At 36.5% G+C, this 57,671-nt stretch carries 50 protein-coding genes, 1 tRNA gene and 1 pseudogene (1 of these 52 running past the window's edge); 30 read left to right on the forward strand and 22 right to left on the reverse strand.

The window, feature by feature from the left end:
* Positions 1-2,848 (reverse strand): annotated as a pseudogene (locus GUB10_RS02145) (PKD domain-containing protein); the annotation flags it as partial.
* A gap of 632 nt (positions 2,849-3,480) precedes the next feature.
* Here GUB10_RS02145 and GUB10_RS02150 point away from each other — a divergent pair.
* Together GUB10_RS02150 and GUB10_RS02155 are read left to right on the forward strand one after the other, a co-directional pair.
* On the forward strand, positions 3,481-4,140 hold the full coding sequence (locus GUB10_RS02150; protein WP_193709795.1) for a haloacid dehalogenase type II: 660 nt from the start codon (positions 3,481-3,483) through the stop codon (positions 4,138-4,140).
* A gap of 169 nt (positions 4,141-4,309) precedes the next feature.
* Positions 4,310-5,269 carry an aldo/keto reductase gene (locus GUB10_RS02155; RefSeq protein ID WP_193709796.1) on the forward strand — a complete coding sequence of 320 codons (960 nt, stop codon included), beginning with the start codon at positions 4,310-4,312 and terminating at the stop codon, positions 5,267-5,269.
* A gap of 216 nt (positions 5,270-5,485) precedes the next feature.
* Here GUB10_RS02155 and hisS read toward each other — a convergent pair whose 3' ends face one another.
* Positions 5,486-6,856, reverse strand: coding sequence for a histidine--tRNA ligase (gene hisS / locus GUB10_RS02160; protein WP_193709797.1), 1,371 nt, complete (start codon positions 6,854-6,856; stop codon positions 5,486-5,488).
* Positions 6,857-7,024: 168 nt separating this feature from the next.
* On the opposite strand from hisS, the gene GUB10_RS02165 reads away from it, so the two are divergent.
* Positions 7,025-8,272 (forward strand): ABC transporter permease, encoded by a 1,248-nt coding sequence (locus tag GUB10_RS02165; protein WP_193709798.1) that lies wholly within the window; start codon positions 7,025-7,027, stop codon positions 8,270-8,272.
* A 580-nt stretch (positions 8,273-8,852) separates the two neighbouring features.
* On the opposite strand, the gene GUB10_RS02170 is transcribed toward GUB10_RS02165, so the two are convergent.
* The 6 genes from GUB10_RS02170 to gyrA form a co-directional block, all read right to left on the reverse strand.
* On the reverse strand, positions 8,853-10,421 hold the full coding sequence (locus tag GUB10_RS02170) for an AbgT family transporter (RefSeq protein WP_193709799.1): 1,569 nt from the start codon (positions 10,419-10,421) through the stop codon (positions 8,853-8,855).
* 404 nt (positions 10,422-10,825) lie between these two features.
* A complete protein-coding gene (locus tag GUB10_RS02175) occupies positions 10,826-11,032 on the reverse strand; it encodes a hypothetical protein (protein WP_193709800.1) in 207 nt (68 codons plus the stop codon).
* Positions 11,033-11,363: 331 nt separating this feature from the next.
* Positions 11,364-11,783, reverse strand: coding sequence for a response regulator (locus GUB10_RS02180; protein WP_193709801.1), 420 nt, complete (start codon positions 11,781-11,783; stop codon positions 11,364-11,366).
* Positions 11,770-13,803 (reverse strand): PAS domain S-box protein, encoded by a 2,034-nt coding sequence (locus tag GUB10_RS02185; RefSeq protein WP_193709802.1) that lies wholly within the window; start codon positions 13,801-13,803, stop codon positions 11,770-11,772. The genes GUB10_RS02180 and GUB10_RS02185 overlap by 14 nt, the downstream gene beginning before the upstream one ends.
* Positions 13,804-14,183: 380 nt before the next feature.
* Complete coding sequence (locus tag GUB10_RS02190; protein WP_193709803.1) at positions 14,184-15,422, reverse strand: tetratricopeptide repeat protein; 1,239 nt, start codon at positions 15,420-15,422, stop codon at positions 14,184-14,186.
* Positions 15,423-15,444: 22 nt separating this feature from the next.
* Positions 15,445-17,976: a DNA gyrase subunit A gene (gene gyrA, locus GUB10_RS02195; RefSeq protein ID WP_193709804.1), complete on the reverse strand. Its 2,532-nt coding sequence runs from the start codon at positions 17,974-17,976 to the stop codon at positions 15,445-15,447.
* 250 nt (positions 17,977-18,226) lie between these two features.
* Here gyrA and GUB10_RS02200 point away from each other — a divergent pair, with 250 nt between their 5' ends.
* Together GUB10_RS02200 and GUB10_RS02205 are read left to right on the forward strand one after the other, a co-directional pair.
* Positions 18,227-20,788 (forward strand): ATP-dependent Clp protease ATP-binding subunit, encoded by a 2,562-nt coding sequence (locus tag GUB10_RS02200; RefSeq protein WP_193709805.1) that lies wholly within the window; start codon positions 18,227-18,229, stop codon positions 20,786-20,788.
* Positions 20,789-20,906: 118 nt separating this feature from the next.
* Positions 20,907-21,281 (forward strand): hypothetical protein, encoded by a 375-nt coding sequence (locus GUB10_RS02205; RefSeq protein WP_193709806.1) that lies wholly within the window; start codon positions 20,907-20,909, stop codon positions 21,279-21,281.
* Here GUB10_RS02205 and hutH read toward each other — a convergent pair.
* Positions 21,278-22,786: a histidine ammonia-lyase gene (gene hutH / locus GUB10_RS02210; protein ID WP_193709807.1), complete on the reverse strand. Its 1,509-nt coding sequence runs from the start codon at positions 22,784-22,786 to the stop codon at positions 21,278-21,280. The two genes, GUB10_RS02205 and hutH, sit on opposite strands and share 4 nt — an antisense overlap.
* Positions 22,787-23,032: 246 nt before the next feature.
* On the reverse strand, positions 23,033-24,556 hold the full coding sequence (locus GUB10_RS02215; RefSeq protein WP_193709808.1) for an NAD(P)H-hydrate dehydratase: 1,524 nt from the start codon (positions 24,554-24,556) through the stop codon (positions 23,033-23,035).
* Between the two features lie 399 nt (positions 24,557-24,955).
* On the opposite strand from GUB10_RS02215, the gene gcvT reads away from it, so the two are divergent.
* From gcvT to GUB10_RS02235, 4 genes are all read left to right on the forward strand, one after another.
* Positions 24,956-26,038 (forward strand): glycine cleavage system aminomethyltransferase GcvT, encoded by a 1,083-nt coding sequence (gene gcvT, locus GUB10_RS02220; protein WP_193709809.1) that lies wholly within the window; start codon positions 24,956-24,958, stop codon positions 26,036-26,038.
* Positions 26,039-26,043: 5 nt separating this feature from the next.
* Positions 26,044-26,859 carry a sugar nucleotide-binding protein gene (locus GUB10_RS02225; RefSeq protein ID WP_193709810.1) on the forward strand — a complete coding sequence of 272 codons (816 nt, stop codon included), beginning with the start codon at positions 26,044-26,046 and terminating at the stop codon, positions 26,857-26,859.
* An 89-nt stretch (positions 26,860-26,948) separates the two neighbouring features.
* Positions 26,949-27,239, forward strand: coding sequence for a 4a-hydroxytetrahydrobiopterin dehydratase (locus GUB10_RS02230; protein WP_193709811.1), 291 nt, complete (start codon positions 26,949-26,951; stop codon positions 27,237-27,239).
* Between the two features lie 95 nt (positions 27,240-27,334).
* Positions 27,335-28,054: a YebC/PmpR family DNA-binding transcriptional regulator gene (locus tag GUB10_RS02235; protein WP_193709812.1), complete on the forward strand. Its 720-nt coding sequence runs from the start codon at positions 27,335-27,337 to the stop codon at positions 28,052-28,054.
* 263 nt (positions 28,055-28,317) lie between these two features.
* Here the strand turns inward: GUB10_RS02235 and GUB10_RS02240 are convergent, their stop codons facing one another.
* Positions 28,318-29,520, reverse strand: coding sequence for a proline dehydrogenase family protein (locus tag GUB10_RS02240; RefSeq protein WP_193709813.1), 1,203 nt, complete (start codon positions 29,518-29,520; stop codon positions 28,318-28,320).
* A gap of 107 nt (positions 29,521-29,627) precedes the next feature.
* On the opposite strand from GUB10_RS02240, the gene aroB reads away from it, so the two are divergent.
* Together aroB and GUB10_RS02250 are read left to right on the forward strand one after the other, a co-directional pair.
* Entirely contained in the window at positions 29,628-30,698 is a 1,071-nt protein-coding gene (gene aroB, locus GUB10_RS02245; protein ID WP_193709814.1) for a 3-dehydroquinate synthase, read from the forward strand.
* A gap of 59 nt (positions 30,699-30,757) precedes the next feature.
* Positions 30,758-31,051, forward strand: coding sequence for a hypothetical protein (locus GUB10_RS02250; RefSeq protein WP_193709815.1), 294 nt, complete (start codon positions 30,758-30,760; stop codon positions 31,049-31,051).
* 589 nt (positions 31,052-31,640) lie between these two features.
* Here GUB10_RS02250 and GUB10_RS02255 read toward each other — a convergent pair.
* Positions 31,641-32,717: a glycoside hydrolase family protein gene (locus GUB10_RS02255; RefSeq protein WP_193709816.1), complete on the reverse strand. Its 1,077-nt coding sequence runs from the start codon at positions 32,715-32,717 to the stop codon at positions 31,641-31,643.
* A 318-nt stretch (positions 32,718-33,035) separates the two neighbouring features.
* Here GUB10_RS02255 and GUB10_RS15930 point away from each other — a divergent pair, with 318 nt between their 5' ends.
* Complete coding sequence (locus GUB10_RS15930) at positions 33,036-33,191, forward strand: transposase (RefSeq protein WP_370591069.1); 156 nt, start codon at positions 33,036-33,038, stop codon at positions 33,189-33,191.
* 362 nt (positions 33,192-33,553) lie between these two features.
* Here the strand turns inward: GUB10_RS15930 and GUB10_RS02265 are convergent, their stop codons facing one another.
* Positions 33,554-34,111 (reverse strand): outer membrane beta-barrel protein, encoded by a 558-nt coding sequence (locus tag GUB10_RS02265; RefSeq protein ID WP_193709817.1) that lies wholly within the window; start codon positions 34,109-34,111, stop codon positions 33,554-33,556.
* Positions 34,112-34,375: 264 nt separating this feature from the next.
* Positions 34,376-34,450, reverse strand: a tRNA-Pro gene (locus GUB10_RS02270).
* Positions 34,451-34,684: 234 nt separating this feature from the next.
* On the opposite strand from GUB10_RS02270, the gene GUB10_RS02275 reads away from it, so the two are divergent.
* From GUB10_RS02275 to GUB10_RS02330, 12 genes are all read left to right on the forward strand, one after another.
* Positions 34,685-35,881, forward strand: coding sequence for a PQQ-dependent sugar dehydrogenase (locus tag GUB10_RS02275; protein WP_193710013.1), 1,197 nt, complete (start codon positions 34,685-34,687; stop codon positions 35,879-35,881).
* A gap of 139 nt (positions 35,882-36,020) precedes the next feature.
* Positions 36,021-36,629: a uridine kinase gene (gene udk, locus GUB10_RS02280; protein WP_193709818.1), complete on the forward strand. Its 609-nt coding sequence runs from the start codon at positions 36,021-36,023 to the stop codon at positions 36,627-36,629.
* A gap of 87 nt (positions 36,630-36,716) precedes the next feature.
* A complete protein-coding gene (locus GUB10_RS02285; RefSeq protein WP_193709819.1) occupies positions 36,717-37,034 on the forward strand; it encodes a septum formation initiator family protein in 318 nt (105 codons plus the stop codon).
* Between the two features lie 126 nt (positions 37,035-37,160).
* Positions 37,161-38,543 carry a methylmalonyl-CoA mutase subunit beta gene (locus GUB10_RS02290; protein ID WP_193709820.1) on the forward strand — a complete coding sequence of 461 codons (1,383 nt, stop codon included), beginning with the start codon at positions 37,161-37,163 and terminating at the stop codon, positions 38,541-38,543.
* Positions 38,544-38,557: 14 nt separating this feature from the next.
* Positions 38,558-40,690 (forward strand): methylmalonyl-CoA mutase, encoded by a 2,133-nt coding sequence (scpA, locus tag GUB10_RS02295; RefSeq protein ID WP_193709821.1) that lies wholly within the window; start codon positions 38,558-38,560, stop codon positions 40,688-40,690.
* Positions 40,691-40,740: 50 nt separating this feature from the next.
* On the forward strand, positions 40,741-41,622 hold the full coding sequence (locus GUB10_RS02300) for an SDR family oxidoreductase (protein ID WP_193709822.1): 882 nt from the start codon (positions 40,741-40,743) through the stop codon (positions 41,620-41,622).
* A 164-nt stretch (positions 41,623-41,786) separates the two neighbouring features.
* Positions 41,787-42,551: a ParA family protein gene (locus GUB10_RS02305; protein WP_193709823.1), complete on the forward strand. Its 765-nt coding sequence runs from the start codon at positions 41,787-41,789 to the stop codon at positions 42,549-42,551.
* A 3-nt stretch (positions 42,552-42,554) separates the two neighbouring features.
* The gene (locus GUB10_RS02310; RefSeq protein ID WP_193709824.1) at positions 42,555-43,460 is read left to right on the forward strand and encodes a ParB/RepB/Spo0J family partition protein; all 906 of its coding nucleotides are present in this window, start codon (positions 42,555-42,557) and stop codon (positions 43,458-43,460) included.
* Entirely contained in the window at positions 43,450-44,028 is a 579-nt protein-coding gene (locus tag GUB10_RS02315; protein WP_193709825.1) for a DUF5683 domain-containing protein, read from the forward strand. Before GUB10_RS02310 ends, GUB10_RS02315 begins: the two co-directional genes overlap by 11 nt.
* 23 nt (positions 44,029-44,051) lie before the next feature.
* Positions 44,052-44,768 carry a 4-hydroxy-tetrahydrodipicolinate reductase gene (gene dapB, locus GUB10_RS02320; RefSeq protein ID WP_193709826.1) on the forward strand — a complete coding sequence of 239 codons (717 nt, stop codon included), beginning with the start codon at positions 44,052-44,054 and terminating at the stop codon, positions 44,766-44,768.
* Between the two features lie 118 nt (positions 44,769-44,886).
* Positions 44,887-46,461, forward strand: coding sequence for a signal peptidase I (lepB, locus tag GUB10_RS02325; protein ID WP_193709827.1), 1,575 nt, complete (start codon positions 44,887-44,889; stop codon positions 46,459-46,461).
* A gap of 78 nt (positions 46,462-46,539) precedes the next feature.
* The gene (locus tag GUB10_RS02330; protein WP_193709828.1) at positions 46,540-47,190 is read left to right on the forward strand and encodes a WbqC family protein; all 651 of its coding nucleotides are present in this window, start codon (positions 46,540-46,542) and stop codon (positions 47,188-47,190) included.
* Here GUB10_RS02330 and GUB10_RS02335 read toward each other — a convergent pair.
* From GUB10_RS02335 to GUB10_RS02365, 7 genes are all read right to left on the reverse strand, one after another.
* The gene (locus GUB10_RS02335) at positions 47,180-48,205 is read right to left on the reverse strand and encodes an endonuclease/exonuclease/phosphatase family protein (RefSeq protein WP_193709829.1); all 1,026 of its coding nucleotides are present in this window, start codon (positions 48,203-48,205) and stop codon (positions 47,180-47,182) included. The two genes, GUB10_RS02330 and GUB10_RS02335, sit on opposite strands and share 11 nt — an antisense overlap.
* Positions 48,206-49,120 carry a rhomboid family intramembrane serine protease gene (locus GUB10_RS02340; RefSeq protein ID WP_193709830.1) on the reverse strand — a complete coding sequence of 305 codons (915 nt, stop codon included), beginning with the start codon at positions 49,118-49,120 and terminating at the stop codon, positions 48,206-48,208.
* Entirely contained in the window at positions 49,121-49,864 is a 744-nt protein-coding gene (locus tag GUB10_RS02345) for a rhomboid family intramembrane serine protease (protein ID WP_193709831.1), read from the reverse strand.
* Positions 49,865-51,733, reverse strand: coding sequence for a DNA mismatch repair endonuclease MutL (mutL, locus tag GUB10_RS02350; protein WP_193709832.1), 1,869 nt, complete (start codon positions 51,731-51,733; stop codon positions 49,865-49,867).
* Positions 51,734-52,027 carry a hypothetical protein gene (locus GUB10_RS02355; RefSeq protein WP_193709833.1) on the reverse strand — a complete coding sequence of 98 codons (294 nt, stop codon included), beginning with the start codon at positions 52,025-52,027 and terminating at the stop codon, positions 51,734-51,736.
* Positions 52,028-52,136: 109 nt separating this feature from the next.
* Positions 52,137-52,634 carry a 6,7-dimethyl-8-ribityllumazine synthase gene (gene ribH, locus GUB10_RS02360; protein WP_193709834.1) on the reverse strand — a complete coding sequence of 166 codons (498 nt, stop codon included), beginning with the start codon at positions 52,632-52,634 and terminating at the stop codon, positions 52,137-52,139.
* 3 nt (positions 52,635-52,637) lie between these two features.
* Positions 52,638-53,411, reverse strand: coding sequence for a tol-pal system YbgF family protein (locus GUB10_RS02365; RefSeq protein WP_193709835.1), 774 nt, complete (start codon positions 53,409-53,411; stop codon positions 52,638-52,640).
* A 146-nt stretch (positions 53,412-53,557) separates the two neighbouring features.
* On the opposite strand from GUB10_RS02365, the gene GUB10_RS02370 reads away from it, so the two are divergent.
* From GUB10_RS02370 to GUB10_RS02395, 6 genes are all read left to right on the forward strand, one after another.
* Positions 53,558-54,637, forward strand: coding sequence for a DNA replication/repair protein RecF (locus GUB10_RS02370; RefSeq protein WP_193709836.1), 1,080 nt, complete (start codon positions 53,558-53,560; stop codon positions 54,635-54,637).
* Positions 54,634-55,071 carry a lipocalin family protein gene (locus GUB10_RS02375; RefSeq protein WP_193709837.1) on the forward strand — a complete coding sequence of 146 codons (438 nt, stop codon included), beginning with the start codon at positions 54,634-54,636 and terminating at the stop codon, positions 55,069-55,071. The genes GUB10_RS02370 and GUB10_RS02375 overlap by 4 nt, the downstream gene beginning before the upstream one ends.
* Positions 55,055-55,351 carry a DUF721 domain-containing protein gene (locus tag GUB10_RS02380; protein WP_193709838.1) on the forward strand — a complete coding sequence of 99 codons (297 nt, stop codon included), beginning with the start codon at positions 55,055-55,057 and terminating at the stop codon, positions 55,349-55,351. The genes GUB10_RS02375 and GUB10_RS02380 overlap by 17 nt, the downstream gene beginning before the upstream one ends.
* The gene (locus GUB10_RS02385; RefSeq protein ID WP_193709839.1) at positions 55,351-55,926 is read left to right on the forward strand and encodes a pseudouridine synthase; all 576 of its coding nucleotides are present in this window, start codon (positions 55,351-55,353) and stop codon (positions 55,924-55,926) included. Before GUB10_RS02380 ends, GUB10_RS02385 begins: the two co-directional genes overlap by 1 nt.
* Before the next feature lie 76 nt (positions 55,927-56,002).
* Positions 56,003-56,794, forward strand: a complete 792-nt coding sequence (locus tag GUB10_RS02390) for a HipA family kinase (protein WP_193709840.1) — start codon at positions 56,003-56,005, stop codon at positions 56,792-56,794.
* Positions 56,772-57,155 carry a DUF3037 domain-containing protein gene (locus tag GUB10_RS02395; RefSeq protein WP_193709841.1) on the forward strand — a complete coding sequence of 128 codons (384 nt, stop codon included), beginning with the start codon at positions 56,772-56,774 and terminating at the stop codon, positions 57,153-57,155. Before GUB10_RS02390 ends, GUB10_RS02395 begins: the two co-directional genes overlap by 23 nt.
* Before the next feature lie 87 nt (positions 57,156-57,242).
* Here the strand turns inward: GUB10_RS02395 and GUB10_RS02400 are convergent, their stop codons facing one another.
* Positions 57,243-57,671, reverse strand: the 3' portion of a protein-coding gene (locus GUB10_RS02400; protein WP_193709842.1) for a biliverdin-producing heme oxygenase. It continues 144 nt past the right edge of the window; only the last 429 of its 573 coding nucleotides appear in the window; the start codon falls outside the window, past its right edge — the gene reads right to left on this strand; its stop codon occupies positions 57,243-57,245.

The following is a 57,671-nucleotide window of genomic DNA, read 5'->3' on the forward strand; positions in this document are numbered from 1 at the left end:
CCGATATGACAGCACCGACAGCTGAATTGGTATTTCCCGAAACACTGTAAGTCAGGTTCCCTACACCGGCATCATCGTCAAAATATGGTAACAGACTAATAGTTTCTGTAACCGCTCCTACATTACGTTCAATATCAGGGAGCTCTGAGGCGATGGTAGGTCCTTCAGAAGTTACATTTAGAAAATCCCAGGTGCCTTCTAACTCTACACCGGGAGTATTGGAAGTACCTATCATGCCCACGGCCAAATCAATTTCAGTATTTTGCATAGCCTGTAAAATTGATCCTTCGGCAATAATACTACCTATGCTAACCTGGGCACCTGCATCTAAAGAATATTTTAAATTTACCTCTCCATTTACAGGATTTACAACAAAATAGAATGACACACTACTGCTTGGTCTTTCAATCTCAGGAATATTGATATTTAATGGGGATTGGGGAATATCGTTAATTTCCTGAAGCGCTATAAACCCTGTAGGGCTAATAACAAATTTTATATAATTGCTTTGGGTACCATCTCCTATAAAAAATCCGAGTTCTCCATTTGTGGGAGAATTAGTTCCATAAAGCTGCACAGGTCCATTAAAATTGGCAATACCGCCTTCTACCGTAAAATTACCAGCCTTAGTATGAACCTGAATGCCATATTGAAATGCTTTTTCCTGATTATTACTTGAACCCAATGCTGTACCGGAAGTCATGTGCATAGTCATTGCTCCAATTGCACCTCCAAGAATATCATTCTCATTAGGGTCGTTGGGGTCATCACGTCTATCCAACCAATTTAACCAATTAGGGTTAGGGTCTCCATTATTCATCAAACCGGTTAAACCAAGTCCCTTATACCCTCCCAATTGGGTGTTACTGGTAAAAAGTTCATTAAATACCGGGAGCAAAAAAGCATCGCTTCCCGATTGCTTGGGGTTTCCTAATTGAAATACATCGCTTTCATCGGGTATACCGTCTGCGTCATCATCCAAATCATTTAAATCTGATACATTATCTCCGGTATCAGACTTATCAAAATCGTTTGGCTGTGAGCCACCATTACAGGGGTCGGTACCATTATCTTCTTCGTCCTGATTCGTATAACCGTCAAAATCATAGTCGGCATTCGCATCATAACCGGGATCTCCGGGTAATTTACACTCTCCAAAATCCTGAGGTTCCAAAACTATAAGTTTACCGTTCAAGGTAACTACCCATATGGTGCCCGGAAATATTTCATTATCGCTATTACAGGTAACACCCAAAGGGTCCCCACCTAATCCTGATACAAAAGATGGAGTAAGTTTGTTAAGACTGCCATCGGGATTAAGTTCTACTCTTCTTAATTCGCCAGTATTTACACCAGCTATAAGATTCCCCTTCATCGTACCGTTAAAATTGCTGGCGGTGTATTCATCTATGCCGTTTGTATTGGTTCCCCAAATAGTTACTAGATCATCTACAGGCCCGTCAGGGTTTGCCAGGCCGGGTCCTCTCCAATCACCTTCAATAGGATTGGCAACCGTAACCGGGGGCCAGTCGGCCGGAAGCGCAACATTAGGATTATTTGTAAAGTCGCCGGAATTCTTCAATGGATGGTATTTTTTAGTTCTAAAAACAGCACCGGTAGTGCCATTTTTAGAAGGATTTGTATATAATCCTGCTCCTAGCGGGTTAGCCCTAATTGGCGTGGGATGCCCTCCATAAAAGCTTCCGAAGTTATAATTTTGAATATCTGTGGTTACTAAGTGCAAATGATCTTCATTATTTATCTTTTCCCCTCCAGAGGAAACCGTGCTTCCAGGCTCATTCGGATCATAATCATTGGTTACTGCTCCTCCTCCTTCATTTACCGGAAAACCTCCCCAACCTCCGTTCGAGCCATTTTCTGTAACATATAAAGCTCCGGTTTCAGTTAAGACAAGGTCATAAGAATTTCTATAGCCGGGAGAAAAAATTTGTACCGGTCCGCCGGGCACTATTTTAGCCTGATTTAATCCATCATTTCCTCCAAACGGATCATTAACATCTATCCCATCATAACCGGCTGCATCGGGATTAGAGATACCATTTATATTTGGCCTTGTTGGGTCATCTACAGTAGGAAGATCGTATATATATTTTCTACCATTATCAGTTTTTACCGGCATACTATTTATCATATCTAAATTAACCGCCAGGATAGCCGCAGATAGGGCATATTCTGTAGTGTATGCGAAATTGACTGAAGGTGCACCCGCATTTGTATGGCCACCCTGCGCTACAATAAGATAATTTACACCATTTATATTTGCCATTTCCATCCCATTGGTAGCATGATTTTCTTCTGAACGCGGAAGACCACGAACAAGATCAACTACGTCCCAGGAATTTCCGTTCCAACTAAACCGGGTAATAATACCTGAATTGGTATCTAGATTTGTATCTCCACTTCCGCCTCCACCGCCTCCACCAATTCTAAAATCGCTAGAGGCTACATAAATTACAGGATTTGCTGCGGTACCTCCTACTGTAAGCCCGGTTGTTTCCCTAAAACTTGAGCTATAAAGACTAGCATCGTCATTATGATCCTGAATAGTTGATATCCCCAAAAGGGTCTCCATATCAAGTACTTTATAATCTGTTACCGATATGCGCTCAATAGTTAAAATTTTGATAGCACCTGTATATTCAGCCACATATAGTCGCCCATCTGGTCCAAACATCAATGAAGTTCCATTAGATATAGAGCCATTTCCATTAAAGTCTAGGTTGCTTTGGGAAAAGCTTTGCGCATATAGACTAAGGTTAAAAAAACCTGCCCAGGATATTGCGAATAAAATAAAGGTACATCCCCTTAGAAAGTTATTATTTTTCATCCCTTTATATATTTAGTCAAAAAATTGATTCCAATAAATCACGATAGGTGCTAAATGGTCATTACTAAGGGGCAGATGTATGTGGGTTACTTAATATTAAGTCTTACTAATTACAAGAAGCTTTATAACTGTAAATTTTAAGACAAAAAATTATTTGGGGATTGCAAACAAAACATTGTACCACTCAATAAAAAGCATACAAAATTTAAGAACTGTAATATTATATGTTGGGGATAATCTGGGGAGAAAATTCTATACTAAATTTAGTGAAAAATTATTATTTAAAAAAATTATTGAGCTTCTCCCAAAAGGGTCAAGTAAAATTTTGTTGTAACACCTAGTCTGGTTTTTAGAATTGGCCAAGTCAATTTATTCAAAAATCTGAATATAACTATTGCGAAATCACCTTAAAACCGGTAACAATTTCTACTTTTAGTAAACCATCTTATGGCAAGCCTTCGGCAACACACCCTTATTTTTGAGTAAATATATCCGGTTAATTGCTCGGTATACAATTATAGTTTAAAAGTAGTTTTAAAACTCTACAGCATAGAAATTCTATTATTTCATATGGATTCTTTAGTAAGCATATTTAAATAAAACCTATCTTTCTTTGTTTAAACCTGTTTTATATGAAGCCTAGAATCATAATTTTTGACGTAAATCATAGCCTTTTAAATATGTTTACTTTAAAAGAAGAGGTAAATGCTGCCCTGGAAAATGAAATGGGCTTTGAGATTTGGTTTCCTAAGTTATTGCATTATTCTTTGGTAGAAACCACAACCAAAAATTACAGGAATTTTACCGAAATAGCTCTGGAGACCTTTAGAATGATTTCAGATAAATTTGATAAATCCTTTACCAATTCAGAAGCAGCGAATATAATTTCAGAAATCACTAAACTCCCTCCCTTCCCAGATGTAAAACCGGGACTTGAGGAATTAAAAAACTCTGGTTACAGGCTTATTGCTTTCAGTAATGGTAAACACGATGTTTTACAATCTCAACTGAAATTTGCTGAACTAAATTCTATTTTTGATGGAATTCATAGTGTTGAAGAAGTAAAAAAATATAAGCCACACCCTCGCAGCTATCAATATATTTTAAATAAGTATCGCGTTACAGCCCAAAAAGCATTAATGGTCGCTGCTCATCCCTGGGATATTCTCGGAGCAAAACGGGCTGGCCTTAAAACTTGTTTTATAGAAAGACCGGGAGAAATTTTTTATCAATTAGCGGATAAACCGGATCTAAGACTTAACGGGATTGATAAAATTTCACAAAACTTATAGAGGTTAAAACTCTAGAGAGATTAGGAGATCCTGAACTATAGTTTTCCCGTCTTTATCTAGCAAAACTCAAGTACGTATCAAATACTTCCTGTAACGTTAAATCCATTTAAAAATAATAGGATAATTCTTCTTTCTTCTTTGGGATGTTTATTTTTAGGAAAAAAGAAAGATGGAGAAAGTTAATTTAGGAAATTCAGGAATAAAATCTGCACCAATTATTTTTGGTGGAAATGTGTTTGGTTGGACATTAGATGAAAAAGAGTCATTTAAAATGCTCGATGAACTTTTTGAACTGGGTTTTACCACCATTGATACTGCCGATGTTTATTCTCGTTGGGCAGATGGCATACCTCACGGGACTTCAGAGAGAATTATTGGTAAATGGATAAAAACCCGTAAAATAAGGGATAAAGTCACGCTTATTACCAAAGGTGGCTCTTGTTTGCAGCCCGGCGGACCAAAAAATAATTCCAGAGATTATCTTACCGGTGCGGCAAAAGATTCCCTTTTAAGACTTCAAACCGATTATATTGATCTTTATTTTACTCATTATGATGATAAAGAAACCCCTGTGGAAGAGGCATTGGAAGCTTACCAGAGTTTTATATCAAGTGGCGAAATAAAGCATATTGGGGCTTCAAATTTTTCTGCGGAAAGATTACAAAAATCCCTTAGCATCGCTACAGAAAAAGACCTGCCCCCTTATGAGGTTTTTCAACCGGAATATAATTTAATGGTACGCGACAAATTTGAAGGAGAAATAGAAGAAATTTGTTCTAAAAACCAATTAGGAGTCGTTCCTTATTTTTCTCTCGCCAGCGGATTTCTTACTGGAAAATATCGTAAAAAAGAAGATTTTGAAGGAAAAGACAGGAAAATATTTACAGAAAAGTTTTTAAACCCACGCGGAGAAAAAATCCTAAAAAGCCTGGACCAAATTTCTGAAAAACATCAGGTTACTCAAGCCGGTATTGCGCTTGCCTGGTTAATGAAAAGACCCGGGGTGAGCGCACCAATTGCCAGTGCTACCAAATCTTCTCACCTTAAGTCCTTTATTGAGGCTATTGAAGTAAACCTATCTCAAGAAGATATGCAGGTTTTAAATAAAGCGAGTGAAACCCAGGATTAATATCCACCTATAAATTGATATAAAAAAATAGTCCCGAAGAAATAGTTCCCCCGGGACTGTTTTTATTGAAAACTAAATTCAGTTGTATTGAAACCGCCTGAAAGTATTTAGAATAAGAAAAACTTCTAATCTTAGCTATTGATTCTGGAAAGCAGTTTCTTAAACTATAATTAACTACCTCGGGATATTACACCCTTTGGCGGTGCCAATAAACGCTTAGGCTAAAGCCGAAACCAGTTCGGCAAAATCTACTTTTTGTTGCTCGCCTGTTTTCATATTTTTAAGGGTAAACTTCTTTGATTCTATTTCTTCTGCCCCTGCCAGAATCACAAAAGGTATTTCGCGCTTATTGGCGTAATTCATTTGCTTTTTCATCTTCGCCGCATCCGGAAACAACTCGGCAGTAATACTTTCACTTCTTAGTTTATTTACAGCCTTTAATGCATATAGCGCCTCGTCATCACCAAAGTTTATAAAAAGAGTCCTGGTGTTTTGGGTTACTGCTTTGGGAAAAAGATCAAGCTCCTCCAGAACAAGATAAATACGATCCAGGCCAAATGAAATTCCAATACCACTCATATCTTTTAGACCAAAAATTCCGGTTAAGTCATCGTATCTACCGCCACCACCAATAGAACCCATTTTTACATTTTCAGGTGCAGAAACTTCAAAAATAGCTCCCGTGTAATAATTAAGCCCACGCGCCAAAGTGACATCAAGATCAAGTTTCGCCGTTTGTAATGGCATTTCAGCAATCGCTTTTTCAATAAATTCCAATTCCTTAATACCTTCTTTTCCAGTTTCAGAATCAGCCAATATTTCTTTAATTCCAACAATTTTTTCAGTAAAAGAACCTTTTAGACTAAAGATTGGCTGAATTTTTTCAATGGCGTTTTCAGAAATTCCTTTTTGCAACATTTCTTTCTTTACGCCTTCTTCGCCTATTTTATCCAGTTTATCCAGCGCTACTGTAAAATCGATAAGTTTATCCTTTTCGCCAATAACTTCAGCAAAGCCAGAAAGTACCTTTCTATTATTAATTTTAATAGTAACCCCTTTTAATTTTAAAGCTGAAAAAACGGCATCGTATAATTGTACGAACTCCACTTCCTGCCAAAGGCTTTTACTGCCAACTACATCTGCATCACATTGAAAAAACTCTCTAAAACGTCCTTTTTGTGGCCTATCGGCACGCCATACCGGTTGAATTTGGTAGCGTTTAAAAGGAAAATCTATTTCATTTTGATGTTGTACCACATAGCGGGCAAAAGGTACGGTAAGATCATATCGTAAGGCTTTTTCACTAATGGAAGAAGTAATCTTTAAACTGTCTTTAGCCTGATAAGCTTCAGCATTAGCCTTCTTTAGAAAATCGCCCGAATTCAAAATTTTAAAAATTAATCGATCTCCTTCTTCCCCATATTTTCCCATAAGGGTATCAGAGTTCTCAAAACTTGGGGTTTCTATTGGTTGAAAACCAAATTTTTTAAATTCGGTTTTAATTTTATCGAAAATAAAATTTCTTTTAGCAACTTCGGCCGGGTTAAAATCTCGAGTTCCCTTTGGGATAGAAGGTTTTTGTGCCATAAAATATGTAAGGTATAAGTACTTTTTTAGTTTAATTTGAACGCTACAATGCGCTTTAAACAGCGCTGCAAATATCTTAAATTTTAAATGAACCCAAACAAATTTCAGATTTTAAGTAACATTCTCCCACTTATGAAGTCTAACTAAATAGCACTGAAAACAATTTCTATGTTTGGGTTATTTAAGGAAAATGTAAGTATCGCTTTTAATTCAATTAAAAGTCAACTATTACGAACCATACTTACCGTATTAATTATCGCTATTGGCATCACTGCCTTGGTAGGGATTTTAAGTGCGGTAACTGCTTTAGAAAATACCATTAGTAGTGATTTTGCTTCTATGGGAGCCAACACCTTCAATATACAACGTTATGAATTTAATTCCCAACGTCGTGGCGGTGGTGAGATAGAAAAAGTAAATCCAATAATAAGCTATCGGGAAGTTAGAAAGTTTGAAGAGAATTATCAATATCCAAAAGCACAAACTGCAGTATCATTTACCGGAACTACAGTTGCCGAAGTAAAATATCTTAACGAAAAAACCGATCCCGAGGTAAGAGTGCTTGGCGTAAATGAGAACTTTCTTGAGAACTCTGGGCTAAACCTGGAAACCGGACGTGAATTTAATATTTTTGATATTCAAAACAATAATAATGTAGTAATTCTGGGCTCTGATTTTGCTAAACCCGAAGGCCTTTTTAAAGGAGAAGATCCTATAGACAAAGTAATTAGCATTAGAGGGGCGAAATTTAGGGTTATTGGAATACTTGAATCTAAAGGTTCTACTTTCGGGAATAATCAAGATCTACGGGTTTTAATGCCTATACAGGTAGCACGCTCTATGTTTACCCAACCTCAAATTAACTATGCGGTAAGCGTAAAAGTTGATGATAAAGAGTTATTAGAAGGTGCGCAAGATGAGGCGATTTTAACCTTTAGAAATATCAGGAAACTCAACCCTATAGAAGAAAATAATTTTGGGCTGGAACGAAGTGACGATCTCATTAATCGAATTTTTTCCATTACCAGCTATCTAAATTACGCTGCATGGATTATTTCTATCATCACCATATTTGGTTCTTCTATTGCCTTAATGAATATTATGTTGGTGAGTGTTACCGAAAGAACACGTGAAATTGGGGTTCGAAAAGCCCTGGGAGCAAAAAGACGGACAATTGCAACCCAATTTTTTATGGAAACCCTTATTATTGGACAATTAGGCGGTATCCTTGGAATTATTTTGGGTATATTAATTGGAATGGGGGTTTCGGCAGCAGCCGATTTTGATTTCACCACTCCATGGGTAGCTATTCTTTGGGCCACCGCTATTACTATTTTGGTGGCTATTCTCGCCGGAAGTTACCCGGCAGCTAAAGCTGCAAAACAAGATCCTATAGAGTCACTTAGGTATGAATAAAAGTTGAAATTAATACATTAGTTTGGGAACTAACGATTTTCTTCTCTTCTAGTCCCATAAGTCGTTTTTGCCCAAAATTTTCTTACGTAACATACTTTTTGCGTCACCAATAGATACTGCCATTAATGGCAGCCAATTCTCGGGAATTTCACCAAGTGGCCGACCTGGTTTGTGCTATTTAAAGATATTTTGATCTGATATTTATAAATCTCTTTTTGGGTCTAAGAGTTACTTAATTTTTAAAAATAGTCATTTCAAATTTTAAATGGTATTCTCTTTAAGGAAGGTTACACTGCCACCATAAATACCCTTTTAGAAAATTAGTTGGAAAAGAATTTCCTCTAAAAAAACTTGATGAAGCTTTTGAAGCGGCCAATAGCGGTAAATATTATAGAATAGGTATAAATCAAGATAATTAGAACTATAAAACTTCTGAAAATCAACAGCTCTTTTTGATTCTCAATTGCTGTAAAACATCAGCAAAGAATTCTGTTTCTATTTGGTATGTATTAACTAATTACTTGAAAAAAGATGCTCTTATGCTGAGCATCTTTTTTTGTATATAAAAATTCATCCAATTTTATGATGCCGGATAAAGATAATTCGCTTCAAAACTCAATGGAATTCCCAGCCACCAATAAACTAAAAGAAAAATAGTCCAGGCCACTAAAAAGATAGCCGAAAAAGGTAGCATCATAGATATAAGGGTTCCTATTCCCATACCCTTAACATAGCGCTGGCCAAAGACAACCACTAATGGAAAATAAGGTAAAAGAGGAGTAATAATATTAGACACCGAATCCCCTACTCTATAAGCCGCCTGAGTAAGGTCGGGCGAAATCCCCAATTGCATGAGCATAGGTACAAAAATAGGTGCTATAAGTGCCCATTTGGCCGATGCAGAACCCACCATTAAATTTACAAACGCACTTAAAATTACAATACCAACTATAGTTACCTGCCCCGGCAAATCTAATGCCTGAAGAAAATTAGCTCCTTTTATAGCTATTAAAAGTCCAATATTAGAACGAGAAAAAGCATCTATAAAAAGTGCCACAAAAAAGGCCATAACAATATAATAGCCCATGCTTTCCATAGATTTTGTCATACTCTTTATTAAATCTCCTGAAGATTTATACTTTCCAGATACAAAGCCAAAAACCAATCCGGGAATCAATAGTAACACAAATATTAAGGGAACTATTGCTTTCATTAAAGGTGCATGGAATGAAGTAAGAGATTTAGTCTCGGGATCAACCATTCCGGGACCTCTTAAAGCTGAATCTTCAGGATATGCCCATAGAAACAAACCAACCAACCCGAGAACCATTGCCAGGAATCCCAACCAAAAAGCTTTACTTTCCTTAGCCGAGACCTTTTCCATTTTTGGCATTTGATCTTCATCTCCATCTATTTTCACTTTGGCAAGCCTTGGTTCTACTATTTTATCGGTTATCCACCATCCCACAAGTACTATTAACAAAGTTGAAGCAGAGGTAAAATACCAATTATTTAATGGATTTAAATTAATATTAGGATCCATAATTCTGGCGGCTTCCAAAGTAAAGCTCATAATAAGCGGGTCTATAGCCGAAGGGATAAAATTTGCAGAGAAACCTCCAGACACCCCTGCAAAGGCAGCGGCAATACCAGCTAAAGGATGGCGACCGGCTGCGTAAAAAATAACACCTCCCAATGGAATTACCAACACATAACCGGCATCTGCAGCGGTATGACTCACAATGGCTATTAAAATAAGCATTGGAGTTAGTAATTTCTTGGGTGTGAAATTTAGTAGCTTTTTAAGGCCAGCATCAATCCAGCCCGAATGTTCTGCCACCCCTACACCCAGCATAGCTACCAAGACTATTCCCAGAGGAGCAAAAAGCACAAAAGTATCTACCATATTGGCAAGAAATTCGGCTAATTGATTTCCGGTAAGTAAATTTTGAACATTAAGGCTATCACCGGTCATTGGATGAGTTTCCCCAAAATCAAAAGGAGATAGAAAAGCCGATAAAACCCATATAAAAATGAGTAAATAAAAAAATAAAATTGCGGGATCTGGTAATTTATTCCCCATCTTTTCAACTAAGTCAAGAGCCTTATTTAACATGCCCTTTTTAGGAGAATTAACTGCGTCTGCCATAATTTAAATTAGATAGAATGTTAATGAAGTGCTAAAATAGAAAATTATTAAAGAAGTATTCAGCAATCCTAAAGTGAAATCATTGAGGAAGCCTTCTTTATACCTTGGCCATTTCTATAACCTGTTTTTTGTGCCAAAAATTAATTATAGCCATTAGCCAAATTAAAAGAATAATGCTTTCTTTTTTTGGAGTTGCTTTACGTAGTTTATTTTTTAGTACAATGCCTTATTGAATCCAAAACAACAATTACATCCGAAACACGATAAACTAAAATACCTCGTTGCAAACCAACGAGGCATTAAATGGATTTTTTTTGTATTTCGAGTCAAGCCCCGGAAGATCCTATACTATCGGGATAAAACTTGGATGGTTCCGTAGAATCCAAGCTAATTAAATATTTCTCTTAAAGGCCCGGGATATCTTTCATCTTCCCATTTTCAGATTTTCCCAATACAACAACCTCTTTACTTTCTTTGTACTCCTCAATTGCTAATAACAATTGCTCCCTGGTGTCCCTTCGAATTTTTATTCCGGTTCGTTGGTTTTTATTGCGGACTTCAATATAATATCCATCTCTTAAATCTTTAGGTTTCGTAGAAGGTCTTCCCATAATTAACGTTTAAATATACTATAGTATTTAATCTTAAAACTGCTTTTTTATCCAAAACAATAAGATAAATCAGGAGGTCATTTTTCTTAATTTTATTAGTTTCACCAACCTATAGTGAAAGGCAAAATCTCCTTATTAAAGCTTTTATCAATTTTTAGAATAAAAAAATAATCTCATAATTTTATAATTGGGTAACATACGAAAAAGAAATTATAAAACCTACTACCAAGCTTTCCTCCTACTTATTAAAGCCTTATAAAAGCGATTTATAAGAAATTTTTAACAAATTAGCATCCTTATCTCTAAAACTCTATACATAGATAAGCTAAAACTAGTCTTGATTATTAACTATCTCTTTATCCATTTCATCCAGCAAGTCTATTAATGTTTCCAGTTTTATAGGTTTTACCACATAATTGTTCACATTATTAAAATGCCTTGCTTTCTCTCTATCGGCTTCATTAATGCTGCTGGTAAGTATATAAATAGTTATTTTAGATTGAATAGGAATGTCTTTAAATTTTTCTAGAAACTGCCAACCATCCCAAATGGGCATATTTAAATCCAGAAGAATCAACTCGGGAAGTATCTCTCCCGAAGTAAAGATAGCTTGAAGCTTATCATAAGCTTCTTTCCCGTTTTGGCAAATCATTATATTTTCAATTCTTCCGGTCATTTCCAGGTATTTCTTAGAAAGGAAAATATGAATTGGATCGTCTTCAATTAAGCAAGCTAAGTTAATTTTTTTCATAAGGTAGTTTTACTATAAATTTTGTTCCTACGTCAACTTTACTTTCAACCTCAATTTTCCCGTTCATAGTTTCAACTTGAGTTTTGGTAAGGAATAAGCCAATTCCGCGTGCGTCTTTATGATCGTGAAAAGTTTTGTACATTTTAAAGAGTCGTTCTCCGTGTAAATTCAAATCTATACCCAAACCATTATCCTCAAAAGTGATATTAATGGTTTGCGCAATATGATCTTTCTTGGCGTCTATATGAATAAAGCTTTCTCTATTAGATGATTTATATTTTATTCCGTTGGTTATAAAATTAATAACAATACTCTCAAGATAAGATCTTAAACCATAAATCTCAATATCTTCGGGGATATTTGCCTGAATACTTACATTTTCTGACTCTAATTGTGCATAAACACTCTCAATCATTCTCGAAACTGTGGTTTTTAAGTTTACAAACTGAAAGTTTTGCTGCCCGGATATATTAACCTCAACTATCTCATTTAAATCCTGTATAGTAGTATCTAAATTTCGAGAAGCATTTTTTAAATGGGTAAACGATTCATCTTCATCAAGAAACTTATGTGAATCAAGCAGAAATTCTAACAACAAAGTAATACCACTGGAATGTGATCTTAAGTTGTGTGAAACAATATGGGCAAAATTCTTGAGCCTTTCATTTTGACTTTCTGTAATATTAAAAAGATTTTCAATACGAGCAAGTCTCTCTTCCTTTATTTTTTCATCATGCTTTCTTTCTGAAATATCTTCTACAAAGCTCCATATTCTCTTTTTTCCGGTTGCATCATACGTAAGCACTCCCTTTAACAATACAGGATACCTGGTTCCGTCTTTTTTAATATATTCCTTCTCATAGGGACCATAAAACCCAACTTTATCTAGTTGTTGTATTTGTTCTTTTTCAGAATTTGCATATTCCTCAGGAGTGAGATCCCAATAGCTTAAATTTATAAATTCTTTTTTAGTATAGCCCGTAGGTGCCACTAATTTTGAATTAACCTCCAGGAAATTTCCGGTTTCATAATCGTTCAGCGCAATTCCTAGAGGAGAAAGCTGGTATAGTGCATCTAATAAATTTTGGCGATAAAGAGTCTCAAATTCTTTATCCTTTTTTGCGGTAACATCCTGATGTAAGCCATACATTTTAATAGGCCTGTTTCTTGCTCCCCAGGTAAAAACCTTTCCCTGGCTGGAAATCCATATCCATTTACCTGTTTGATGCTTAAAACGAAATTCACAACTAAATATCTTTTCATCTCCATTAAAATGATCGTTAAGCCGTTGTTGTACCGTTTCTACATCGTCTGGATGTACCAGGCTCTTCCAAAATTTTATTCCCTTACCTTTAAAATAATCTTGCTGATAGCCTGATAGTTTTTGCCAAACATTGTTGAACTCAAGTTTATCTTTTTTAATGCTCCATTCAAAAGTAGCTGTCTCTGTACCTTTAGTAACATACTGATACTTTTTTCTCTCTTGTATTAGGCTATCATTTAAGCGTTCTAGCTCTACTGTTTTTCGCTTTAGTTCTAAAGATTTCATCACCTGGTTAGAGAGCTTTTTAAGCCGCTCTTGTTGTAAAGCACTTAGTTTTCCGGGTTTGCTATCTATAGCACATAAAGTCCCAACAGCAAAACCCCGCTCATTGATAAGCGGAACTCCAGAGTAAAAAATTACCGGATTCTCTCCAGTTACAAAAACATTATCTTTAAATCGTTCATCTTTTCTGGCATCTTCTACAATAGTAACTTCCTCTAAATTCGCTATGGTATAATTGCAGAAAGTAAACTCCCGTGGAAATTGCCTTACATCTAAGTCCATCCCATGCGTAGCTTTAATCCATTGTGTATCTTCTGCTATTAGTGAAACAAGGGCACTTTGGGTTTTGCATATTTCAGCTGCCATGCTACTTAGAAACTTTAAGTCCTCTTCATCAATATTGGTAGATAAATCATACCGGTTTACTTCTTTAACACGTTGGGGATCGTGATTAAACAAAATATCTGTACTCATAAAACATGTAGGGTTTGGGGTATTAGCGCTTGAATATAAAGTAAGTTCTACAACTAAACAACTACAATTTACCAACAGTTAAAGCAACATATAAAGGGTAAATAACAACAAACTGAAACACAGTATAATGCAAATTTATTTTAGAAAATAAATTAAAGAACAAATAACCTAAAGAAACGAAGGTTTTTCTAAAAATAGTAATGAGACAATTTTTTTAAGCAATAAAGATGAAGAATAATTGACTATAAAAAACAAAATCCAAAAATATTGATGAGTTTTTAAAAGATTTTGAGATGAATTTCTAAACATTAGACTTTAATAATGGACCAAAAAAAAACCACCGGATATCCGGTGGTTTTTATAGTATATTTAAAGTTTAATTACTGCAATCTAGCTTTAAGTGCTTTAGCTTTCTCATCTTCTCCTAATTGGTTGTAGATGTTTATGGCGGTTCTTATAACATTAGTATTTTCCGGGTCGGCTTCAATCACCTTTTCAAGGTAAGGAACGGCTTGTTTATATATTTTATTTCGTTCTTCTTCAAGCTCCTCATAACGTTTATTATCTTCCTTACTCATTCCCAGACCGTTCATTTCATCAATAATACTACGCTCCTTAGCAAGGATAGCAACTACAATATTCATCCTGGCATTGGTCATATCAGGATCTATCTCAAGTGCTTTTTTATAATACTCAATGGCTTTTTCGTTATCTCCCAATTCAGCAGCAGTTACACCAAGGTTGTAGTATATATTTGGATCATTAGGGTTTTTCTTAACCATTTCCTGCATCAGCTCATTATACTTTTCTTTATCCCCCATTCGGTAATAAACGTCGGCTTCAGCTTGCAATAGTGCAACATTGTCAGGATTTTCTTCTTTAGCATCCTTAATGGCAGCAATTGCTTTTTCGTCTTCACCTTCCTGAATGTAAATTAGAGCAATGTTCTTGGCTATCTCTCCCTTTTTAGATGGAATTTTTTGATCTCTAGGATCTTTATATTCACCTGTCTTAAGCATTAACTCTCTCTGTTCTTTATTCATTACCTCTTCCTCACCAGTTTCTACATTAGTGGCAAGATATTCTACACCAGAACCATCAAAACCTAACTCTTTTAATGTTTCATAATACTCTAATGCCGTAGTATAATCTTGCGCATTTAAAGAATTGGCTGCTGCGTAATATAAATAAAGAGTATCCTGCTTATTTAACTGATAACTATAATGTAGCTTGTCTGCTGCATTCTTATAGTTCTCTGTATTTTGATCGTTAATAGCACTTTGCACCAAAGCATTTCTTACCTGATCAAATCCCTGAACAGCTTCATCACTATTTCCTAAATCCTGAGCCTGTTTAAAGGCTTCGGCGGCGATTTCCAAATCTTCAAGGGAAGCGTTTTCCCCGCTTCCTAAATAAGCCTGACCTTTATAGAGATAGAACCTTTCTGTCCACTTCTCATTAGCTTCAGAAAGCAATGATTCAGCGGTTTTTAATTGAGTTTTAGCTTCGGCATATTTACCATCATCTATGGCATCACCAGCATCTTTAATTTCACTTTTTTGAGCAACCGCAGCCACTGATAAAAGTGACAAGGCTACAGTAAAAATATTACTTTTCATCTTGTTTTGGTTTTTATTTTAGTTATTCTTCACTATCGTTTACAATAGTTGTGCCATTCGAATTTTCTTCAGTATCTACAGTCTTTTCTGCATCATCCATTAAGTCTACATCATCTTCATCATGCATTACTTTTGCAACAGCAGCTATGGCGTCATTTCCTTTAAGGTTAATTAATCTAACACCCTGGGTTGCACGCCCCATAACTCTAAGATTAGCAACTTCCATTCTTATTACAATGCCAGATTTGTTGATAATCATAATATCCTCTTTATCCGAAACATTTTTAATAGCAACCAGGTTTCCGGTTTTTTCGGTAATAGATATTGTTTTCACACCTTTTCCGCCACGGTTGGTTATTCTATAATCTTCCAGACTGGATCTTTTTCCGTATCCATTTTCAGAAACTACAAGAATATCAGAATCGAAATCTTCAACAGAAACCATTCCTACCACTTCATCCTTATCATCGGCAAGAGTAATACCTCTTACTCCTGAAGCGTTTCTTCCCATTGGTCTGGTTTTTCCTTCTTCAAACCTAATAGCCTTACCACTCCTTACGGCAAGCATTACCTGGCTATCACCATTGGTTAATTTTGCTTCTAGCAATTCATCATCTTCCTTAATGGTAATTGCATTAATACCATTGGTTCTAGGCCTTGAATATTGTTCTAAAGAGGTTTTCTTTACCTGGCCTTTCTTAGTGGCCATAATTACATAATGCTTATTGATGTAATCTTCATCTTTAAGGTCTTGTGTACATATAAATGCTTTTACACGATCATCGGGGTCTATATTAATAAGGTTTTGAATAGCTCTACCCTTAGATGCTTTACTTCCTTCAGGAATTTCATAAACCCTCATCCAGAAACATTTTCCTTTTTGGGTAAAGAACAGCATATACTGATGATTTGTTCCAGAGAAAAGGTATTCCAGGAAGTCTTCATTTCTTGTATTAGAGCCTTTTTGACCAACTCCACCCCTATTTTGGGTTTTGTATTCGTTTAATGAAGTCCTTTTAATATATCCGGCGTGGGAAATAGTAATTACAACACGCTCATCTGGAATCATATCTTCGATACTTAAATCGCCACCTGAATATTCTATAGTAGAGCGTCTTTCGTCCCCATATTTTTCCTTAATTTCCAGAAGTTCGTCCTTAATTAATTGCATTCTGCGTTCCTTTCGCGCCAGAATGTCTTTAAGGTCTTCAATGGTTTTCATAATTTCATCATACTCGGCACGCAGTTTATCCTGCTCCAGGCCGGTAAGCTGGCGCAAACGCATTTCAACAATTGCTTTTGCCTGTACCTCAGTAAGCTCAAAACGTTCTATTAATTTATTTCTTGCTTCTTCTGCATTGTTAGAAGAACGTATTAGAGCAATAACTTCATCTATATTATCTGAAGCAATAATTAACCCCTCCAGGATATGGGCACGATCTTCGGCTTTTTTAAGTTCAAACTCGGTTCTTCTTACAACCACTTCATGCCTATGCTCTACAAAATGATAAATAATATCTTTAAGATTAAGCATCTCTGGTCTACCGTTTACAAGCGCAATATTATTTACACTAAAAGAAGTTTGTAAAGCAGTATGTTTATAAAGAGTATTTAAAACAATATTAGGAATGGCGTCTCTTTTTAATTGATATACGATTCGCATTCCATTCCTATCAGACTCGTCCCTGATAAGACTAATTCCTTCAATTTTCTTTTCATTAACAAGGTCGGCAGTCTTTTTAATCATATCTGCCTTGTTTACCTGATAAGGAATTTCGGTAACAACAATAAATTCTTTACCATTAATCTCCTCCAGGCTAGACTTGGCTCGCATTACAATACGGCCTCTTCCTGTTTTAAAAGCTTCCCGAACCCCATCGTAACCATAAATTATTCCTCCGGTAGGAAAATCGGGAGCTTTAATATGCTCCATAAGCCCCTCTACCTCTATATCGTGATTATCTATATAAGCAACTGTACCGTCTATTACTTCCGAAATATTATGGGGAGCCATATTGGTTGCCATCCCAACGGCAATACCACTGGCACCATTTACAAGCAAATTAGGAATACGAGTTGGTAGTACAACCGGTTCGTTTATAGAATCATCAAAGTTCAGTTGCGTATCTACCGTTTCTTTATCTATATCGGCCAGCATATCCTCGCTAATCTTACGCATCCTGGCCTCGGTATAACGCATTGCTGCAGGGCTGTCACCATCTACAGATCCAAAGTTACCCTGCCCATCTACCAGCATATACCGCATACTCCAGTGTTGCGCCATACGTACCATGGTATCGTAAACCGAAGAATCACCATGAGGGTGAAACTTACCTAAAACTTCCCCAACTATCCTGGCAGATTTTTTATAGGAACGATTAGAAAGTACCCCCAGTTCATACATCCCATATAAAACCCGGCGATGCACCGGTTTTAAGCCGTCACGAACATCTGGTAAAGCACGTGACACAATGACCGACATTGAATAATCAATGTAGGCCGATTTCATTTCATCTTCAATATTTATAGGAATAAGCTTTTCTCCTTCAGCCATATTGTAAAATTTAATTTAGTTCACAAATCTAACGTGCCAATTTACATATTTTATAGCAGCTAAACCCCTGTTTGACGTATTGTTTAACCAGATTTTATTAACAAAAATTTAGTGCGCTATCGTTAATAAGTTCCTTATTTTAACCTTTGATTATTGAAAGTAATTTTGTCAATTAGCTAATATCATTGGATTAGGTACAATTTTTGAAATATTTGTACTGAATAAATCATAGAGAGAAAGGAAGATAAAGATGGATGACAATTTTTCACCAAGAGTAAAAGATGTAATCGCGTACAGCAAGGAAGAAGCATTGCGTTTAGGCCACGATTTTATTGGCACTGAACATCTTATGCTTGGCTTGCTTAGAGACGGAGATGGCAAGGCAATAGATATTTTAAATGCCTTAGACATAGACTTAAGTCATTTAAGGCGTAAAGTAGAAATTCTTAGCCCGGCTAATCCTGAATCTACCGTGATTTCTAACGAGAAAAGGAATTTACACCTTACCCGCCAGGCAGAAAGAGCCTTAAAAACAACATTTTTAGAAGCTAAGCTTTTTCAAAGCTCAAATATCAATACAGCGCATTTATTGCTTTGCATATTAAGAAACGAAAACGACCCTACCACTAAACTACTAAATAAACTAAAAGTAGATTATGATGGCGTTAAAGATCAGTTTAAATATATGACCGCAAGCGATGAAAATGATTTTCAAGACAGCCCAACAGCCGAATCGTTTTCAGATGATGACAGCAATACAGGTGATGCAACAAAAGACAATCCGTTTAGCGGTGGTGGCAGTGGCCCGGGAAAAACTTCTAAAAAATCAAAAACTCCTGTTTTAGATAACTTCGGAAGGGATTTAACCGCCATGGCCGAAAATGATAAGCTCGACCCTGTTGTTGGAAGGGAAAAAGAGATTGAAAGGGTTTCACAAATTTTAAGTAGAAGAAAGAAAAATAACCCGTTATTAATCGGTGAACCCGGGGTAGGTAAATCGGCTATTGCCGAAGGACTGGCACTTAGAATCGTACAGCGAAAAGTTTCCAGAATACTTTTTGACAAACGCGTGGTAACTTTAGATCTTGCCAGTTTAGTAGCGGGAACAAAGTACCGTGGCCAGTTTGAAGAACGCATGAAAGCCGTGATGAACGAGCTTGAAAAAAATGATGACATTATTCTTTTTGTAGATGAAATTCATACCATTGTAGGTGCCGGTGGTGCCACAGGCAGCTTAGATGCGAGCAATATGTTTAAACCTGCGCTGGCTAGGGGCGAAATACAATGCATTGGTGCCACTACTTTAGATGAGTATCGCCAGTATATAGAAAAAGATGGTGCGCTTGAAAGAAGGTTTCAAAAAGTAATTATAGAACCTACTTCGGTAGAAGAAACCATCGAAATTTTAAATAATATTAAAGACAAATACGAAGAGCACCATAACGTTTCGTATACCGACGAGGCTATTGAAGCCTGTGTTAAACTAACTAACAGGTATTTGACCGATAGATTCTTACCAGATAAAGCTATAGATGCTTTAGATGAAGCCGGATCTCGCGTGCATATCACAAATATAGATGTTCCCAAGCAAATTTTAGACCTGGAGCGGAAACTTGAAGAGGTTCGCGCTAATAAAAACTCAGTTGTTAAAAAGCAGAAATATGAAGAAGCTGCCAAGCTTAGGGACGATGAGAAAAATATCGAAAAAGAACTTCAGGTAGCACAGGAGAAATGGGAAGAGGAATCTAAAAAGCATAAAGAAACGGTAGATGAAGACAGCGTTGCGGATGTGGTTTCTATGATGACCGGAGTGCCTGTAAACCGTATTGCCCAAACTGAAAGCAATAAATTGGTGGAACTTCCCCATAAAATTAAAGGTAAGGTTATTGGGCAGGATGATGCAGTTGGTAAAGTTGTAAAAGCTATTCAGAGAAACCGCGCCGGACTCAAAGATCCTAATAAACCCATTGGTTCATTCATATTTTTAGGCCAAACAGGGGTAGGTAAAACGCAATTAGCAAAGGTTTTAGCACGAGAATTATTTGATAATGACGATTCTCTTATACGAATAGATATGAGTGAGTATATGGAGAAATTTGCTATCTCCAGGTTAATTGGTGCACCTCCAGGATACGTTGGTTATGAAGAAGGTGGACAACTAACAGAAAAGGTGCGCAGAAAGCCTTACGCAGTAATTTTGCTAGATGAAGTTGAAAAAGCACACCCAGATGTATTTAACATGCTGCTTCAGGTGTTGGATGATGGGTATTTAACCGATAGCCTTGGAAGAAAAATAGATTTCCGAAATACTATTATTATCATGACCTCTAATATTGGGGCAAGAAAATTAAAAGATTTTGGACAGGGAGTAGGATTTGGTACTGCTTCCCAGCGTTCGCAAGCTGATGAAAATGCCAAAGGCGTAATTGAAAACGCGCTAAAGAAAGCTTTTGCTCCAGAATTTTTGAACCGAATTGATGATGTAGTAATCTTTAACAGTCTTGAACGAGAAGATATCCATAAAATTATTGATATTGAATTAGTTAAATTATTCAGCAGGATAGGAAGTCTTGGATATAACCTCAGCTTAAGTGATAAAGCCAAAGATTTTATCGCTGAAAAAGGATTTGACAAACAGTATGGCGCAAGACCTTTAAACAGAGCTATTCAAAAATATATTGAAGATGCACTGGCCGAAGAAATAATTACTTCTAAATTGAAAGAAGGAGACAGTATTTTTATGGATCTCGATGAAGATAAAAATGAATTGACCATAAAAATTGACAAAAAAATTGAAGAGCCGGAGTCATAGGTTTTTTTGAAGATTAATACTTTTTACAGAGGTTATCTGAATATTTGTTTTCAGATAACCTTTTTTTATCAAATTCATTGAAAAATATTAAATTCGCACTCTATTAATCCCTACATTAATGATTACAGAAACTCTGGAATTAGAGTTTGGGCAGGTTCATATCCTGTCAAATATTCTAATCGCCGAATTAAAAGAAGGCGTTCTTTTTAATGCCGAAAACAACGCCAAATTATTAGAAATTGGCAAAGAAGTTTTTAAAAACAAACCTTATGGTTATATCTCACTAAGAAAGAACTCCTATGCAGTAGACCCACTCGTCTATAGGCACTCTGCCCTTGATAAAAATTTAAAAGCTATTGCAGTGGTGAGTGAAAATGAGCTTATTAAACTGAATGCACACAATGTAGAACGCCAATTCTACAACGATCCTGATTCTTTTGCGGTATTCGATAGTTTAGACCAGGCCATCAACTGGATACAGTTTAGAATCTAATCAAAAATATTTTCGGTAAAATTAAAATTGTTAAGATATCGCCTGGAAGCTTGTATATGTGGTGCCATAGTTACATCTGTATGTAATACGGGCACCACCTTTCTAAATCCGGCCAAAACTTCACTCAAAATCACTGAGGTTTTTGCCGGTTCTCTAAAGTGCATCGCCTGGGAAGCATTAAAAAGTTCTATAGCCAAAACACTGTTTAGGTTCTCCACCACTTTTAGAAGTTTTGTAGCGCTATTAGCCCCCATACTTACGTGATCTTCCTGCCCATTTGATGAAACAATAGAATCTACACTGGCAGGAACAGCAAGTTGCTTATTTTGGCTTACTATACTCGCAGCCGTATACTGCGGAATCATAAATCCGCTATTCAAACCCGGATTTTCTACTAAAAATGCCGGTAAGCCCCGAAGTCCCGAAACTAGTTGATAAGTTCTTCTTTCTGAAATATTAGCAAGTTCTGCCATCGCAATTGCCAGGTAATCTAACGCAAGTGCCAATGGTTGACCGTGAAAGTTTCCTCCTGATATAATCTTATCTTCTTCAATAAATATATTGGGGTTATCGGTAACCGAATTAATCTCGGTTTTAATAGTTTTCCTTACAAAACTTAAGGTATCCTTACTTGCCCCGTGAACTTGTGGTATACATCTAAAACTGTAAGGATCCTGTACATTATCTTTTTCGCTTTTGGCAATTTGGCTATCGTCTAAAAATTTTCGAATCCGTTCAGCCGTTTTAATTTGCCCTCTATGCGGTCTGGCCAGATGCACCAATTCATCAAATGGTGATAAATTACAATCAAAAGCATCTATAGATATAGAACCAATTAGATCGGCCAGATAAGATAGCTTAAAAGATTTAAGCAGTGCATATACCCCATGGGCACTCATAAACTGTGTACCGTTAAGCAAAGCTAAGCCCTCCTTAGATTGTAACTTTAAAGCTTCCCAATTTTGAATTTTTAATAATTCCGACCCGCTTATTATTTTATCTTCAAAGTAAACCTCTCCCTCACCAATTAAAGGCAAAGCCAAATGTGCTAAGGGTGCAAGGTCTCCCGAGGCTCCTAAAGAGCCTTGTTCATAAACTACCGGTAAAATATCAAGATTGTAAAAATCTATTAGCCTTAACACGGTTTCCAATGCAACACCCGAATTCCCATAACTTAAAGATTGAATTTTAAGCAAAAGCATTAATCTCACAATATCTTTATTCACTTTATCACCTGTACCGCAAGCGTGAGATTTAACCAAATTTTCCTGGAGCTCGGTTAATTTACCCGAACTTATTTTTACGTTACACAAAGCACCAAAACCGGTATTTATTCCATACACAGGAGTGTCACTCTCGGTAATTTTTTTGTTTAAGTACGTTCGAGACTTTTTAATGTTAGATTCGGCTTCTTCACTAAGTGCCAATTTTTTTCTATTCACCAAAATATCTTCAATTATTTCTAAGTCTAAAATGGCTGAACTGATATAATGATGGGATTGCATAAATTATGGTTTTAAACACCATGACTTAACCTTAAGCCATTACAGTAGCAATAATAGCTGGCTAAACCCGGTTTTATAAGGATTGTTTATTTAATTATAAAAATAGAAAGTGTATAAAAGTTTTTAACTTCTTACAATTCTCTAAGATCTCTGCCAAAATTCTTATTTAAACCAATGCAATCCAAATTTAAAGCAGAATATTTAAGAATTTTTAAAAATAAAAGACCTAAACATTTATAAGTATAACTAGCCTCTTTTTTCATCTTTCATTAAAGCCAAAAAAGCCTTTCCCAAATTGTCACTAATATCACCGGAAAGCATAGCTTCGTAGCCAAGTTTTTCAGCACAAATATCCCCTGAAAGCCCGTGTAAATAAACGCCTAAAATAGCCGCCACAAGTGGCTCATATTTTTGTGACATTAAACCCGCAATAATTCCCGACAGTACATCGCCACTTCCGGCGGTAGCCATACCAGGGTTTCCTGAGTTATTGATATAAATATGCTTGCCGCTAAAAACAAAGCTATGGGCGCCTTTTAAAACCAGGATCACTTTATACTTTTTTGTAAAAGTTTCGATCTTTTTCATCTTATCAAAATCATCTTCCCACTCACCTATTAAGCGCTTAAGTTCTTTTGGATGCGGCGTTAAAACCGAGTTTTTAGGAAGCAATGCCAGTAATTCTTTATTTTCAGAAAGCATATTTAAACCGTCAGCGTCAATTAGCATAACGCTTTTGATTTGCCCCAACAAAGTTTTAAAAGCTTTCACCGTATTGGCCGATTTTCCTGCCCCCATTCCAAAACAAATAACATCTGGCTCAAAATCTGTTTCAATATTGGTGAGTTCGTGCTCACTTTTATCGGTAATTACCATCGCTTCCGGCAGCGTGGTTTGCAAAATGGTATAGCCGCATTTAGGTGAAAAAATACTGCACAAGCCTGCTCCGGCTCTTAAGCTTGCTCTGGCCGAAAGCGAAATGCTCCCTATTTTACCATAACTTCCACCTACCACAAGACAATGCCCATAGTCTCCTTTATGGGTATTTTTAGGGCGTGCTTTATAAAGTTGTCTTGCTTCACGTTTACCTATTAACTGGGCAAGAGGTTTAACTGCTTTTAAAAAAGTGCGGTCCAATCCAATATCCAAAACCTGCACTTCGCCTGCAAAATGCATTGTTTGCGGTAAATAAAAAACGAGCTTCGGAGTTTGAAAAGTAAGCGTATAATTCGCTTTAATAACTGCAGCATCTTTAGCGGGAGCTTTATCCGGAAACAAGCCCGAAGGCATATCAACCGCCAAACAAAAAGCACCAGACTGATTAATATGTCTCAGTAATTCTTCAAGCCAACCTTCGGCAGGGCGGTTTAAGCCAATTCCAAAAATGGCATCCACTACAAAATCGCCCGGGGCAACTTCAGGGAAGTCTTCGGCTCTTTTTATAAGATCCGGCCAGGTATTGCTTTCCTTTTTATATCTATCATAATTCACCAGAAAATCATCAGAGCGTTTATCGCTATAATTCACCACATACACGCTCACTTTATAGCCATATTTATGCAGCAAACGCGCAACTACAAGTCCGTCGCCACCATTGTTTCCTATTCCGCAGAAAATTTTAATAGCAATATCCGCACCCTCCAGCCTCTCATGAATTTCACCAAAAACCATACTTGCCGCTCGCTCCATTAAACGCGTACTGGAAATCCCTTCGGTTTCCATAGTAATTTTATCGGCTTCATTTAATTGTGCTGCAGATAATATTTTCATAATTAGATTGCTTGAATTTTACTTTAGATTTATTTCAACAGTTAGTTATCAGGACTGCCTATGGATAAAGAATCTTTTGACTTAATGATTTTTTGGGCTTGCCACGGGCTTACTTACTATTATAAAATTACAAATTAAACATAGAAAGCTACTTCTTAAAGAACCAAACTTCAGACACTATAAACTAACACATTTAATTTCAAGAAATTGGAAACAAATTTTTCACCATTCATTGTAAGTATACCAGCATTTATTTTTAGTTGCAATAGATGCTTATAAAAGCTACTAATTTATAGTACAATCGTTAGTTTAATTTGTATTTAATGATTCTTCACAAAAACCCCATTTTAATATTATATTCAAACCGAAATCAATAAATTAGCGCAAATTTTAAAGAAAATGAAAGAGATTGCCCTAGCCGCAAGGCATAAAGAACTTAATGCCAAGATGATACCTTTTGCCGGTTACAATATGCCGGTTTCTTATGAAGGTGTGAATATTGAACATCAAAATGTTCGGGAAAATTTAGGTGTTTTTGATGTGTCACACATGGGAGAATTTCTCATTACCGGCGAGCACGCTTTAGAGCTTATTCAAAAAGTAACTACTAATGATGCATCAAAATTGGTAGATGGGAAAGCACAATACACTGTAATGCCCAACGAAAAAGGCGGCATTGTAGACGATTTAATTATTTATAGAATTAATGCCGAAAAGTATTTACTGGTAGTAAACGCTTCAAATATAGATAAAGACTGGAACTGGATTGCGCAACATAACACGATGGATGCTACTATGCGTGATATTTCAGACGAGTTTTCCCTACTGGCTATCCAGGGCCCAAAAGCCGCCGAAGCCATGCAAAAACTCACTGATGTAGATCTTAGCAATATGAAGTTCTACACTTTTGAAGTTGCCGAGTTTGCCGGAATTGACAAGGTAATTATTTCGGCTACGGGCTATACCGGTAGCGGCGGATTTGAAATTTATTTTAAAAACGAAGATGCCGAGCAAATTTGGGATCGCGTAATGGAAGCCGGAAAAGATTTTGGAATAAAACCAATTGGACTTGCCGCGCGTGATACTTTAAGGTTAGAGATGGGCTTTTGTCTTTATGGAAACGATATAGATGAAACTACCTCCCCTATTGAGGCAAAATTAGGATGGGTCACTAAATTTACCAAAGACTTTATTAGTGCTGAAATCTTAAAAAAAGAAAAGGAAGAAGGGCCAAAACGCAAGCTAATAGCTTTTGAATTGGAAGAACGCGGAATACCACGCCAGGGTTACGAAATTGAAGATGAAAATGGCAAGGTTATTGGCAAAGTAACATCTGGGACAATGTCACCTTCACTGGAAAAAGGAATTGGTTTAGGTTATGTAACTACCGAACTTGCTAAATTTGGCAACAAGATTTTTATAAAAGTCAGAAAAAAATCCATTCCTGCCGTACAGGTGAAATTACCCTTTTATAAAGGCTAATTTTTTTGGAACGAATATTAATTTTAGGAGCAAGCGGCTTTATAGGCAATGCCTTATATAAAGAGCTATGCTCCTTTTTTGATACACACGGCACCTACCATACACCCAACACAGGATTTGAAGAAAACCATCAGTTTCATCAATACGATATGGAAACTGAAAACATTGAAATCCTTCTGCAAAATGTAAAACCTACGGTAATAATTTCTGCCATTCGGGGGAGTTTCGATGCTCAAATTAATGCACATTTCGAGATTATAAATTACATCTTAACCCATCATTGTAAACTCTTATTTATCTCGTCGGCAAACGTATTTGATGCATTTACCAACTTCCCATCTTACGAATATGATAAAACCCTTTCGCAAAGTGTCTATGGTAGGTTTAAAATTAAGATTGAAAATGCCTTATTAAGATTGCCTAACCATAAATACAATATTTTACGCCTCCCTATGGTGTTTGGGCATAATTCCCCACGTTTAAAATTAATTAAGTCGCAAATTGAATTTGGGCAGGCCCTGGAGGTTTTCCCAAATGTTGTTATTAATGTTACCGAAATTGAAAAACTAACCCAGCAAATACACTATATCATCAATAGAAAAAGACAGGGTGTTTTTCATTTGGGCAGTTCAGATTTAGTACATCAAAAAGATTTTATCGAAGAGGTTTGCGAGGTATTGGGGTATAAAAATTTAGTTTTCAAAAACATTTACAACTCTAATTTCGATAGATTTTTAGCCGTTTTACCTAAAGAGAATTTACTTCCTGAAAATTTACAGGTTTCGGTACATCAGGTTGCTAAAGCTTCTGTAAAGCAATAGGTGTGTTAATCTTGTACTAAAAATAATTTAGATTAAAAATTCAGGCTTTAGTTGCTTAAATTTAAAGATGAATCATAAAAATAACTCTCATGACTAAACTAAGTGAAGAAGAAATCAACAAAAAACTGAAAAATCTTGAGGGTTGGGTTTACAATAATAACGCAATTCATACCTCTTTTCAGTTTGCAAATTTTAAAGAGGCATTTACGGTAATGACGCGAATAGCCTTTGAAGCTGAAGCACAACAACACCATCCTAATTGGGGCAATGTGTATAACGAATTAGAAATTTCGCTCACATCCCATGATGCCAACGGTGTTACCGAGAAAGATTTTAAACTGGCAAAAGCTATTGAAGAAATCGTAGAAGCATCAGCCTAAACACAAAAAAAGTATATTAAAATTTAAAGCTTTCAATTTTAAATTGAATTGGAAGCTTTTTTTTTATTTTTGTCTCAATTTTTTATTCAGAATAAATGGGAAGAGCATTTGAATTTAGAAAGGCACGTAAAATGAAACGTTGGTCTGCAATGGCCAAAGCCTTTACCCGCATTGGAAAAGATATTGTGATGGCCGTTAAAGAAGGCGGCCCTGATCCTGATACCAATGCTAAACTAAGGGCAGTTATCCAAAACGCGAAAAGTGTAAATATGCCCAAGGATAATATTGAACGTGCCATTAAAAGGGCAAGTGATAAAAACCAGGGGGATTATAAAATAGTACTTTTTGAAGGTTATGCACCGCACGGAATCGCTGTATTGGTGGAAACTGCCACAGATAATAACAATCGTACCGTAGCCAATGTTAGATCGCATTTTAATAAATGTGACGGAAACCTGGGAACTTCAGGATCGGTTGAATTTATGTTTGATCACACCTGCAATTTCAGATTAAACCCAGAAGGTTTGGATGTGGAAGAACTGGAGCTGGAATTTATAGATTTTGGGGCCGAAGAAGTTTTTAAAGATGAAGACGGCATACATATTTATGCCCCTTTCGAATATTTCGGGGCCATTCAGAAAGAATTGGAAAACCGGGATATAGAAATTCTTTCTTCAGGATTTGAAAGAATTCCACAGGTTACAAAACCGCTTTCCCCGGAAGAAGCTGCCGATGTAGAGAAACTATTGGAAAAACTGGAAGAAGATGATGATGTACAAAATGTATATCACACCATGGAAGAAACCGAAGCTTAATCGCTTCAACCAATAGATATAAAAAAGCTGTTTGGAAGTAAACTACCTCGGGGCAAGCCCACGAGGCATTCGTTAGAAACAATTTTTTAATTTCGAGGCAAGCCTCGGGGTATTACACCCTTTGGCGGTGCCAATAAATTTCTAAAACCGTCATTCTGAATTTATTTCAGAATCTAATATGTGGATAATTAAAATATGTTAGACCCTGAAACAAGTTCAGGGTGACGAGTATAATAATTAAAACTTCTAAACAGCTTTTTATTTTAATGCTCTCCCCTATCGTGTTTGGTAGGTTCGCCTTTTCTTCGTTTCTTTTCTTCTTGTAAAAGTGAAAGCTCACGACCCGTTTGGCCTTTCACAGAAGTATTTTCCTGCGCTCTTCTTAATAAATAAGGTACTACATCCCTAACAGGGCCAAAAGGTAATAGTTTTGCAGAATTATAGCCCTTTTTAGCCAGGTTATAACTAATATGATCACTCATACCATACAACTGACTAAACCAAATACGCTTATCGTTAAAGGGCAGGCCTTTATCTTCCATACTCTGCAAAGCCAAATAGTTACTAACCTCGTTATGGGTTCCAATAAACAAGTGGATATCATCAAGATTAGCTAAACAATAAGACATGACACTGTTAAAGTTAACATCGGTAGCCTCTTTATTTTCGCAAATTGGTGAAGTATATCCATATTTCTTCGCGCGTGCATTCTCTTTTTCCATATAAGCACCCCGCACAATTTTTGCCCCAATTTTAAAGCCCTCTTTTTTGGCCTTTTCATGTAGGTTTTTCACATACTCTAATCTGTCCCAACGGTAACACTGGAAGGTGTTATAAATAAGAATCTTATCCTTATTATATTTCTTCATCATGTCTTCCATCAGTTCGTCGGCAGCAAGTTGCATCCAACTTTCCTCGGCATCAGCGTATAATCGTACATTATTTTCGTAAGCACATTTGCATAATGTATCCACTCTTTCCTTCACCCGTTCCCATTCTTGCTTTTCATCTTCGCTTAAATTAACGCGCTCGGTAATTTTCTCCCAGATAGCAAACCTTCCAATCCCGGTTGGTTTAAATAAAGAAAAAGGCAATTCTTCACTTTTAGCCGCAAACTTTATTAGTTTCATCTTTTTGTTTAACGCGGCATCAAACTGTTCATCGGTTTCTTTTCCCTCTACCGAATAATCCAAAATACTATGCAACTTTTTAGAATACATCTCTTTGGTAAGCGGCTTACAATCTTCTTCGGTAATTCCCCCACAAAACTGTTCAAAAATGGTTTTTTTAATTATACCTTCTACCGGCAAATGTAGTTTCAATGAAAACTTAGTTAACCAGGAACCCGCATCTACCAACGTTTTCCTATTCATCATGCTAAACAAAAATATAGCACGGTCCAGCTCTAAATCAGATTTCAACTTAAAAGCTGTTTTTGTATCGTTAAAGATTTTTCTCTTGATCATGGGCGTATCTTAATGGTAGCAAATATAATTATTGAAGTTTGATTTTATTATGAATATTTCTGCTTATTTTCGAAGCCATATTTTAAATACTAAAAACATTAAAAACTATGTCCCATAGTGCAGCAAATAAAGGTCCGGTATACTTCCAGGAAGATGGTTTTATTAAATTAAATACTTTTTTAAAAGAAGAAAACCCTTCAAAAATTTTTCTTTTGGTAGATAATAATACACACCGGGATTGCCTGCCCGTTTTTTCAGAAAAAATAGAATTTCAGGAAGCTATTGAAATTTTAGAAATTGAAGCGGGAGAAATAAATAAAAATCTGGAAACCTGTACGGGACTATGGAATGCATTGTCTGATTTAGATGCCGATCGTAAAAGCCTTATGATTAACCTTGGCGGTGGCGTGGTAACCGATTTAGGTGGTTTTGTGGCTTCTACCTTTAAAAGAGGCATAAGCTATATAAATGTTCCCACCAGCCTACTGGCTATGGTAGACGCTTCTGTAGGGGGTAAAACCGGGGTTGATTTGGGTAATCTTAAAAATCAAATTGGCGTAATTAATCATGCTGAAATGGTGCTAATTGATCCTACATTTCTAGGTACCCTGCCACAAACGGAAATGCGAAGCGGACTGGCAGAAATTTTAAAACACGCTTTAATTAGTAGCGAAGATTATTGGAATAAAGTGACTAATCTAAGTGGGCTTACGCTAGAGGATCTCGATGGCATAATTAAAGAATCGGTAGAAATTAAAGCAAAAGTAGTTACTGAAGACCCCGAAGAGAATGGCCTACGTAAAACACTAAATTATGGGCATACCCTGGGGCACGCTATAGAGTCTTACTTTTTAACCCATCCTGAAAAAACAACATTGCTTCATGGTGAAGCCATTGCCATTGGAATGATTTTAGCCACCTACCTATCTAAAGAACTTCAGGAATTCCCGGAAGATAAATTAAAAGAAGTTAGCCTTAAGATTTTAGACATTTATGATAAAGTTGAATTTTCTAAAGAAGACATTCAAAAGATAATAGATTTAATGAAATATGATAAAAAGAATTCTCATGGAAATATAAATTTTGTCCTTCTAAAAGATATTGGAAACACAGTTATAGACTGTAAAGTACCAAATGAGTTAATTTGGAATGCTTTTGAATATTACCAAAAAGCTTGATTTATTACTTAAAAATGTTATTTTTAATATACTAACTACATCCTCATAAACACTTATTTATGAAACGAATTATTGTTGATTACAAAAAACTAACTCCAGAAATACTTGGACTTCTAGTAGAAAAGTACCCCGATGGTTATGACGACGATCATATAATTTCATTTAAAAATGCAAAAAATGAAACTATTGAAGCGGTTGAAGTGAAAACCGAAGACTCTATTTACCTGGTGAAAGTAAGTACACGCCTGGAAAATACGATGGCCAAGTTTGATGAAGACGATTATGACGATTCAGATTACAATGAACCCATTGTGGAAATTCCGGAAAAAAGCGATGATGATGACGAGAAATAATCACTTTTTCTTTTCGCATTTAATTTATAACAACAAAAGGAGCTTTCTTCAGAGGCTCCTTTTGTTGTTTTAATAAGAAAGAAGAGTATTTGTAGATCTAAAAGAGACTTTTTTACGGTTTCTCCATATAAAAACTCTCATAAAAAAGGAAAGATTTTAGGTTTTATCGCAATAGTTCATCTACCGGCATTGCCAAATCTACTAGTAATTTAACTAGTGGAAAAGCTTCAGGATCCCAACAACTATAGGAGCAAAAACAAAAAAGCTCCTGCTCCTAGCCAAATAAGGAATTTATTCGATAAGAATTTTTACTATTCCTCTTTATTTTTACTGCAAAAAGATATATCGTACCCCAAAAATTGCCTCAAAATTAAAAATTTGCCTCCAACGAATGCCTCGTGGGTTTGATTCGAGATAATTTGTTGATTTGATATAATATAACAGCTCTTTTATTATTCATTCACAAGACCTTTTAAATTAAAAAGGAAGTCGTGATATTGCTTTATTTCTCTATACTATAATTATGAGCCTTTCTTTATATTCAAATAATCTTTCCTGCCTTCCTTTTCTTAGGCATTTTAAATATAAATTACTTTGATTTCAAAGGAATATGGATATTGAAAGAATGCCCATTTTCATTTGAAGGTGATTGAATTGCGCATGCTGAAAATAATACCAAGGGCTCGCCCTGTTCATCCATCAACAATTGTGGTCGTTCTAACCTTGCAACAGTTTCTGAACTTCCATTCTCCCAACGCACTTTTAAATCGGATGCCAGGACATTTTTTGCCGGTGACCATTCTGTACCATCTACCGACTTAAAAAGCGCCATAGAATGGCCTTTACCTGTTATATCTCCATTAAAATCCCTAACCAGCGCATAAAACAAATTCCTTGTATTATTATACCATATAAAAGGATCTTCTGCCATAGCTACATTTCCATCATCTTTTAGCACTTTTAATATAGGTTCCTTTTGTACCTTAAACCCACCATCGGGGTGGTTAGAAATAGCTACACCGTGTATTGGGGCAAAGCTTTTTTTATCCTGCCAACTTTTAAAAACCATTATATATTTTCCATCCGGACGTTTTTCTACAGAAGGATTAACCACAACAATATTGGCTACAGAAATATTTAGGCTATCACCAAACTCCTCTTCTTTAGGAACATTATACCCAAAATTAGAAAGTGGCTTTAATAATGGCGTCTTACTGCGTTTAAATTTTCCATTCTTCAAGTCTTCAAATGAATTAAACACTACAACTCCAATACGTTGGTGACGAACCAAAACCCCTCGATTAACACTTTGCTCTTTAGTAAAAGGATCAGAAGTACCTGTGTAATACAAATAATACTTACCTTCAAATTTCTTTAAATGAGGATTGTAAACAGACGCACCATCCCAAGCATGAAACAAACCTTCAGACTTTCTACCTTTAAGAATCGTCTTCTCATAAGTAAACGGTCCCAAAGGATTTTCGGCGGTTGCATAGCACAACTCAGCATCCATTAACCAACCATCACTAAAAGCATATTTTTTTGGCCAACGGCAGTATATCATATGGTATTTCCCATCGTCTCCTTTCTGTACACTCGCTCCCCAGGTAAACCAATTATCATCTTCTAGTTTAGATTTTTCTGGAACAGCTTGTATCAATTCCATAAAATTGAGGTTATCACTAACTGATTCTCCTTTTTTAGATGAGTTGGTCTTATTTCCCTTACAAGAAAAAAGTAAACCTGCCATTATTATGAGTATTACTAATCCTTTATTCATTTTCATCTATAATAAAATATTAAAATTAAACTTTTTTTACGGTAGACCTCCCCAGGTGAAAACCACTTAATTATCCAAAAATATTATTTTAAACAATAATATGAATTCACAATAATTATAATCAAGACGAGTAAAGAAGACCACTAAAACTTTCCTCCAAAACTACTTCCCAACTGAGATAGCCAAAAGAAACTTCTGACAAAAATTAGGTATTTACTCTACAAATCAACAGAGAAGTGGACTAATAATCAAAAAGAAAGGGCAGCTATCTTATTTACCGAATATCCTGAAATAGAAAAAGCTTACAAGCTAGTAAATAACCTCAGGAATATCATCAATCAAAAAAAGACAAAGGTATAGCCTTTACAAAATTAGCTCACTGGTATAAAGAAGTAGAAGAATCTGATTTTAAAAGTTTCAATACGGTAGCCAATAGCATTTACGCAAGCTATCATCCCATATTAAACTAATTTACAAACCGAAGCAACAATGCTTTTAATACCAAAATAAAAGGCTTTAGAGCGCAATGAAGAGAGGTAAGAAACACCGAATTCTTCTTATTCCGACTTGAAAAACTATTTGCTGTAAAACTCAAAAAACCAGAAAATGTTCTTGATCCAGTTTAACAAACCCAAAAAAATCAATTTAGAAAGACAAAAACTTTTTGTGCATAAAAAAAGGAAGCTTTTAACTTCCTTCTCAACTATTAAAAAGATTAAGATTTAAAACTTGTAGCCCAACCCGATACTTAGTGCATTAAATTGCGATTTAATATCAGTGTTTTGTGCTCCGGCAGCATCTCTTATATCTTTAGAAAATCTATTAGTAAGTTCAAGGCTATATTTAGCTTCTACGAAAAAATTGGAATTAATCTCATAACCAGCACCAAATGCCAGGTCTAAACCAAAAGTGTTTAGAATATCTACACCTGCAATAGAAACATCATCCAGTATAAAAGTAGCTTGTGGTCCTGCGTGAAAATAAAAACCAGAGTTATCAATATGGTACTGAGCAAGAACCGGTATTACAAGAAAATTTAATTCATCAGCACTTCCATAGTTCACAGAAGGTTGTAAATGAAAGTTTTCCGATAAAGTAAAATCCGCTAAAGCACCTATATAGAATCCAGATGAATTACCCGATGAAGAAATATTTTCTGAAGAGTTGGAAGATTTACCTTCAACATTTGTGTACCCAGCTTGAACCCCAAAATCAACTTCCTGTCCATAAGATGCCATACCTGTGGATATAGCAACTATTAAAAGTAACTTTTTTATCATATAAAATTTATTAAATATTTATGTCAAATTTAAATAAAAACCTACAATTCGTAAAGTAAATTCAAAAACATTAAAAATACTCATTTTTTTAAGCCTATTTACTGATTATTAATATATTTTAATAGAGATTGAAGAAATTATTTTCAAAACCCAGAAAATGTTTTTGATCCGATATCAAACCATATCAAATGATGTCATAAAAACAAAAAAACACTGAAAATCAATAGATTAACAGCGTTTTTATATCTTTTTAAAGAAGGTTCGTCGGGGTGGCAGGATTCGAACCTGCGGCCTCCTGCTCCCAAAGCAGGCGCGATAACCGGGCTACGCTACACCCCGAATGGTGTAAAGTTGTAGTGTAGTTTATCTCGAGCGAAATCGAAAGACTATACCCCGAAATACAATAGCTATTGCTATCCTAAACTTCAAAATTTCAACTTGCAGTGTTTATTATCCTGCAAAGCGGGTGCAAATATAAGAAAACTTATCACTCTACAAGAAAAAGTTTAGATTTTTTATATCTTAGTTAAAAACTTGCCTGTAAAGCAAGCTAAGCCAAACATAAAAACTATGATGAAACGAACTTTATTATTAGCAGGTTTAACCTTTGCATTTTTCGCCTGCGGAGAAAATCAAAAATCAGAAGAAAAAGCTGTGGTAGAAGAAGAAACAGAAAACCCCACACAAGAGAGCAATCCGGTTCCTGAAAAACAGCCTGAAGCAGTTTCTCCCGATAAAGAATATGAGCATGAGGTAGTAATTGGAGATATGTCCATTCCCTGGGGCTTCGACTTCCTGCCAGATGGGAGCATCCTTGTTACCGAAAAAGGTGGAGATTTATACCATTTTAAAAACGGAGAAAAAACAGCAATTTCCGGAGTTCCCGAAATATACAACCAGGGACAGGGCGGCTTATTGGATATTGCCCTTCACCCCGATTTTGAAAGTAATAAGTGGGTATATATCAGCTATTCGTCTGAGTCAGGCGATGGTGAAGGCGGAAACACAGCCTTAATTCGTGCTAAGCTGGAAAATAATCAATTAACCAATGGCGAAGATCTTTATAAAGGAAAACCCAATTCTACCAAAGGACAGCACTTTGGCTCAAGGATAGTCTTTGACAATGAAGGTCACTTATTTTTTACCATTGGAGATAGAGGAAACAGAGATGTAAATCCGCAGGATATTACCAGAGATGGTGGAAAAGTATACCGACTTAATTTAGACGGAAGCATTCCTTCAGACAATCCTTTTGTGGGAGAAGAAAATGCCAAAGAAGCGATTTACTCGTATGGACATAGAAATCCGCAGGGAATGATCTTTAACAAAGAAACCGGAGAAGTATGGGTAAACGAGCACGGCCCAAAAGGCGGCGATGAAATAAACGTAATAAAAGCTGGAAAAAACTATGGCTGGCCTGTAGTTACCTATGGTGAAAATTATGATGGCACCACTATTACCGAAGAAAGAACAGGGCCTAAATTCCAAAATCCGCTTACTTACTGGATTCCCTCTATTGCACCCAGCGGATTTGAAAAAGTTACTTCAGATAAATATCCAGAGCTAAAAGGAAACCTCTTAATAGGCTCTCTTAAATTTCAATACCTGGAACACATGGCTTTAGAAAATCAAAAAGTAGTTAAAAGAGAGAAATTACTGGAAGGTCTTGGAAGAATACGCGATGTTCAACAGGGTCCTGATGGGTTTATCTATGTTGCAGCCGAAGGAACAGGGATAGTGAAAATGCTACCTCTTGAAGAAACAGAATAAGTTGTTTCGTGACTAGCCCAAGCTCACATTAATCCAGGTTCTTTTACTCAAAAAAATCCTAAGACCGGGCTTAGAATTAAAAAACCATATTTATTTTTAGTTTGGGGCAAATGTTTAAATTTGCCCCAAACTTTTTTAGATGCTCATTATAGGGATTACAGGTGGAACCGGCAGCGGAAAAACTACGGTAGTAAGGCAAATTATAGACGAATTAAAAAATGAAGAAGTAGATGTTATTTCTCAAGATTCCTACTATAAAGATCTTAGCCATTTAGCCAAAGAGGAAAGGGTAAAAACCAATTTTGATCATCCCAAATCTATAGATTTTGACCTCCTGGTAGAACACCTAAAAGAACTAAAAGCGGGTAACACCATTCAGCAACCTGTTTATTCGTTTAAAGAGCATAACCGCACCAAAGAGACCCTGGAAACCCAACCTAGAAAAGTAGTAATTGTTGAAGGTATTTTAATTTTTGCTCATCCCGATATTAGAGAGATGTTCGATATTAAAATCTATGTTCACGCCGATAGTGATGAGCGGTTAATTCGCCGACTGAAACGAGATATTTCTGAACGTGGGCGCGACTTAGATGAAGTTTTATGGCGTTATCAAACTACACTAAAACCCATGCATCAGCAATTTATAGAGCCTACCAAAGAATTTGCCGATCTTATTATTCCTACCAATAAATATAATAGCGTTGCCGTTAATATTGTACAAACCATAATCAAGGAACGCTTAACCTAATTTTGTATCTTTATTCCAGAAAGCTGGAAAACCTTACAACTTGCCAGGTAAAGGCATAATCTTAATTAGTTACTGAATTTAAAAGATTTGAATTTAAAAGCTTTAAAAAACAAAAAATGGTTCAAAATTATGAGCAATAAGTATGTTTTGCTTATACTCATTTTTGGAGGCTGGATGCTTTTTTTAGATAGCAACTCCTGGTTAGTTCACAATGAACTCAACCAGGAAATAAACGAACTTGAAGAAAACAGGCAGTATTATAAAAATGAAATTGCTAAAGATAAAGCAACCATAGAACAACTTCAGGATTCAGTTGAAATGGAAAAATTTGCCAGGCAGCAGTACTATATGAAACGTCCAAATGAAGAAATATTTATAATTGAATACGACACTATTCAGGAGTAAACTACCTCGGGGCAAACCCACGAGGCATTCGTTGCAAACAATTTTTTAATTTCGAGGCAAGCCTCGGGGTATTACAGCCTTTGGCGGTGCCAGTAAAACAGATTTAATTTTCAGAAAAACCACAGCATGAAAGAATCTCTATTTCAGGAATTTAATGAAGTTTCTGCAAAAGAATGGAAGCAAAAAATACAGTTTGATTTAAAGGGGGCCGATTATCACGAGAAACTCGTATATAAATCACTTGATGGAATTCATATCAAACCTTTTTATTGCGCTGAAGATATTCAGGAAAGTGTAAAAACACCTTCACCCAAAAACTGGAATATTTGCGAACGCCTTTATGTAGTTTCTGCAGAAAAAAGCAACAACCGGGCCCGGGAAATCTTAACAAAAGGTACCGAAAGTCTTTGGTTTATTATTCCGAATGAAGAAATTGCTATTGAGGTTTTACTAAAGGAAATTAGCCTTGAAAATACACCTATTTATTTTAGCTTCAACTTTTTTTCTGAAGCATATTTCAAACGTTTGCGAACCTTTTTAAAAAACAAAAAGAATCAGGTTTTTCTTCAGCTAGATATTGTAGGAAACCTGGCCCGTTCCGGAAATTGGCATCAAAGTTTTCAAAAAGATTACGAAAGTTTGGAGCACATCTTCAGCTATTCAAAAGATTTTAAATCGGTAATAAGTATAGATACTACCTTATATCAAAATGCCGGTGCTACTATTCCGCAGCAATTGGCCTATGCCCTTTCCCACGTAAACGAATATTTGAACCCTTTTCAGGAAAATCTAAATTTAAAAGGATTTCAACCGCAATTTTTAACGGCTTCAGGCCCAAATTATTTTTTTGAAATCGCTAAACTAAAAGCTTTAAGATGGCTTTATGCCACTTTAGCTTCCGAATATAAAATTCCGGAAAACTGTCATATCCTGGCACAACCCACCAAAAGAAATAAAACGCTGTACGACTTTAATGTAAATCTTCTTAGAACCACTACCGAAAGTATGAGTGCAGTGCTAGGAGGTGCCAATGCGATTTATAATATTCCTTATGATGCCATTTATCATAAAAATAATGAGTTTGGAGACCGAATAGCCCGAAATCAATTATTGGTAATGAAACATGAGGCCTATCTCAATAAAGTTGCCAATGCTGCCGAAGGGGCTTACTATATAGAAAGCCTCACCAAACAGTTTGCAGAAATGGCACTGGACATTTTTAAGGAAATTGAAAAGAACGGTGGATTTTTAAAACAATTAAAAGAAGGCATTATTCAGCGAAAAATTAAAGAAAGTGCTAAAAAAGAACAGGAACAATTTGATAAGGGAGAATTGGTCTTAATAGGTACCAATAAATTTGAAAATACCCAGGACAGTATGAAAGATGAACTGGAATTATATCCTTTTTTAAAGCAAAATCCGCGTAAAACTTTAATTGAACCTATCCTGGAAAGAAGATTAAGTGAGCAAATTGAGCAGGAAAGAATAAACAAGGAAAAGGCCGAATAATTAAAAAAAGAGCAATGCAAAGAAAAGAGCTTCAACATATAAAACTTAGAGTGCCAGCACCTGGAAATGAGCAAAAGGAAGATAAAAACAACACCTATAAAACCCCGGAAGAAATAAATTTGCAGCCTTCTTATTCAAAAGAAGATATTAAAGACTTAAACCATTTAAATTTTGCAGCAGGTATTCCACCCTATTTACGAGGACCATACAGTACAATGTATGTGAGCCGGCCCTGGACTATTCGCCAATATGCCGGATTTTCTACTGCCGAGGAAAGCAATGCTTTTTACCGAAGAAACCTTGCTGCGGGACAAAAAGGATTATCGGTGGCTTTTGATTTGCCCACCCACCGCGGTTATGATAGCGATCACGAACGTGTGGTTGGCGATGTTGGTAAAGCCGGGGTAGCCATAGACTCTGTTGAGGATATGAAGATACTTTTTAATCAAATTCCACTAGACAAAATGTCGGTCTCCATGACTATGAACGGCGCAGTTTTACCCATTTTAGCCTTTTATATTGTAGCTGCCGAAGAACAGGGCGTAAAACCAGAACAGCTTTCAGGAACCATACAAAATGATATTTTAAAGGAGTTTATGGTTAGAAATACTTATATCTACCCTCCTACTCCTTCTATGAAGATTATTTCAGATATTTTTGAATACACTTCTCAAAATATGCCGAAATTCAATAGTATTAGTATTTCTGGCTACCATATGCAGGAGGCCGGTGCTACTTGTGATATTGAACTCGCCTATACGTTGGCCGACGGATTGGAATATATTCGAAAAGGCCTGGAAGCAGGTATGGATATAGATAGTTTTGCCCCCCGACTTTCCTTTTTTTGGGGAATTGGAATGAACCACTTTATGGAAATCGCCAAAATGCGCGCGGCAAGAATGCTTTGGGCAAAACTTGTAAAGCAATTCAATCCTAAAAACCCTAAATCGCTTTCACTTAGAACGCATTCTCAAACCAGCGGCTGGAGTTTAACCGAACAGGATCCTTTTAATAATGTTGCTAGAACTTGCATTGAAGCCGCAGCAGCAGCTTTTGGAGGAACCCAAAGTTTACACACCAATGCTTTAGATGAAGCCATTGCCCTACCAACCGATTTTTCTGCTAGAATAGCCAGAAATACGCAGTTACACCTTCAACAGGAAACAAAAATTACCAAAACAGTAGATCCCTGGGCGGGTAGTTATTATGTTGAAAAACTTACTGATGAAATCGCTGAAAAAGCCTGGAAATTAATAGAAGAAGTTGAAGAATTGGGCGGAATGACCAAAGCCATTGAAGCAGGAATTCCGAAAATGCGTATTGAAGAAGCTGCGGCTAAAAAGCAAGCCAGGATAGACAGCGAAACAGATATTATTGTTGGCACCAATAAATACCGTCTTGACAAAGAAGATGAACTGGTTACTTTAGAGGTAGATAACCAAACCGTAAGAAAACAACAGATAGCACGCCTTGAAAAAATAAAAAAAGAAAGAGATAACAAAAGGTGTACTGATGCACTAAATGACCTAACTGAATGCGCCAAAAAAGAAAATGAAAATTTGCTTAGCTTAGCAGTAGAAGCGGCAAGACATCGAGCTACTTTAGGCGAGATTAGCGATGCGCTAGAAGAGGTGTATGGCAGGCATAAAGCGAAAGTACAAACCTTTAGCGGTGTATATTCTAAAGAGATGAAAGAAAACACTTCGTTTAAAAAGGCCAGGGAACTGGCCAATAAATTTGCGGAACAGGACGGGAGAAGACCCAGAATTTTAATCGCAAAAATGGGTCAGGATGGTCACGACCGTGGTGCAAAAGTAGTAGCCACCGGTTATGCCGATCTTGGCTTTGATGTAGATATTGGGCCACTGTTTCAAACCCCAAAAGAAGCAGCTAAACAAGCTGTGGAGAACGATGTGCATATACTTGGAGTTTCCTCTCTGGCAGCCGGGCATAAAACCCTGGTGCCACAGGTTTTGGAAGAACTAAAAAACCTGGGGAGAGAAGATATTATGGTAATTGTAGGTGGAGTAATTCCGTCTCAGGATTATAAATATTTATTTGATGCCGGTGCCGTGGCCGTTTTCGGACCTGGAACAAAGATTAGTGATGCGGCTATTCAACTTTTAGAAATTTTAATTGAAGAGTAAAATAAGTAAAACCGACAACTGAAAACCGATAACCGATAACTAAAAAAATTATGGATTTTAATAAAAAAATGCTCAGGGACGATGCTTTAAAAGGTAAAACTATAATTGTAACCGGGGGAGGTAGTGGTCTTGGAAAAGCAATGACCAAATACTTTATGGAACTTGGCGCAAGTGTTGCCATTACCTCAAGAAACCTTGAAAAACTTCAAAATACCGCCAAACAACTTGAAGAGGAAACAGGTGGCAAATGCCTTGCTGTGCAATGCGATGTTAGGCATTATGAGCAGGTGGAGAATATGCGCGACGAAGTTTTAAAAGAATTTGGAAGCGTAGATGTGTTGCTAAACAATGCGGCAGGGAATTTTATTTCCCCAACCGAAAGGTTAAGTGCCAACGCTTTTGATACAATTATCGATATTGTACTTAAAGGAAGTAAAAATTGTACTATGGCCCTTGGAAAACATTGGATAGATGCAAAGCAAAAAGACAAAACGGTACTTAATATTGTTACCACCTATGCCTGGACCGGTTCTGCCTATGTTGTACCAAGTGCCACGGCAAAAGCCGGAGTATTGGCCATGACGCGTTCTTTGGCCGTAGAATGGGCAAAATATGGGATTAGGTTTAATGCCATTGCCCCCGGCCCCTTCCCTACCAAAGGCGCCTGGGACAGATTACTGCCCGGTGATTTAAAAGATAAGTTTGATCTCTCTAAAAAAGTACCACTAAAACGTGTGGGAGAACACCAGGAGTTGGCCAACCTTGCTGCTTATTTGGTTTCAGATTTTTCAGCTTATGTAAATGGCGAGGTAATTACCATAGACGGAGGCGAATGGCTTAAAGGTGCCGGCCAGTTTAATTTACTGGAAGCAATTCCGGAGGAAATGTGGGACCAATTAGAGGCAATGATAAAGGCTAAAAAGGGAAGCTAAACCTTGTTGTTACAACCCTTACTTCAACTAAACATATATAATTTAAAACCGATTGTTAAGCTTTTATGGCAATAATCGGTTTTTTATGTATAAGCTGTTAACAAAATCATTTTATAAACCTGTAATAAATTGTATTTTTACCCTTCAAAAATCATAAAGACTTAATGGGTAAAATCATTGCTATTGCAAACCAAAAGGGAGGAGTGGGCAAAACCACTACCTCGGTAAACCTGGCCGCTGCGCTTGGAGTACTTGAAAAGAAAGTATTGTTAATAGATGCAGACCCACAGGCCAATGCAACTTCCGGATTGGGAATTGACGTGGAAGAGGTTCAGTTGGGTACCTATCAGCTTTTCGAAAATTCAATAGCTCCTAAAGAATGTATTCAAAAAACAAGCTCTCCAAACCTGGATATTATCCCTGCACATATAGACCTTGTTGCCATTGAAATTGAATTGGTAGATCAGGATGCAAGGGAATCTATGCTAAAAGAGGCGATTACTCCATTAAAAGAGCTTTACGATTTTATACTCATTGATTGTGCCCCTTCCCTGGGCCTATTAACCCTAAATGCCTTAACCGCTTCAGATGCTGTGGTTATCCCAATACAATGTGAGTATTTTGCCTTAGAAGGTTTAGGAAAATTACTAAACACGATTAAAAGTGTTCAAAAAATCCATAACAATAAATTAGACATTGAAGGCCTGCTACTCACTATGTACGATTCTCGTTTAAGATTATCCAACCAGGTAGTAGAAGAAGTACAGAAGCATTTTGGCGAGATGGTTTTTGATACAATCATTCAAAGAAATGTGCGTTTAAGTGAAGCCCCAAGTTATGGTGAAAGCATTATTAATTATGATGCGGGCAGCAAAGGAGCCAGCAATTATTTAAGCCTGGCACATGAAATTATAAAGAAAAACTCGTAGAAGATGGCGAAGGCGACCAAAAAACAAGCTTTAGGACGTGGACTTTCGGCTTTACTGAAAGATCCGCAAAACGATATACAATCGGCAGAAGACAAAAACGCCGATAAACTGGTAGGGCATATTGTAGAATTGGATTTAAAATCTATAGAAGTAAATCCATTTCAACCCAGAACCAGTTTTAACGAAGATAGCCTTAAAGAATTGGCTACTTCTATAAACGAACTTGGTGTAATTCAACCAATTACCGTAAGAAAACTGGATTTCGACAAATACCAGCTAGTTTCGGGAGAAAGACGTTACAGGGCTTCAAAATTGGTAGGGCTAAAAACTATTCCTGCCTATATAAGAATTGCCAACGACCAGGAATCTTTAGAAATGGCCCTGGTTGAAAATATTCAGCGCCAGGACCTGGATCCCATTGAAATTTCGCTATCCTACCAACGATTAATAGACGAAATAAACCTTACTCAAGAGCAATTAAGTGAACGCATTGGGAAAAATAGGTCTACTATTGCCAACTACTTACGGCTTTTAAAGTTAGACCCAATTATTCAAACGGGCATGCGAGATGGTTTTATGAGTATGGGGCACGGCCGCGCACTTATTAATGTTAGTGATCCGCAAAAACAATTAGAGATTTACGAAAAAATTCTTCAAAAATCCTTATCGGTTAGGGAAACTGAGCAATTGGTACGAGAAGTAAACGAAGGTTCAAAAGCTTCAAAAACTGCCAGGAAAACAGCTGCAGTTCCTACTTCCTACAAAAAAGGAATCAAAGAGTTTTCAGAGTATTTAGGTACAAAAGTAGATGTAAAAGTGACTAAAAAAGGTTCGGGAAAACTCAGTATTCCTTTTTCTTCCGAAGAAGATTTTATTCGCTTAAAAAAACTTATTCAGGGTGAAGACTAATCGGGTTTTATCAGTTCTATTTTTCTTGTTGTTCGTTTGTAAACTTGCAGCACAAAAAGACTCTTTAAGCCTTGAAAATACTGAAATAAAGGATAGTATTTCAAAAGAAAAAGACTATAAACCTTATAATGCCCTGGCACCGGCCAAAGCAGCATTTTATTCCGCGATTTTACCCGGATTAGGGCAAGCCTACAATGGTCGTTACTGGAAAATACCTATTGCCTATGCGGGACTTGGAGTTGGTGTTTATTTTTACATTAACAACGATAAGGAATGGAACCGTTACCGCGATGCCTACAAGGATCGACTTGCCGGAAGAGAGGATGAATTTGGAGATAGAATTAGTACCGAAGCTCTTGTTAGGGCCCAGGAATTCTATAGGCGGAATAAAGAAATTTCATTATTGGTAATTGCAGGAGTGTATGTTTTAAACATAATAGATGCCAATGTAGATGCACACTTACAACAATTTAATGTTAGTGAAGATTTAAGTCTAAAACCCAACATGCAATACGATAACTTTACAGGAAAGTCTAAATACGGAATCTCCTTAAATTTTAAATTTTAAATAAATAGCTTTAAAAAATACAAATGAAAATAGCACTATTAGGATACGGAAAAATGGGTAAGACCATAGAAGAAATAGCAGTAAATCGTGATCACGAGATTGTTTTAAAGCTGGAAGATGATATCGACAATTTTGAGCTGGATAAAATGGATATAGATGTTGCTATAGATTTTAGTATTCCTAAAGCCGCCTTTAAAAATATTACGACTTGTTTTAAAAATAATATTCCGGTAGTTTGCGGTACAACGGGCTGGCTAGACGATTACGAAAAAGCGGTAGAGCTTTGTAAAAAGGAAAATTCTGCATTTATATATGCTTCTAACTTTAGTGTAGGTGTGAACCTCTTCTTTGAGCTTAATAGAAAGTTGGCTAAAATAATGAACGGTATGAGCGATTATGCGGTTGAAATTGAAGAAATTCACCATACCGAAAAACAAGATGCCCCCAGCGGAACAGCCATTAGCCTGGCCCAGCAAATTATAGCTGAAAACGACCAAAAGAATAATTGGCAGCTAGACCACGCTGAAGCTGATGAAATACCTATTAAAGCCAAAAGAATTGAAAATGTTCCAGGTACACATACGGTATCTTACGCATCTGAAATAGATACCATAGAAATTATGCACACTGCTAAATCCCGCCAGGGTTTTGCCCTTGGCGCCGTAGTCGCCGCCGAGTGGATTAAAGGAAAAAAAGGTGTTTTCTCTATGAAAGACGTTCTTTCAGATCAACTTAAATAGGCTCTAAGCATTAAAATACCTTAACAAAAACAATATTCCCAATACAGGAAAATATAAAATGTTCATTTCTTAGTAACAATTTCCAAGTAATGTTACTAATATAGCAAAGAATAAAAATATGACGTTTACACAATGGTTTCTGTTTTTTCTGCTAGTGCAGGTTATTCACTTTGCAGGTACCTGGAAACTTTATAAAAAAGCCGGAAGACAAGCCTGGGAGGCCGCTATCCCCGTTTATAATGCCGTAGTGCTTATGAAAATCATTAACCGACCCTGGTGGTGGGTTATCCTTCTTTTTATCCCTATTGTAAACCTAATCATGTTTCCGGTAGTTTGGGTTGAAACCATTAGAAGTTTTGGCCGCCATAGTACTACCGACACCCTACTGGCTGTTTTTACCCTCGGTTTTTACATCTATTATATAAATTACGCTACCGATGCAACTTATATTGAAGACCGCAGCCTAAAACCCAGAACAGCTGCCGGGGAATGGATAAGTTCTATACTCTTTGCAGTAATTGCGGCTACTATTGTGCATACCTATGTAATGCAACCTTTTACTATCCCAACTTCTTCTTTAGAGAAAACCTTATTGGTTGGAGACTTTTTGTTTGTAAGTAAGTTTCATTACGGTGCAAGACTACCCAAAACCGCGGTGGCTTTCCCCATGGTACACGATACTATTCCCGTTTTAGGAGTAAAATCTTACTTAACAAAACCTCAAATTCCATATTTAAGATTACCAGGCTTTGAAGATATAGAACGTAATGATATTGTTGTCTTCAACTGGCCGGTAGATACGGTAAACGCTTTTCAGCAATATGGTGATGGCAAATATTATTACAAACCCATAGATAAGAAATCTAATTATGTAAAACGTGCGGTTGGACTTCCGGGAGATTCTTTACAGGTAAGTGAAGGCAAAGTATTTATAAATAACAAGCCATTACAACTTCCCGGCCGTGCAAAACCTCAATATACTTATTACGGTACTACCAACGGCCAGGGCTTTAATCCCAGATATTTATATGAAGAATATGACGTGACCGATGGTTATTATCACGATTCCAATACCAATCAATTCTATATAGCGGCTTTAACCGAAGCAGCCTATAACCGAATTAAAAATCACCCCAACGTTACCAGCATTCAAAAATATTCAGATTCCCTGGGTGCTAAAAATCCGAGTATATTTCCTAATGATGGAAAGTTAAGCTGGAATAACGACCATATGGGACCAATCTATATCCCAAAAGAGGGTGTAACAGTAGATATTACTTCCGAATCTATGCCGTTTTACAAACGTATTATAGAAACCTATGAAGGGAGCGAAATGGGTATTAATAACACGCTAAGCCTTAACGGCACACAGGTATTATTAAATGGGCAGCCGCTAGATTCTTACACATTTAAACAAAATTATTACTGGATGATGGGTGATAACCGCCATAACAGTGAAGATAGCCGCACCTGGGGCTTTGTACCCGAAAATCATGTAGTAGGAAAACCTGTTTTTGTGTGGATGAGTTGGGATGCCAATGCACAGGGCTTCTTTAATAAAATTAGATGGGATCGTGTTTTCACCACTGTAAAAGGTGATGCCACCCCTACTTCTTATTTACCATACTTTCTTATTTTTGTAGTTATTATTATTGCCTTTAATTATTTTAAAAAACGCCGGAAAAACGCTTAATTTAAATCAATAATATCTGGCATTATAAATTGGATATTTTACTTATATTCAATACTGGCATAAGAATTTTAAAGTTAGATGAAAGAAATATTATTACATCCGGCCTACTTTGGGCCGGTTTGTCAATTTATAGCCCTGGCAAAAGCCGATAAGGTTTGTTTTGAAAACGAAGACAATTACCAGAAGCAAACCTATAGAAACAGAATGTATATCTATGACTCTAATGGGAAATTGCTGCTTAATATTCCAATTAAACACCGTTCTGCTTTAACAGGGCAGCCCAAGGAAGCCGGAAAGCACCAGTTATATAAAGAAGTACGAATTGAGAACGATTTTGATTGGCAGAAACAACATTGGCGAGCCCTAAAAGCTTCTTATCAAACTTCCCCTTTTTTCGAATTTTACGAAGATGAAATTTACCCTCTTTATCACAAGAAGTTCAATTACTTGCTTGACTTTAATTATGCCTGTTTAGAATTTGCCACGGAAGCACTTCAACTGGATTTTGATATCAATAAAACTTCAGAGTACATTTTTAATCCTAAAGATAAAGAAGACCTAAGAAACCTGATTAACGCCAAAGTAAAACCTAAGTTCGAGCACGAACATTACACCCAGGTTTTTCAGGAAAAGCATGGTTTTTTACCAAATCTTAGCATTTTAGACCTAATTTTTAACGAAGGGCCAAACAGCTTAAATTTTCTCGAGGCACAAGAAATTACATTTTAATACGCGTCATTATAGGATAATGGTCTGAGAATTCATTTTTAAAACGCTTGTAAGCATTAATTTGAATTTCGGTATCAATAAACATAAAGTCTATACGCAACGGAAAATAACTTAATTTAAAGGTTTGTCCAAAACCTTCGCCGGCTTCCAGGAAAGCATCTGTAAACCTCTCCTCGTCATTAATTATATCATAGATATAAGAAAAAGCCGTATTATTAAAGTCGCCGGCAATAATTGTTTTATACGAAGATTCCTTTACACTCTCCAACATCATTTCGGCCTGCTCCTGTTGCAAACTAAAGCCATGTCCTATTCTACCCAACAACTTTTTTGAATCTTCTTTCCGAAGGTCGTCAATTTCAGGCTTCACATTTAAAGATTGAAAATGCACATTATAAATACGCAGCGTATCTGCTTTTACAAGAAGATCGGTATAAATGGCATTATTATTTCCATCGTGTGGAAAACCAATTGATTCCCGCTTAAGGATTGGGAATTTTGAAAAAATCGCAGAACCAAATTCAGAATTCTCCCCTTTTCTATGCACAAAATGATATGGATAGATTTCCTTTAAATTAGTCTCGTCTACGGTATGTTCCTGGGTAAGAAGAATATCAGGGTCGTTTTCTTTAATAAACCCTGTTATTTTTTCAGGAATATCTTTTTCTTCGGTCCAGCCATAATTATTAAATAGCCTAACATTATAGCTCATAATACTTATTTCTTCTTCTGAAGATTGAGTATTGCTACTAAACTGATAAAGACTGGAAACATAGTTATAACCAACAAGCAACACGATAAAAGACAATAAAAATTGTCTTTTTAACCGAATAACCCAGTAAATTAAAAAAACGAGGTTCACCAGAATTAAAACAGGAACTCCCAGGCTTAATACCGAGAGCAACGGAAAAGATTTCGGAGGAATAAATGCCAGGAGATAAGAAAGCAATAAAGCAGTCCCGGCTAAAGCATTACAGATAAAAATAATCTTATCCAGAAACCCAAGCTTTCTCATTTAATCTTCTTTACCCGCTTTAAACAAAAAATCTTTTTCGCTTTTACTTAAGCTGTCATAACCACTTTTACTTATTTTATCTAGAATGGCATCAATCTGTTTCTGCTTCTCATCTTTATCCAATTTTTGGGAGGAAGTAGCTTTATGTTGTTTGGTAGCCGTTTTTCTATTGGTATTTTTCCTATATACCGTTTTCATTTTGGCTTTGCGTTCACTTGGTTTAAACAAAGACACTAAACTATCCATTATTTTTTCAAACCAGGAACCAATATCATTGCCCTTTTGTAACTGTTTAGTGTACACATACCCCAATGCCGCACCCCCCAGGTGTGCCAAATGCCCCCCGGCATTGCTCATTGGAATTTGAATAATATCCAAAAGCACTAAAAAAGCAGCGATATACCAAAACTTTATACTTCCTATTAAAAGAAGCCTCACCCTCATATTAGGAATATAAGTTGCTATCCCTACCAGGACTGCCATTACCCCGGCCGAAGCACCTATTAAATAAGAGCGCCCCATAGATTGAAAAGCAGGGAATAAGTTATAGCTTAACATATATACCAAAGCCCCCATAATAACACCTAGAAAAAAATAATTAAGCAGGCGTTTAGGCGAAAAATAGTTAAGAAAATATATTCCTGAAAAGTATAAGATTAGCATGTTAGAGAGAATGTGCCAAATCCCACCATGCAAAAAAGCATAGGTAATAATAGACCAGGGTTTAAAAATGAATTCTCCCGGTTCCTTCGGAAAAACAAACCACTCCAATAAAAAGTCTGAAGGCAACTGAAACAAGAAAGCGATAGTTCTAAACAAGAAGAACAAGAAGAAAACCAATACATTAATAGCGATTAGTTTTTCAACAACCGTAGCGGTTTGCAACTTGTATCTTATTTTATCAGAGCCTTTCATTTAATCCCAGCGGTTTTGATTAAACTGGTTTTTCTTCCAGTACCACATCATTATAAATCCAAATAAAGCACCTCCTACGTGGGCAAAGTGAGCTATACCTCCACCAAATAAAGAATAGCCCGTAAATCCTGAAAACAAATCGATTAAAATAAGTACAGGAATAAAGTATTTTGCTTTAACAGGTACCGGTACAAATAACAAAAATAATTCAACATTGGGAAACATCATTCCAAAAGCGACCAGAATACCATAAATAGCCCCCGAAGCTCCAACAGCCGGAGTATTAACACTTTGATAAAGACTTTGCAATGTTTCTTTAGGTACCGAATCCAGGATAGCAGTAGAATACTCTCCTGTTTTAAGTAGTTGCTCTACGCTCCCCATACTCATTCCAGCATCTAACAAAGCATTATAACCGGTTTTAAACTCTATATAATTCACCAGTGTATGCAAAAATGCAGCACCCAATCCTGCCGAAAAATAAAAGAATATAAATCGCTTTTGTCCCAACATTTGTTCAATAGGACCTCCAAAAGCCCATAATGCATACATATTAAAAATAATATGCATCAGGCTCCCGTGCATAAACATATGGGTTACAAATTGCCAGGGCATAAAATTCCCGTTCTCAAAAAACCAGAGTGCGAATAATTGATAGGCATAGTCGCCCAGAAACTGGCTTCCAACAAAGAAAATAATGTTGATGATTAAAAGTACTTTTACAGTCTCGGTAATTCTTCCCATTTACATAAATTTTTTATCCAGCTCGTCTACCGTTAAAGTAACGAAAACCGATCTGTTAGACGGGCTTAACCCTGGTTCTTTACAAGCAAACAACCTGTTAACGATATGTTGCTGCTCGGTATTGTTTAAAAGTGTTCCAGATTTTACCGCCATCCCTTTTGCCAGCGATTTTGCTAGCAAATCGGTTTGAGAAAAACCATTATCGGGTACATCATTTTCAAAATCGGCAATAAGCTGCTCCAGTAAAATTTCTACTTCACTTTCTGAAATTAAAGTAGGAATACCTACAATTTCTACGGAATCGGTTTTTACCTCAGAAAATACAAATCCGGTTTGCTCCAGAGAATCTTTTAATTGTTTTATTATCTCAACTTCGTGCGTATTAAACTGAAGCTTAAGCGGAAACAATAATTGCTGGCTTACCGCAGCTGAAACGGTTATATTCTTTAGCATTTCTTCATACAAAATCCTGGTATGCGCCCGGTGTTGATCTATAACTAAGATTCCGCTCTTAAGCGTACTTACAATATATTTTTTGTGTAGCTGAAAGGTAGACTTTTCCTCTGTATCTTCAGAAGGCTGGAATAAATTCCCGGTTACTTCTTCACTCTCAAACTCTATCTCCCTAAAATTAGTATCCTGTTTAGGAATTTCTTCAGTTTGCAAGCCAGCATATAAGCTCTCCCAACTTTCTCTACGTTCTTTTTTAAAATTTGAGGAATAAGAATTAGAGCTTGTTTTATGGGTCCTTGCATTTTCTTCCTGAAAAGGATTAAAGTTACGATCTACTTCTACCTGTGGCACCTCGGCCGATTTATTTTTATAATCGTAAGGTGTATCCAGGTTTGCATCCCTATCGAAATCTAAAATAGGAGCTACATTAAATTGTCCCAGGCTATGTTTAATAGCACTTCTTAATATAGCATAAAGCGCATGTTCATCGTCAAACTTAATTTCAGTTTTAGTAGGATGAATGTTAATATCAATACTTTTAGGATCAACATTTAAGAAAAGAAAATAGCTGGGATAAGATTTATCTTTTAAAAGTCCTTCGAAAGCAGCTACTACAGCATGATTCAAATAAGGACTTTTTATAAAGCGATTATTTACAAAAAAGAATTGTTCTCCCCGGGATTTTTTAGCAAACTCAGGTTTCCCCACAAACCCCGAAATTTCTACAATTTCTGTCTCCTCGGTTACCGGCACCAGTTTTTCGTTGGTCTTACCACCAAAAATGTTGGTAATTCGCTGCCTATAATTTGTACCCGGAAGCTGAAAAAGTTCACTTCCATTATGAAATAGAGAGAAAGCAATTTGCGGATGTGCTAAAGCTACCCTTTGAAATTCATCTATAATATGCCTGGTTTCCACCGCGTCTGATTTCAGGAAATTTCTCCTGGCCGGAATATTATAAAAAAGGTTCTTTACACTCACCGAAGTTCCTTTTGGGCATACACAAACGTCCTGCCCGGCCACTTTACTTCCTTCCACTTTAATTTGTGTTCCTACCTCATCGGCTTCGGTCTTTGTCTTTAGCTCTACGTGGGCAATCGCTGCGATAGAAGCAAGTGCTTCTCCTCTAAAACCTTTAGTTTGCAAACTAAAAAGATCCTCAGCTGCCTTAATTTTTGAAGTAGCGTGACGTTCAAAACACATTCTGGCATCGGTTAGGCTCATCCCCTTCCCATCATCAACAACCTGTATAAGGGTTTTACCTGCATCTTTTATAACCACCTGGATATTCCCAGAACCTGCATCAATGGCATTCTCCACTAGCTCTTTAATTACTGAAGCAGGCCTTTGCACCACTTCCCCCGCAGCAATTTGATTCGCTACATGGTCTGGTAAAAGTTGAATTATATCTGTCATTTAAGGATTATTGGAAAAGATGGACAGATCAAAATCTATTATCCATAAGAAAATTAAAACGAGTACCATAATTATAATAAGCAAGCGCTTATTAATCTCCCGGTTGCCGCGAGTTCTACTTGATTTACGCGCTTCAGCCCATTGAGAACCAAAATCTATAGCGTTAGTAGCTTCTTTGTACTTACTGAATTTTGAATCAAAATCATAAATATTCCCTGTATCCTTACCCTTATAATAACGCGGGGTATAATTATAACGGGCATTTTTTCTCGGTTTATAAATTTTGATCTTCAAAATATGCTGATTTTCTATGGTAGTTCAAATTTACTCAAATTGCTTCAAAAAAACGAAACAACGAGCTTAAAAAGAAATCAACAAGAATAATGCCGATAAAGCCTATATCCTAATATTTGGCATCCTGACGCAATTTCGCCATTTTAATGGCCGCAATGGCAGCCTCAGTACCTTTATTACCGTGTTTCCCACCACTTCTATCTATGGCCTGCTGCATGTTTTGATCGGTTAGCACACAAAAAATAATTGGGGTATCGGTTTGTATATTAAGATCTTTTATTCCCTGGGTAACACCTTCACAAACAAAGTCAAAATGTTTGGTTTCTCCTTCTATTACGCTTCCAATAGCAATAATAGCATCAAGCATATCAAAGGTTTCCTGCATTTTTTTACAGCCGTAAATAAGCTCAAAACTACCGGGAACATTCCAGCGAACAATTTTTTTAGGGGTTACGTTGTTTTCAATTAGCGCATTGTAAGCACCATTATAAAGACCTTCGGTAATCTGTTCATTCCATTCTGAAACAACAATCCCGATACGAAAATCACTCGCATCGGGAAGTTTGTCTTTATCGTATTCTGAAAGGTTATTTCCTGCTGTAGCCATACATTATTGTTTTGCAGCACGAGCCTGCCCCATATAGACAGATACCTGTTCAGCTTCAGGAGCTTCAGGGTACTCATCTTTTATTTGCTGAAGATACCCTTCAGCATCAGCGGCCTGCCCTAATTCTAAAGCGGTAATTGCTGCTTTTAATAAAAATTTTGGTGTTGTAAATTCGTTAGATCTCATAGAAGCTGCTTTCTCATAATAGTCTAAAGCTTCTTCCGGTTGCTCTAATTGCATAAATGCATCGCCAATTCCTCCGGTAGCCAAAGCTGCCAAAACTTCATCATCACTATTAAAATCTTCAAGGTAATTAATAGCTTCCTGGTAATTCCCGGTATTCAAGTAAGCAAAACCAGCATTATAAGTTGCAAGGTTTGCAGCATCTGTACTTCCGTAGTTATCAATAATATCAATAAAACCGTATTTCCCTTCACCTCCATTTAAAGATAGAGTGAAAAGCGAATCACGCTCAGCTCCGGAAGCATTTAGAGCAGATGCAAAATAGTTTTGCGCCTGCGCCATTTCATTGGCGGCTTCTTCCTGTTTTGGCTCACTTATAAAACGTTCGTAACCAAGGTAACCCAAAACGGCTACTATTGCTACGCCCACAATAATATAGATATAATTTTGATTCTCTGCTACCCAGGTTTCGGTCCTACCCGCACCTTCGTCTAGCGTATTAAATACTTCAGCAGTTGTAGATTCTTCTTCCACATGCTTCTGCTGTTCTTCTTTATTAGATGGTTTATATCCCTTTTTCTTATAAGTTGCCATAAAAACTGTTTAATGCGTGGCAAAAATATGATTTTTATTCAAAATTAAAAGGGAAATTATTTGTATTTTTTTAATATTTTCGGGTCATTCGCTTAACTTTCAGAATTCTATTATATAAATATCAAAAAGCTGAATAACAGTATTTTATGTTTCTAAAAAACCTTTCTTTAGTTAATTACAAGAACCTTCATTCAGCTTCTTTTGAGTTTGACAGGAAAATAAATTGCTTTGTAGGCAATAATGGCATTGGCAAAACCAACGTTTTAGACAGTATTTATCTACTGGCTTTTGGCAAAAGTTATTTTAATCCCATTACCAGCCAAAATATTAATCATGAAGCCGATTTTTTTGTGGTGGAAGGTCTATTTGAAAAATTACAAAAAGAAGAACAAATACTGGTTAGTGCCAAGCGCGGCCAGAAAAAAGTAATAAAAAGAAACAACAAGCCCTATGAAAAATTCAGTGAACATATTGGCTTTATTCCTACCGTAATTATATCTCCGGCAGACCGTGACCTCATAATAGAAGGAAGCGAAACCCGGCGCAAGTTTATAGATGGCGTGATTTCACAAAGCGATAAAGATTATCTTAACAAGCTTATTCAATACGGAAAAATAAATGCACAACGTAATTCTTTACTAAAGTACTTTGCTGCAAATCATAGTTTTGATCGTGACACCTTAGAAGTATACAACTTACAGCTTAGCGAATTAGGGCACTATATTTTTGAAAAACGGAAAGCTTTTTTAGAAGATTTTATTCCCATTTTCAATAAGCGATATACAGATATCACCAACAATAAAGAACAGGTAGATATCACTTACAAAAGCCAGTTGTTTAAAAGCTCTTTAGCTGCTTTACTTGAAGCAAATCTTCAAAAAGACATGGCTTTACAATATACAAGTGCAGGAACCCATAAAGACGATTTAAGTTTTGAAATAGAAGGTCATCCTATTAAAAAGTTTGGCTCCCAGGGGCAACAAAAATCATTTTTAGTAGCTTTAAAATTAGCTCAATTCGACTTTATTAAAGCTATTAGCAAGGTAAATCCAATTTTACTGCTTGATGATATTTTCGACAAATTAGACGAGCAAAGAGTAGCCCATATTGTAGCTTTGGTGGCTACCGACCAGTTAGGACAAATTTTTATTAGTGACACCCACGTAGATCGCACCGAAGCGGTGGTTAAAAGCAGTAATCAATCTTATAAAATTTTTAAATTGTGAGTAAAAAAATTCTTCTTTTCCTAGTCGGAATCGTACTTTTAGGATGCCAAAAACAGGATCCCGAGGAACAACTTCAATACCTTACCGGCTATTGGGAAATAGATCGCGTTGAAATTTCTGAAGACTCGGTAATTAAGTATAAGGTAAATGCCACTGTAGATTATATGGAGTTTGAGGGCAAAGAAGGTTTTCGGAAAAAGGTGAAACCACAATTTGACGGAAGTTTTAAAACAAGCGATCATAAAGAGGAAATTACAGCACGAATAGAAAACGATAGCTTACACCTATATTACAAAACTCCTTTTGATGAGTGGAAAGAAACAATAATTGTAGCCGAAGAAGAAAATTTTAGTGTGCTAAACCGAGACGGAAAAATATATCATTACACCAAATTCACCTCCCTATTAGATGAAGAAAATGAAGAAGAGAAATAACGAAAACCAAAGTTTAAGCGAAGTTTTAAAAGAATTTGTAGACCACAATAAACTTCAGGGCGGCTTAGACAAGGTAAGTGTTAAAGACGTATGGTACAGAGAAATGGGACCCGCAATTGAAAAGTACACTACTGCCATCAAATTGCAAAACGAAACACTTTATGTCCAGTTAAGTTCTTCTGTGCTTCGGGAAGAACTTAGTTATGGTAAAGGAAAAATAATAACCATGCTCAACAGGGAATTAGGAAAAGATCTTATCAAAAAATTGGTTTTACGTTAATGCAACATCGGTATTTTAAAATTTACAAACCCTACGGTTATTTAAGTCAGTTTATTACCAACGAACGCCCACGCAAGAAAAAGAAACTATTGGGAGAACTGGGTGATTTCCCGGAAGAAACCATGGCCGTGGGGCGTCTTGATCAGGATTCGGAAGGTTTACTATTTCTCACCACCAATGGCAAAGCCAGCGCTAAGGTTACCGGTAATAAAATTGAGAAAGAATATTATGTGCAACTAGATGGGCAAATCACCCCAACTGCTGTTGAAACACTACAAACCGGAATAGAAATAAGCATTAACGGAAAAAATTATAAAACACAGCCCTGCAAAGCTTTTATTTTAAAGGAAAGGCCGGTATTTCCAGAAAGGTCTAAGAAAATTAGGGATGAACGTCACGGCCCCACCAGTTGGATTTCTGTAACATTGGTTGAAGGTAAATTTCGTCAGGTAAAAAAGATGACTGCAGCTGTTGGTTTTCCAACTTTAAGGTTGGTAAGAGTAAGAATTGGGAATGAGCATATAGACAATATGAATACAGGCGAGGTTATTGAGCTCCCGTCTTTCTCTTATTAGAAATAATGCCTTAACTCGGTTTTATTTATTTCTTATTAAGCCTATAAAACCTAACTTTGCAGCTTCATATAAATCTATGCAAAACGCAGAATTAAGGACAGTAACCGTTACCAGGTACATCACCCCACTAAGAGAAGGCGGCTCCTTACCTGCCCTCACGGAAGCCGACGACGAGTTTAAGTATGTACTTAAATTTAAAGGAGCAGGGCATGGTGTAAAAGCACTTATTGCCGAGCTTCTTGGAAGCGAAATTGCCCGGGCATTGGGCTTTAGGGTACCGGAACTTGTTTATGCCAATTTAGACGAAGCCTTTGGAAGAACAGAAGGGGACGAAGAAATTCAAGACCTTTTACAGGCAAGCCAGGGCTTAAATCTTGCGCTACATTTTCTTTCCGGAGCTATTAATTTTGATCCTGTGGTTACCAAAGTTGAAGAATTTGAAGCATCAAAAATAGTCTGGCTAGATGCATTTATCACCAACGTAGACCGCACCTATAGAAATACCAATATGCTTATGTGGCATAAAGAGTTGTGGCTTATAGATCATGGGGCGTCTTTTTATTTTCATCACTCCTGGACTAATGTAGAAGAAAAAGCAAAAACCCCCTTTAATTTTATCAAAGATCACGTATTACTTCCACAGGCAAGTAAAATAAAGGAGGCAAATGAATATGCAAAAAAAATAATTACTCCAGAAAAGATTGAAGAAATTGTATCCCTAATTCCTTCAGAATGGCTACAATGGCAAGATACCGATGAAACAGAAGAAGAAATTAAAGCGGTGTACGCCCAATTTCTTAAAACCAGGCTGGATTATTCAGAAATTTTCACAAAAGAGGCAGAAAATGCAAGAAAAGCACTTATATGAATATGCTGTAATAAGGCTTGTGCCAAAGGTTGAGCGCGAAGAATTCTTAAACGTGGGCATTATTTTATTCAGTAAGAAAGAAAAATTCTTAAAAGCCGTATTCAATCTTGATGAAGAGCGACTGCGTATTTTTAGCAAAGATATGGATAGGGATGAAATTTGCTCTAACCTTGATTCTTTTAAAAAGATATGCGAGGGAAATAAAAATGGTGGTCCAATTGCTCAATTAGACCTGCCCTCCCGGTTTAGATGGTTAACAGCCGTTCGTAGCTCTATTATTCAAACTTCACGACCGCATCCGGGTATGACAAATGATCTCGATGTAACGTTAAAACGCCTTTTTAAGGAACTTGTACTGTAAGTAGTAAACCTATTGAAACTTGAGTCTAAATAGAAAAATAAAAATTGATTCGTAAAATTGAATCTCGATTATTGAGTGAATTCTAATTTATTGCACAGAGCACTTTTTATCTAATGAAGTTTCCTTAATAATTAATCCAAAGAACTCAAATGTTTCTTTCGCCTTTCCCGAAGCCTCTTTTATTTGAATTTCGGTAAATTCTTTTGATTTTAATTCTTTTACAAAAGTGTTCCATGATTTAACCCCATCACGATCACGACTAAAAAAGTGCGGACCCGGAATTCCCTGTAAACTGCGGCAATTAGGAACTTCCTTTGAAATATACATACCGCCAAGCGCAGAACCCAGAACCACATAAGCAGCACCAAGGGCTTCCTCATAAGAGTTTAGCGCAAATTCTGGTTTAAATTCTTTATAAATAGATGCATCTACTTCCAATTCCTCGAGGTCTTTCGCCAGCTTTTGGCTTTTATCTGATTTATATGTGGGAATAAATTTTACAATTTCATCTTCAGT

The sequence above is a fragment of the Salegentibacter sp. BLCTC genome, from assembly GCF_015143665.1.
Classification (GTDB): domain Bacteria; phylum Bacteroidota; class Bacteroidia; order Flavobacteriales; family Flavobacteriaceae; genus Salegentibacter; species Salegentibacter maritimus.

What these genes read in the sequence shown, in the direction of transcription:
- GUB10_RS02370 (WP_193709836.1), top strand. Translation starts at nt 53,558, where the DNA reads ATGTTTCTAAAAAACCTTTCTTTAGTTAATTACAAGAACCTTCATTCA.
- GUB10_RS02200 (WP_193709805.1), top strand. Translation starts at nt 18,227, where the DNA reads ATGGATGACAATTTTTCACCAAGAGTAAAAGATGTAATCGCGTACAGC.
- GUB10_RS02380 (WP_193709838.1), top strand. Translation starts at nt 55,055, where the DNA reads ATGAAGAAGAGAAATAACGAAAACCAAAGTTTAAGCGAAGTTTTAAAA.
- GUB10_RS02275 (WP_193710013.1), top strand. Translation starts at nt 34,685, where the DNA reads ATGAAACGAACTTTATTATTAGCAGGTTTAACCTTTGCATTTTTCGCC.
- GUB10_RS02330 (WP_193709828.1), top strand. Translation starts at nt 46,540, where the DNA reads ATGAAAGAAATATTATTACATCCGGCCTACTTTGGGCCGGTTTGTCAA.
- GUB10_RS02150 (WP_193709795.1), top strand. Translation starts at nt 3,481, where the DNA reads ATGAAGCCTAGAATCATAATTTTTGACGTAAATCATAGCCTTTTAAAT.
- GUB10_RS02305 (WP_193709823.1), top strand. Translation starts at nt 41,787, where the DNA reads ATGGGTAAAATCATTGCTATTGCAAACCAAAAGGGAGGAGTGGGCAAA.
- scpA (WP_193709821.1), top strand. Translation starts at nt 38,558, where the DNA reads ATGCAAAGAAAAGAGCTTCAACATATAAAACTTAGAGTGCCAGCACCT.
- mutL (WP_193709832.1), bottom strand. Translation starts at nt 51,733, where the DNA reads ATGACAGATATAATTCAACTTTTACCAGACCATGTAGCGAATCAAATT.
- GUB10_RS02215 (WP_193709808.1), bottom strand. Translation starts at nt 24,556, where the DNA reads ATGAAAATATTATCTGCAGCACAATTAAATGAAGCCGATAAAATTACT.
- GUB10_RS02345 (WP_193709831.1), bottom strand. Translation starts at nt 49,864, where the DNA reads ATGGGAAGAATTACCGAGACTGTAAAAGTACTTTTAATCATCAACATT.
- GUB10_RS02310 (WP_193709824.1), top strand. Translation starts at nt 42,555, where the DNA reads ATGGCGAAGGCGACCAAAAAACAAGCTTTAGGACGTGGACTTTCGGCT.
- GUB10_RS02290 (WP_193709820.1), top strand. Translation starts at nt 37,161, where the DNA reads ATGAAAGAATCTCTATTTCAGGAATTTAATGAAGTTTCTGCAAAAGAA.
- ribH (WP_193709834.1), bottom strand. Translation starts at nt 52,634, where the DNA reads ATGGCTACAGCAGGAAATAACCTTTCAGAATACGATAAAGACAAACTT.
- GUB10_RS02170 (WP_193709799.1), bottom strand. Translation starts at nt 10,421, where the DNA reads ATGGCAGACGCAGTTAATTCTCCTAAAAAGGGCATGTTAAATAAGGCT.
- gyrA (WP_193709804.1), bottom strand. Translation starts at nt 17,976, where the DNA reads ATGGCTGAAGGAGAAAAGCTTATTCCTATAAATATTGAAGATGAAATG.
- GUB10_RS02335 (WP_193709829.1), bottom strand. Translation starts at nt 48,205, where the DNA reads ATGAGAAAGCTTGGGTTTCTGGATAAGATTATTTTTATCTGTAATGCT.
- GUB10_RS02165 (WP_193709798.1), top strand. Translation starts at nt 7,025, where the DNA reads ATGTTTGGGTTATTTAAGGAAAATGTAAGTATCGCTTTTAATTCAATT.
- GUB10_RS02340 (WP_193709830.1), bottom strand. Translation starts at nt 49,120, where the DNA reads ATGAAAGGCTCTGATAAAATAAGATACAAGTTGCAAACCGCTACGGTT.
- gcvT (WP_193709809.1), top strand. Translation starts at nt 24,956, where the DNA reads ATGAAAGAGATTGCCCTAGCCGCAAGGCATAAAGAACTTAATGCCAAG.
- GUB10_RS02365 (WP_193709835.1), bottom strand. Translation starts at nt 53,411, where the DNA reads ATGGCAACTTATAAGAAAAAGGGATATAAACCATCTAATAAAGAAGAA.
- GUB10_RS02250 (WP_193709815.1), top strand. Translation starts at nt 30,758, where the DNA reads ATGAAACGAATTATTGTTGATTACAAAAAACTAACTCCAGAAATACTT.
- lepB (WP_193709827.1), top strand. Translation starts at nt 44,887, where the DNA reads ATGACGTTTACACAATGGTTTCTGTTTTTTCTGCTAGTGCAGGTTATT.
- GUB10_RS02175 (WP_193709800.1), bottom strand. Translation starts at nt 11,032, where the DNA reads ATGGGAAGACCTTCTACGAAACCTAAAGATTTAAGAGATGGATATTAT.
- hutH (WP_193709807.1), bottom strand. Translation starts at nt 22,786, where the DNA reads ATGCAATCCCATCATTATATCAGTTCAGCCATTTTAGACTTAGAAATA.
- aroB (WP_193709814.1), top strand. Translation starts at nt 29,628, where the DNA reads ATGTCCCATAGTGCAGCAAATAAAGGTCCGGTATACTTCCAGGAAGAT.
- GUB10_RS02155 (WP_193709796.1), top strand. Translation starts at nt 4,310, where the DNA reads ATGGAGAAAGTTAATTTAGGAAATTCAGGAATAAAATCTGCACCAATT.
- GUB10_RS02265 (WP_193709817.1), bottom strand. Translation starts at nt 34,111, where the DNA reads ATGATAAAAAAGTTACTTTTAATAGTTGCTATATCCACAGGTATGGCA.
- GUB10_RS02185 (WP_193709802.1), bottom strand. Translation starts at nt 13,803, where the DNA reads ATGAGTACAGATATTTTGTTTAATCACGATCCCCAACGTGTTAAAGAA.
- udk (WP_193709818.1), top strand. Translation starts at nt 36,021, where the DNA reads ATGCTCATTATAGGGATTACAGGTGGAACCGGCAGCGGAAAAACTACG.
- GUB10_RS02385 (WP_193709839.1), top strand. Translation starts at nt 55,351, where the DNA reads ATGCAACATCGGTATTTTAAAATTTACAAACCCTACGGTTATTTAAGT.
- dapB (WP_193709826.1), top strand. Translation starts at nt 44,052, where the DNA reads ATGAAAATAGCACTATTAGGATACGGAAAAATGGGTAAGACCATAGAA.
- GUB10_RS02190 (WP_193709803.1), bottom strand. Translation starts at nt 15,422, where the DNA reads ATGAAAAGTAATATTTTTACTGTAGCCTTGTCACTTTTATCAGTGGCT.
- GUB10_RS02390 (WP_193709840.1), top strand. Translation starts at nt 56,003, where the DNA reads ATGCAAAACGCAGAATTAAGGACAGTAACCGTTACCAGGTACATCACC.
- GUB10_RS02230 (WP_193709811.1), top strand. Translation starts at nt 26,949, where the DNA reads ATGACTAAACTAAGTGAAGAAGAAATCAACAAAAAACTGAAAAATCTT.
- GUB10_RS02235 (WP_193709812.1), top strand. Translation starts at nt 27,335, where the DNA reads ATGGGAAGAGCATTTGAATTTAGAAAGGCACGTAAAATGAAACGTTGG.
- GUB10_RS02255 (WP_193709816.1), bottom strand. Translation starts at nt 32,717, where the DNA reads ATGGAATTGATACAAGCTGTTCCAGAAAAATCTAAACTAGAAGATGAT.
- GUB10_RS02300 (WP_193709822.1), top strand. Translation starts at nt 40,741, where the DNA reads ATGGATTTTAATAAAAAAATGCTCAGGGACGATGCTTTAAAAGGTAAA.
- GUB10_RS02180 (WP_193709801.1), bottom strand. Translation starts at nt 11,783, where the DNA reads ATGAAAAAAATTAACTTAGCTTGCTTAATTGAAGACGATCCAATTCAT.
- GUB10_RS02240 (WP_193709813.1), bottom strand. Translation starts at nt 29,520, where the DNA reads ATGATCAAGAGAAAAATCTTTAACGATACAAAAACAGCTTTTAAGTTG.
- hisS (WP_193709797.1), bottom strand. Translation starts at nt 6,856, where the DNA reads ATGGCACAAAAACCTTCTATCCCAAAGGGAACTCGAGATTTTAACCCG.
- GUB10_RS02205 (WP_193709806.1), top strand. Translation starts at nt 20,907, where the DNA reads ATGATTACAGAAACTCTGGAATTAGAGTTTGGGCAGGTTCATATCCTG.
- GUB10_RS02395 (WP_193709841.1), top strand. Translation starts at nt 56,772, where the DNA reads ATGCAAGAAAAGCACTTATATGAATATGCTGTAATAAGGCTTGTGCCA.